This is a genomic window from Trichocoleus sp. AS-A1, from assembly GCF_039962015.1.
In the GTDB taxonomy this organism is placed as follows: domain Bacteria; phylum Cyanobacteriota; class Cyanobacteriia; order Cyanobacteriales; family FACHB-T130; genus FACHB-T130.
The window spans coordinates 57,672-103,264 of record NZ_JAMPKG010000024.1 but is presented as its reverse complement, the minus strand read 5'-3'; the positions used below and the strand labels follow the sequence as shown (position 1 = coordinate 103,264).

Annotated in this window: 35 protein-coding genes, 1 tRNA gene, 2 pseudogenes and 1 riboswitch (1 of these 39 only partly in view); of the genes and pseudogenes, 17 read left to right on the top strand and 21 right to left on the bottom strand. The window is 47.7% G+C overall.

What is annotated here, in order from left to right; all coding sequences use genetic code 11:
* Positions 1–192 (top strand): annotated as a pseudogene (locus NC994_RS18465) (IS630 family transposase); the annotation flags it as partial.
* 513 nt (positions 193–705) lie between these two features.
* Positions 706–2,394, top strand: coding sequence for an NAD-binding protein (locus NC994_RS18460; RefSeq protein WP_190435965.1), 1,689 nt, complete (start codon positions 706–708; stop codon positions 2,392–2,394).
* Positions 2,395–2,499: 105 nt separating this feature from the next.
* Here the strand turns inward: NC994_RS18460 and NC994_RS18455 are convergent, their stop codons facing one another.
* The 7 genes from NC994_RS18455 to NC994_RS18425 all read right to left on the bottom strand — a co-directional run bounded on the left by NC994_RS18455 (position 2,500) and on the right by NC994_RS18425 (position 10,829).
* Positions 2,500–3,591, bottom strand: a complete 1,092-nt coding sequence (locus NC994_RS18455) for a hypothetical protein (protein ID WP_190435962.1) — start codon at positions 3,589–3,591, stop codon at positions 2,500–2,502.
* Between the two features lie 171 nt (positions 3,592–3,762).
* Positions 3,763–5,793: an iron uptake porin gene (locus NC994_RS18450; RefSeq protein WP_190435959.1), complete on the bottom strand. Its 2,031-nt coding sequence runs from the start codon at positions 5,791–5,793 to the stop codon at positions 3,763–3,765.
* 213 nt (positions 5,794–6,006) lie between these two features.
* Positions 6,007–6,879: an MBL fold metallo-hydrolase gene (locus tag NC994_RS18445; RefSeq protein ID WP_190435958.1), complete on the bottom strand. Its 873-nt coding sequence runs from the start codon at positions 6,877–6,879 to the stop codon at positions 6,007–6,009.
* A gap of 287 nt (positions 6,880–7,166) precedes the next feature.
* The gene (locus NC994_RS18440; protein WP_190435955.1) at positions 7,167–7,877 is read right to left on the bottom strand and encodes an SDR family oxidoreductase; all 711 of its coding nucleotides are present in this window, start codon (positions 7,875–7,877) and stop codon (positions 7,167–7,169) included.
* A gap of 210 nt (positions 7,878–8,087) precedes the next feature.
* Positions 8,088–8,978 carry a hypothetical protein gene (locus NC994_RS18435; RefSeq protein WP_190435952.1) on the bottom strand — a complete coding sequence of 297 codons (891 nt, stop codon included), beginning with the start codon at positions 8,976–8,978 and terminating at the stop codon, positions 8,088–8,090.
* A gap of 82 nt (positions 8,979–9,060) precedes the next feature.
* The gene (locus NC994_RS18430) at positions 9,061–10,311 is read right to left on the bottom strand and encodes an MFS transporter (protein WP_242030480.1); all 1,251 of its coding nucleotides are present in this window, start codon (positions 10,309–10,311) and stop codon (positions 9,061–9,063) included.
* Positions 10,312–10,352: 41 nt separating this feature from the next.
* Positions 10,353–10,829 carry a pirin family protein gene (locus NC994_RS18425; RefSeq protein ID WP_190435949.1) on the bottom strand — a complete coding sequence of 159 codons (477 nt, stop codon included), beginning with the start codon at positions 10,827–10,829 and terminating at the stop codon, positions 10,353–10,355.
* Positions 10,830–11,172: 343 nt separating this feature from the next.
* On the opposite strand from NC994_RS18425, the gene NC994_RS18420 reads away from it, so the two are divergent.
* Positions 11,173–11,733, top strand: a complete 561-nt coding sequence (locus tag NC994_RS18420; RefSeq protein WP_190435946.1) for an opioid growth factor receptor-related protein — start codon at positions 11,173–11,175, stop codon at positions 11,731–11,733.
* Between the two features lie 337 nt (positions 11,734–12,070).
* Positions 12,071–12,962 (top strand): annotated as a pseudogene (locus tag NC994_RS18415) (IS982 family transposase).
* A 34-nt stretch (positions 12,963–12,996) separates the two neighbouring features.
* Here NC994_RS18415 and NC994_RS18410 read toward each other — a convergent pair.
* Positions 12,997–13,782, bottom strand: a complete 786-nt coding sequence (locus NC994_RS18410) for a DUF3891 family protein (protein ID WP_190435943.1) — start codon at positions 13,780–13,782, stop codon at positions 12,997–12,999.
* Positions 13,783–13,986: 204 nt separating this feature from the next.
* Here NC994_RS18410 and NC994_RS18405 point away from each other — a divergent pair, with 204 nt between their 5' ends.
* Positions 13,987–14,145 (top strand): hypothetical protein, encoded by a 159-nt coding sequence (locus tag NC994_RS18405; RefSeq protein ID WP_190435940.1) that lies wholly within the window; start codon positions 13,987–13,989, stop codon positions 14,143–14,145.
* Here NC994_RS18405 and NC994_RS18400 read toward each other — a convergent pair.
* Positions 14,139–15,035 (bottom strand): alpha/beta fold hydrolase, encoded by an 897-nt coding sequence (locus NC994_RS18400; RefSeq protein WP_190435937.1) that lies wholly within the window; start codon positions 15,033–15,035, stop codon positions 14,139–14,141. The two genes, NC994_RS18405 and NC994_RS18400, sit on opposite strands and share 7 nt — an antisense overlap.
* A gap of 132 nt (positions 15,036–15,167) precedes the next feature.
* Here NC994_RS18400 and NC994_RS18395 point away from each other — a divergent pair, with 132 nt between their 5' ends.
* Positions 15,168–17,228 carry an S-layer homology domain-containing protein gene (locus tag NC994_RS18395; RefSeq protein WP_190435934.1) on the top strand — a complete coding sequence of 687 codons (2,061 nt, stop codon included), beginning with the start codon at positions 15,168–15,170 and terminating at the stop codon, positions 17,226–17,228.
* Positions 17,229–17,315: 87 nt separating this feature from the next.
* Here the strand turns inward: NC994_RS18395 and NC994_RS18390 are convergent, their stop codons facing one another.
* A complete protein-coding gene (locus tag NC994_RS18390) occupies positions 17,316–18,308 on the bottom strand; it encodes a mechanosensitive ion channel family protein (protein WP_199299627.1) in 993 nt (330 codons plus the stop codon).
* 212 nt (positions 18,309–18,520) lie between these two features.
* Positions 18,521–19,051 carry a hypothetical protein gene (locus NC994_RS18385; protein WP_190435928.1) on the bottom strand — a complete coding sequence of 177 codons (531 nt, stop codon included), beginning with the start codon at positions 19,049–19,051 and terminating at the stop codon, positions 18,521–18,523.
* A 365-nt stretch (positions 19,052–19,416) separates the two neighbouring features.
* On the opposite strand from NC994_RS18385, the gene NC994_RS18380 reads away from it, so the two are divergent.
* Together NC994_RS18380 and NC994_RS18375 are read left to right on the top strand one after the other, a co-directional pair.
* Entirely contained in the window at positions 19,417–20,778 is a 1,362-nt protein-coding gene (locus NC994_RS18380; protein WP_190435925.1) for a hypothetical protein, read from the top strand.
* Positions 20,779–20,837: 59 nt separating this feature from the next.
* Complete coding sequence (locus NC994_RS18375; protein ID WP_190435922.1) at positions 20,838–21,755, top strand: histone deacetylase; 918 nt, start codon at positions 20,838–20,840, stop codon at positions 21,753–21,755.
* Positions 21,756–22,185: 430 nt separating this feature from the next.
* Here NC994_RS18375 and NC994_RS18370 read toward each other — a convergent pair whose 3' ends face one another.
* A complete protein-coding gene (locus NC994_RS18370; RefSeq protein ID WP_190435919.1) occupies positions 22,186–22,338 on the bottom strand; it encodes a hypothetical protein in 153 nt (50 codons plus the stop codon).
* A gap of 154 nt (positions 22,339–22,492) precedes the next feature.
* A riboswitch (cyclic di-GMP riboswitch) is annotated at positions 22,493–22,577 on the bottom strand.
* Between NC994_RS18370 and NC994_RS18365 the strand changes: the two genes are divergently transcribed.
* The 4 genes from NC994_RS18365 (at position 22,571) to NC994_RS18350 (ending at position 27,401) form a co-directional block, all read left to right on the top strand.
* Positions 22,571–22,999, top strand: coding sequence for a hypothetical protein (locus NC994_RS18365; RefSeq protein ID WP_190429744.1), 429 nt, complete (start codon positions 22,571–22,573; stop codon positions 22,997–22,999). (Overlaps the previous riboswitch by 7 nt.)
* A 274-nt stretch (positions 23,000–23,273) precedes the next feature.
* Positions 23,274–23,738, top strand: a complete 465-nt coding sequence (locus tag NC994_RS18360; RefSeq protein WP_190411980.1) for a tRNA (cytidine(34)-2'-O)-methyltransferase — start codon at positions 23,274–23,276, stop codon at positions 23,736–23,738.
* Positions 23,739–24,598: 860 nt separating this feature from the next.
* Positions 24,599–27,202 carry a peptidoglycan DD-metalloendopeptidase family protein gene (locus NC994_RS18355; protein WP_190435914.1) on the top strand — a complete coding sequence of 868 codons (2,604 nt, stop codon included), beginning with the start codon at positions 24,599–24,601 and terminating at the stop codon, positions 27,200–27,202.
* Positions 27,203–27,328: 126 nt separating this feature from the next.
* Positions 27,329–27,401 (top strand) — tRNA-Met (locus NC994_RS18350).
* Between the two features lie 71 nt (positions 27,402–27,472).
* Here the strand turns inward: NC994_RS18350 and NC994_RS18345 are convergent.
* Complete coding sequence (locus NC994_RS18345) at positions 27,473–29,557, bottom strand: amylo-alpha-1,6-glucosidase (protein WP_190435911.1); 2,085 nt, start codon at positions 29,555–29,557, stop codon at positions 27,473–27,475.
* Positions 29,558–29,702: 145 nt separating this feature from the next.
* On the opposite strand from NC994_RS18345, the gene NC994_RS18340 reads away from it, so the two are divergent.
* Positions 29,703–30,308, top strand: a complete 606-nt coding sequence (locus NC994_RS18340) for a peroxiredoxin (RefSeq protein WP_190411983.1) — start codon at positions 29,703–29,705, stop codon at positions 30,306–30,308.
* Between the two features lie 83 nt (positions 30,309–30,391).
* Here the strand turns inward: NC994_RS18340 and NC994_RS18335 are convergent, their stop codons facing one another.
* The gene (locus tag NC994_RS18335) at positions 30,392–30,856 is read right to left on the bottom strand and encodes a tetratricopeptide repeat protein (protein ID WP_277881133.1); all 465 of its coding nucleotides are present in this window, start codon (positions 30,854–30,856) and stop codon (positions 30,392–30,394) included.
* Between the two features lie 195 nt (positions 30,857–31,051).
* Between NC994_RS18335 and NC994_RS18330 the strand changes: the two genes are divergently transcribed.
* Positions 31,052–31,594, top strand: coding sequence for a peroxiredoxin (locus tag NC994_RS18330; protein ID WP_190435908.1), 543 nt, complete (start codon positions 31,052–31,054; stop codon positions 31,592–31,594).
* 70 nt (positions 31,595–31,664) lie between these two features.
* Here the strand turns inward: NC994_RS18330 and NC994_RS18325 are convergent, their stop codons facing one another.
* Positions 31,665–32,270, bottom strand: a complete 606-nt coding sequence (locus tag NC994_RS18325; RefSeq protein ID WP_190435905.1) for a hypothetical protein — start codon at positions 32,268–32,270, stop codon at positions 31,665–31,667.
* Positions 32,271–32,566: 296 nt separating this feature from the next.
* Between NC994_RS18325 and NC994_RS18320 the strand changes: the two genes are divergently transcribed.
* Together NC994_RS18320 and NC994_RS18315 are read left to right on the top strand one after the other, a co-directional pair.
* Positions 32,567–34,015, top strand: a complete 1,449-nt coding sequence (locus NC994_RS18320) for an efflux RND transporter periplasmic adaptor subunit (protein WP_242032539.1) — start codon at positions 32,567–32,569, stop codon at positions 34,013–34,015.
* Between the two features lie 100 nt (positions 34,016–34,115).
* The gene (locus NC994_RS18315; RefSeq protein WP_190435902.1) at positions 34,116–37,364 is read left to right on the top strand and encodes an efflux RND transporter permease subunit; all 3,249 of its coding nucleotides are present in this window, start codon (positions 34,116–34,118) and stop codon (positions 37,362–37,364) included.
* 159 nt (positions 37,365–37,523) lie between these two features.
* Here NC994_RS18315 and NC994_RS18310 read toward each other — a convergent pair whose 3' ends face one another.
* From NC994_RS18310 to NC994_RS18295, 4 genes are all read right to left on the bottom strand, one after another.
* On the bottom strand, positions 37,524–40,982 hold the full coding sequence (locus NC994_RS18310; RefSeq protein WP_190435899.1) for a GAF domain-containing protein: 3,459 nt from the start codon (positions 40,980–40,982) through the stop codon (positions 37,524–37,526).
* A gap of 266 nt (positions 40,983–41,248) precedes the next feature.
* Positions 41,249–41,707 carry an NADAR domain-containing protein gene (locus NC994_RS18305; RefSeq protein ID WP_190435896.1) on the bottom strand — a complete coding sequence of 153 codons (459 nt, stop codon included), beginning with the start codon at positions 41,705–41,707 and terminating at the stop codon, positions 41,249–41,251.
* A gap of 433 nt (positions 41,708–42,140) precedes the next feature.
* The gene (locus tag NC994_RS18300; RefSeq protein WP_190411990.1) at positions 42,141–42,983 is read right to left on the bottom strand and encodes a tetratricopeptide repeat protein; all 843 of its coding nucleotides are present in this window, start codon (positions 42,981–42,983) and stop codon (positions 42,141–42,143) included.
* A 229-nt stretch (positions 42,984–43,212) separates the two neighbouring features.
* The gene (locus NC994_RS18295) at positions 43,213–44,346 is read right to left on the bottom strand and encodes a geranylgeranyl reductase family protein (protein ID WP_190435893.1); all 1,134 of its coding nucleotides are present in this window, start codon (positions 44,344–44,346) and stop codon (positions 43,213–43,215) included.
* 428 nt (positions 44,347–44,774) lie between these two features.
* Between NC994_RS18295 and NC994_RS18290 the strand changes: the two genes are divergently transcribed.
* On the top strand, positions 44,775–44,951 hold the full coding sequence (locus NC994_RS18290) for a family 2 glycosyl transferase (RefSeq protein ID WP_190411992.1): 177 nt from the start codon (positions 44,775–44,777) through the stop codon (positions 44,949–44,951).
* 85 nt (positions 44,952–45,036) lie between these two features.
* Here NC994_RS18290 and frr read toward each other — a convergent pair whose 3' ends face one another.
* Positions 45,037–45,585 (bottom strand): ribosome recycling factor, encoded by a 549-nt coding sequence (gene frr, locus NC994_RS18285; protein ID WP_190411993.1) that lies wholly within the window; start codon positions 45,583–45,585, stop codon positions 45,037–45,039.
* A protein-coding gene (gene pyrH / locus NC994_RS18280) for a UMP kinase (RefSeq protein WP_190435891.1) crosses the window boundary here: on the bottom strand, positions 45,572–45,593 show its final stretch. Its footprint extends 707 nt past the window's final position; only the last 22 of its 729 coding nucleotides appear in the window; its start codon lies off the right edge, out of view — the gene reads right to left on this strand; the stop codon is at positions 45,572–45,574. Before pyrH ends, frr begins: the two co-directional genes overlap by 14 nt.

Below are 45,593 nucleotides of genomic sequence, written 5' to 3'. Positions count from 1 at the left end.
TTCTTTTTGCCTGCTTATTGCTCCCAGATGAACCCCATCGAAGGACAGTGGCATCAACTCAAAACCCATGAAATTTCAGGACGAATGTTCGACAATGAATATGATTTAGCCCTGGCTGTAATGGACGGCATGGAATCACGGAGTGAACAAGGGGGATATACGTTAGAGCGTTTTAGGTTTAAATCATCCTAGCTACTTACATCCTTTGATATCCACTAACTTGACGCTATCGGCTACGACGCAGTCGAGCCAATTTCTAGACAATTACTAGGATAACCTAATCTACTAGTTTGCTAATTCTCTCGAAGGGCAGACCTAGTCTTGAAACTAACCCATAAATAGTCCACAGAGCTAAAGTTTCCAAGTAAAAGCAGAAAAAAACAGGTAGCAGTACCCAGCAATCCACACGTGCAACAGTGCAAAAAAGAAGTGAGTTTGACATCTTGCACTGTTCTCAATTAGCTCCAAAACCCGCGATAAAATCGATTTATTGGCGGATTTTATTGGCGGATTATTACAACTGGTGCAAGATGTGAGCGAAACGATCTCGCACTCACAACGCGATCGCCTGCATGGTGTATTCAGCGATCATCCCGACCACCTGAAGACAAGCAATGTCTTAGCGGTGTATACGGCTACAGTCCTTTGAGCGGAACTCAGTAAGAATATTCAATTGCACGAATATTTAGGCAGTGATTAGGCGGGATGAAACCCAGAATTATTGTCTGCGGCTTGGGTTTGACTGGGTATAAAATATTTTGCTTGCTAAGACAGCAGGGAGCGAGCGTGATTGGCATCCATGCCGAATCGATTCCTGGTGAAGATTATGATGTCGTAATTGGAGAATTACGGGCAGCTTCCACCCTGAAAGCAGCGGGGATTCAGGAAGCCCACACATTAGTGCTGGCTGGGGAAGACGAGGCGCTGAACTTAGCGATTCTTACCCAGGCACGAATTCTCAATCCTCGGATTCGGATTATCAATCGATTATTTAATACTAGCTTGGGCGATCGCCTTAACCAGACGCTTGCAGATCACGTCACCATGAGCGTTGCAGCCCTAGCAGCACCCGTATTTGCCTTTGCCGCTTTGGGGAGTCAAGCGATTGGGCAGTTGCGGCTGTTTAACCAAACTTGGCCGATCCACGAAGAATATATTAATGAAATGCATCCTTGGATCGGTCGCAAGTTAAGTGACTTGTGGGATGACCGTTCTCGGATGCTGATTTATTATTTGCCGGTAGATGGTGAGATGGATCTCATTTCTGCCGTCGTGTATGGGCAACCGTTACAAGCAGGCGATCGCTTAATTGTTGGCACCCAACCCAGCGTCCGCACCTCTGGCAAACCCGTACTTCCGAAACTTTTCAAAGTCCTGACCAACTTCCAACAGTTTCCGCAATACGGTCAACCGATAGCAGTTGTTACCCTAGTCCTCCTGATCACCGTTTTTGTTGCCACCCTCACTTATGTTTGTGTCGATGCAAAAATATCTGTCGTTGACTCCCTTTATTTTTCGGTTGGCATGATTACGGGTGCTGGTGGTAACGAGAAAGTCGCAGAACACGCACCCGACAGCATTAAAATCTTTACCGCAATGATGATGCTGCTCGGTGCTGGTGTAATCGGGATTTGCTATGCTCTCCTCAACGATTTTGTTTTAGGTACCCGGTTCAAACAATTTTGGGACGCCGCACGAGTTCCAGGGCGAAATCACTACATTGTGTGCGGACTCGGCGGTATTGGAGTTCAAATCGTCAACCAACTCCATACCCACGGACATGAGGTTGTTGTCATCGAACGCGACGCCAACAATCGCTTTCTCAACACCGTCCGCGCTTTGAAAGTGCCCGTGATTCAAGGAGATGCCAGTTTATCTACCACCCTAAAAGCTGCCAATGTAGACAAGGCAGACGCCCTCTTAGCTGTCACTAGCGACGATATGGCGAATTTAGAGATTGCCCTTAGCGCCAAAGGGATTGCACCAAAGTTAGCCGTCGTAGTGCGGAATCAAGACCCCCACTTTGCATCCCAAGCGCAAAAGGTATTTGAATTTGATGCTGTGTTGAGTCCGACTGAATTAGCCGCGCCTTCCTTTGCCGCAGCGGCTTTAGGAGGACGAATTTTAGGTAATGGGATAACTGGCGATAGTCTTTGGATCGCCTTAGCCACTATGATTACACCAGGGCATCCGTTTTGTGGCAAGCGCGTTCAAGAATCGGCAATGGACGCCGACTTTGTACCTTTGTATATCGAAACCAACTGTCAAACGATTCACGGCTGGGATGTTTTGGAAACTTGCCTCAGTCCTGGCGATATTTTGTATTTGACGATGCCAGCAAATCGACTAGAGCAATTGTGGCGCGTGACGCCTTCTCAACTTCTAGCCAGTTGAAGATTCTGTACTGGCTAGAAGCGTTTACTCAATTAGCTTTGTAGGGGCAAAGGCTGTGTATCCTCTTCTACAAAGCAAAGCTAATTAACGTTGGCAAACCCTCCATTAACGCAACAGCACTCGACTCCGAGGCCCAATGGGTTGCTCAGATGTCGTCAGCTCAATCGAGCATCCTGCCGTCTGCTCGTTGGCAGAAGACGAGACACTTGTTGAATTGCTGCCTTGATTAGGCGTACAACTGGTTGCGGCTGTCGCGGAAGACTCCAAAACCACATGATTAACCTCAGTAGAGTCATTGCGGCTGAAGAGTGAGGGAGGTACATTTGCCCCGGATGGAGATGGGGATGGGGTTCCTCCACTGGTTGGACTACCGCCACTGCTAATGGGTGCTAGGGCAGGTGCTGGGGTAGTTACTGGAGCTGTTCCTGGGGCGGTTACCGGGGTGGGTGTTGAGGCGGTGGGTGCTGGGGCGGGTGCTGGCACTGGGACAGGTGTTGGAGTAATTAAGACGGCATTCGCAGGCACTTTCACCTGTAATTTCACCGGCATACCACCGGCAGGAATAGTAAAAGAAGGGAGGGGTTTCGGCACGGTAGGGGGCAAGTTGTTGCCGAAATTGTATTCAGATCCAAAATCAAACACGGTGGGGCTGGTGCCTCCGTTGGCATCGCTATATCTAGGCCCCTGACCCCTAATTTCAAATACACCTTGATACTGTTGCCCAGTTTTTGGATCGGTGACAACGCCTTCCCAGAAGCCTCTGGCGACAAATTCATCCTGAATTGTGCCAAATAAGGTGGTTCCTTCTTGCCCGGTTTGCTTTTTGGGTTGAAGATTGCCGCTAGTTAGAACTGGAGAGGTAATCGTTCCATTCGTGGAGACAACGGGAATACCGCGAAAGTCTACATAATGAGTGCCATCGGCTTTGGTTCCTACATAGCCAGGATTGGGTGCAGTGTAGACGAGGACGCCGTTGCGGAAATATTGCCCTGCGGCATTAGTATCAACTCTAGTCGTGCTTTGGTTGAAATTTGGGTTGGCAGGGGGAAGGGTAAAGGTACCTGTGACTGTGCCAGTGCTATTGATGGTTACTTGGGCAAAAGCACCATCTGCTCCCAAGGCGACGATCGTCGCGGTTAAACTACTGCTAATCAGTAAGCTCAAGCTCAGCTGAGTTTTTGAAGATAGCGATCGCATAAATATTCTTTCCGATTGGTATTAGCCAAAAAATAGAGCGATCGCATCATGGCAAAGCAAAGCTTCCGCCAGTTTGTGCCTCACTCAATCACATATACTGGGGAAATTTGCCGAAACCGCAACAGGTTATTTCATTTATCAGAGCTTTTTCGCTTTTACTAGCTTTTCTCCTTAAAACCGGAAAGTTGCTCTCATCGTTCCCACGACTAACGTGTCATTTGCCGCATTATGGTCGGGGTTGAAAACGACTAAAACTCCCGGCGTCAGGAAAATGTTATCCGTCAATCTGGCTCGGTAAAACAGTTCTAAGTGCAAAGCAGTGTCACGACGCCCTCCCGGCGTCCCACTCAAATTGGTCAAAAAGTTGGGAAGATTGAAGCCATCCGGCAAGGTACTGGAAGTAATTTTCGGCGGCTGTCCAAACAAAATTCCCCCCAAATTTCCTCTACCAAACAAGTCAGGAAACGCAGAAAATAACATCCAATTCGTAGTTTCCACAGAACCCGAAAGATTGACCGGATCTGAAGAAGTCCACCCTCCCCAAGTCCCTAAAGTCAATCTAGGGTTGACGCGCCAAGCCAAAGTCCCTCCCACGGCGTGAGTATTAAAGGCAAAAGAAGTCGATGGCGAAATAATCGGTGCCAAGGGCGAAATGAGTTGATTGTCGCCGGTGCCGATACCCAGCAAACCATCGGGAGAGTGTGAATAGATATAGTGCAACCCGATATCTAGATTATTTGTAGGTGCAATGGTGAACTGCACGCCCGCACTGGTTCTACCGCCAAATAGTCCACCTTGGCTGCTATTACTGGTAAAGCCAGGAAGTTCAGCGCTGTAGACGGCTTGTAAACTCAGGCGTTTGTTAATTTGCCAGTCAAATCCAATGCCGCCCGTGCCGTTGCCAATTGACAGAATGGGGTTGCGCTGACCTAATAAGGAAATCGAACCATCTCCCGAACCTTCTAAAGGATTGATACCGCGAAATGTATTGGCAGGGTTAACACCAGCCGGACCAACAATAACGCCGAAGTTATCCGTGACTGGAAACCGATAGGAAAGGTCGCTCAAAACCAGGTCGTTGTTAGTTTCTAACTCAGTCGATAATCGACCCATATTGGTAAAGACAAAGGGTGCAGAAGAGGCGAGATTTCCACCCTGAAGCCCCGTCAGCAGTAAATCCTGTCCTGTAAACGAGGTTGCCAGAGACAGTTGAACGTTACTTGCTAGAGTCAACTGAGCCTGACCAGAACGTTCCGGCACCCCATCTCTGGGGAACAAATCCACATCTACTTGATTGCTTCCCTGCAAGCCAACAATTGCTTGCCCAAATAGTCGAGTATTGGTAGAAAATTGGTGATTTTCGAGCTGTGCTGTCCGACTTTCTAAGTTATCGACTCGACCTTTCACTTCCGCTAGTTCCGTGGCATAGTCTTGTTGAAGCCGTTGCAGGGTTGCTAAATCATCTTGAGGAATGCCTTGGGGTTGCGTGAAAATTTTTTCCAGGGCAGCATTGAGGGCGGCGGCAAATTCGTAGCGGCTAAGAGAACGGTTGCCGCGAAAGCTGCCATCCGGGTAGCCGGAGATGACTCCATACCGTTCTGTTAGGTTTTTTAGGGCTTGGTAACTCCAATCTTCCGGAGTAACATCTGTCAGTTGATCGACTGATGTTAATTGACTCATCGGATCGGCTGATTCATCGCCGTCAGCGATATTTTCTAAGCCAGCATCGTTCGGCTGAGTTGCTGCGGGTATCTCTTGGGAGGCATTCGGAGAACTCATTTGGGCTAACAAACCTCTCTCCCGACTCCTCTCCTGCAAGGCGAGGGGAGTAATATTATTCCCCCTTCCCTTACCCCCCTCATTCCCCCCGCTTGCGGCTATCGTGTACGATTTTTGGTTAAGTGGCAAAACGTTGATCGATCCCCCTAAATCCCCCTTAAAAAGGGGGACTTTGACTGGATTTCCCCCCTTTTTAAGGGGGGTTGGGGGGATCAAAACGGGACTGGTTTGAGAAGTCAGGCGATTGGAGGTTGAGAATTCTGGCTGCGTGACTTCAACCGTGACGGAAGGCTTTAAAACGGGTTGAGGCTCAGTTGCATCGAGCGATCGCTCGGATGGCTGAGGCATTACGGCTGAGGGTGGCAAAGTTGAGTTTTTCCCAGCAGTTAACAGTCCGACAACTACCAGGCTGAAGTCGCTCATGAGATTCTAGTCATTCTGGATACATAGCCGTTACCTTTGACAGCCGAAATTGCTAACTTCAGGAAATCAACTAAAAAAAACGGCACTCCACTTAGGAATGCCGTTGCCATATCAGTTTTTGGCGTCACAAGTTACGCATTGAGGCGCTATCCTTCTGACGCGGTGTGCTTCTAACCCCCTTGTTCAAGAGGCGTTGAGAAAATCAAAAAGACCTTAACGCGCTTCCATCCAGGCAATACACTGCTGCATCTGCTGGCGCATCGTCTCATTGTCAGCATGGTATCGGCGTCCGTGACCGGGTAACACCCACTCAAACGAGTAATTAGCCAACTTCCGCATTGATTTAAGCAATTCAGGCCAGGAATACCAACAGACATCGGGGAAGGCATACAGGTGATTTAGACTTGGCGACCAAGCCAGATGATCTCCCGTGAACAGAAATTTATTTTTGTACAGTAAAACCGTGTGACCTTTTGTATGACCGGGAACTGGGATAATTAACAAATCTGGCTCCAACTGTACTGGATCTAAGCCAGTTAGCTGAATTTCTACATTGCGAGTACCCGAAGAGATTTCGTCGGTGTGGAGAATTCGCTGACACCCAAAATGCTCGGCATACTTTTGATGATCCGCTACATCATCTCGGTGCGTCAGATACATATAGCGAATCTCTCCCATTTCCTCTAGCCGCTTGACCAGAGGAGGCGTAAAGCGGGGAGAATCCACTAAAACATTGCCTTCCGGTCGCACAATTAAATAGCTAGCAGCGCCATAGGAATTTTCTGCATGATAGCCGCAATGATAGACATTTTCAGCGACTAAAATCGGAAAACTGTGCTGAGCATCTTTAACGTCTTTTGGCTTCTCCACAGTCCCAATGGAAGCCGTAGGACAAGACAAAAGAGCCTGCATTGCTCTTAATCTTTCAGCCTCATTCTCTGGCTGATGATAAACTGCTGACTGCTCGTCGGTGCGATAAAACACCTCTGGAGTCATCCAACGACAAGTATCGCAATCAATACAAGTCGTATCAACGTAAAAATCGCCACTAATATTTTCAGGGTGACGCTGATTTAAGTGAGCCATAATCTAACCTAATTGGTTGTTTAAAAAGAATCTTGTGCAAAATAAATGCCTTAAAGTGGAAGCTCGAAAAAGGGAGATAGAAAAGGCTCAATTTGCAGATCAATTTGCCGACATTGTTCAACTTCCTGTACTTGAGTCCATTAGTTCAAAAAACCTAACTTTAGAGAGATGATAAAAATAAGCTACTCATCCCTTTTAAAGGTGGGACTACAAAAATTGTAGGAACGCACTTGCTCGCGTCTGTCTAACCTAAAGCAAATAGATATAGAAATGGGATGCGATTGTGCTTACCAATCAATGGGTTGGCGATCGCGGAAAAAACCACTCGTGGGGCCATCATCAGGAAGGGTAGCCAGCCACACAATGGTATCAACCCCTTGCTCCACAGACCTGGTAGCATTTGGGCCACCCATATCGGTTCTTACCCAGCCAGGACACACAGAATTCACTAAAATATTGGTGCCTTCCAACTCATTTGCGAAAATCCGTGTGAGGGCATTTAATGCGGTTTTGGACATCCGATAAGCGGGAAATCCTGTGTTCATGTCGGATAACTGTCCTGCTCCCGATGATACGTTCACAACACGCCCATAGTGATGCTCTTTCATCAGCGGAATTAATGCTTGGCAAAGCAGTAATGGGCCGTGTAAATTCGTCTCCATCGTTTCGCAGATGGTACTAACCTTGGTGTTGAAGATACTACCCGCTGGATCTCCTAAAGGATCTCTAGCAATTCCAGCATTATTCACTAGAATATCTAATCGCCCAAATTGATTGCGAATGAACTGAGCAAGATGCTCAATACTCTCTGCACTGGTGACATCAAGCGGATGAGAAACTACCTCTAAGCCTTCAGCTTGCAATTTCTCAACGGCTGCTTTCCCCTGTGCTTCGTCACGACTGGTCAGAATCACTTGGATATCTCGCTTTGCGAGTTGTCGGCAAGTTTCAAAACCCAGCCCCCGATTGGCACCCGTGACAATTGCGACTTTCTGCATCGGATTTTCTATACTTCCACTGCTCCCTCTGTTTCTACTCTAGACTTTTTTGCTTTTATTGAGTGTTCTGCAAAAATTTCAGGACTGATTTATCAATAAAGTCTCAGCAGATTCTTTGGGAAGTTGCTCAGAATCTGGTTAACTTCTTGTCATGGGTAGATGAGCGTACAGAAGCAAAATTAGCAATATGGGTACAGTTTCCTGTACCCATTAGGGCGCAAGCCACAAAGCAACATTACGCACATAAGTCTTGATATCTTCTAGGGCACGTGGCTCTTGATTCATGCCATCGCCGGGAGCCTCATCCACAAAGCTAGGACAACCTTTTTCGATGTCCCAGTTGTAATCGACAAAATGGTGAAAACTCGATGCAGCAACTGCACGCCCTAGGGTGTTTCCGTCAGTGTCTTTTTCACGTTCGATAACAACAGCCAGATTAAAGGGACGACCTGTAATTAAGCTTTTGCCCATTGCAATAACCCGAGCATTCTTTGCGCCTGCGGGAACTCCGATTGCGCCCTCGTGGGGATGAGTGGGAAAATATTCAACCAATCCAGAAGGTGAATTGGGATTGCGTAGAAGTTCGTGAATGGGTTCGGTGGGGGTTATTTTTTGATAGTCGCCGTTGCGCCCAGAATGATAGTTAGGCCAGGAAATATAGGTTGTGTAGGGGTCGTCAATGCACCAGCGAGATTCGTCGGGATCTGGATTTTTGGTGTTGAAAAAGTGGATCGCGCCGATGTCGCCTAGACCGTACATGGAGCAACCCATATCTTGATGATCGCGGGTGGTGAGGATACCGCCACCGCGTTGGCGAAATGCATTGATTCCCGCACAATCTTTTTCCGTCAGACCTTCGCCAGTATCTAAGGCAAATAGCCATAACTGGTCAAAATCTGAGCGGTCGAGGGTGCTTAAAATTGGGTCGTTGCCGTCTGCATCTGACACGCGATCGCGTTCTGTTACTTCAAACAGGGGATTCCCCGCGTCATCTGTCAGGGATGCGAGATAGTCGCGTAACAACGAGAAGCGCCAAATACTCCAGTCATCTTCTGTTGTCGGGATGGTTGTCTGGAGGAGAATGCGAATTGGTTTTGTCATAGTTTTCTACCTTTTTTAGATTAATTAGATTGGCGAGAAACCTTGGATGGGTGGGGAAACTTCGCCCTTACAGGATTCCGTTTTAAGGTTGCGCGGGATGGGCGGTAAAGACTACGATTTGCCGCCTCATCCCCAGAAAAATTAGTGCTAGTAGCAGTAGTAGCGCACCTGCGAGTCTGTAGGTGTTGCCAAGACCCACCTGCTGACTCACCGGTTGGCTAAGAATCGGAGACAAAAACTGACCCAAGAAAAAGAAGGTAGTAAGTCCGCCCAAAAGACGCCCGCGTAGTGCCTCTGGGGACTCAGCAGACAGCCACACGGTTAGATTTGGCATCAGGAAGCCTAACCCGACACCCGCCACCGCCAGACCGATTAAGACCTGCTCGTAGCTCTTCCCTAAGCCGATGATGCTATAACCAAGACCCATGAGTGCGAAAGCTAGGGTAAGAATGCTGACGAAGTGCAGACGTGCCTTGATGCGTCCGTAGAGCATTGATGCAAAGGCGCTGAAAAGCGTCGCAAAGGCGATCGCTAGTCCACTTTGCGTGGCGCTAGCCTTAGTGAGGTTTTGGAGATAAAACGGCAACTGCACGGGAATCAGGTAGAAAATGACCTGCATAAATACTGCCACTCCGTAAATCAGCGTCAGTAATTTGATGGGAACGGCTGGTGCATTGATGCGTAGGACGGAGTCCGAGGCGAAGCGATCGCTTTCTTGCACTGTTCCTATCCCAACATTTCCTATCCCAACATTAGTGCGCCTCGGCTCATAGAGCAAAACGACGATAAAGGGAAGGATGATGAAGGCGAAAAGATAAATCAAAAAAGGTAGACGCCAATTAAGATCAGCGAGAAAGCCACCGCTTGACAAAAACAGGACGCCGCCAAAAGCCATAAATGCTGCTTGCAAACCCATGAAGTTAGCGCGTGCCTGACCCATGTAGTAGTCAGCAATCAGGGTAGTAACGCTGGTCATTACCCCCGCTACTGCCAGACCCAGCAAAGCGCGACCCATCAGGATGTGTCCGATGGAATTCAACAAAAAGCCAGAACTCCCGGCAAAACCGTAGAGGCTCGTCGAAGCGACCAGTAAAGATTTGCGACCCAAACGATCTACAATCAGTCCGGAAATGGGAGCGCCAATGACAATAAACAAGGCCGGAACGGTCAACACAAGTTTGACCCAATATTCCACATTTTCAACGCCAGAAAAGTAAGCCCGCATGGCGGGAAGTGAAGGCGCAATCGTCGCACCTGACATCACCGTTAAGGTACTCGTGACCAGTAAGGTGATTTTAACGAGCAGTGAATCGGGATTTGCCGTTTTCATCATTTAAATATCCGAGTAGGGAGGTTAACCTTCTCTACTGATGCTTATAGAATAGCGATCCCTATCGATCGAAAAATAAGATAGACGCGCTTCTTCAACGGAAAAATACGCTGTTCATCCCTTGGTGATAATTCTTCTGCATCGAGAATTATCCAAATTTGCAGAAAGTGGGCGGAATTAGTTTCAGAGAAATTAAATTCACGGTGGGTGATGCCAGCGCCAGCACTCATCATCTGTGCGTCTCCTGGATAAGTACCTGTCCGATTCCCCAAGCTATCTTGATGCTCCATAGCACCTTCTAGGGCGTAGGTGAGGATTTCCATGTCATGATGACTGTGGGTACCGAAACCAGAACCGGGTAAGACTCTATCATCGTGAATCAGCCTGAGAGTGCAAAATCTCATTGGCTCTGGGTCAAACAAACCCCCCAAGGAAAAGGTGCGATCGCTATCCAGCCAACCTAGCTTGGTATAACCGCGATTTTGCCTGTCGTGGATTAAATTGAGCGTATCTTGACTCATCGCTTGCACCTCGGTTTGAGTAGTCAGACACGGATGTCAGTTCATGCGATCGCCTAACGCTAGCAGCTACATTGGCATTGTTGAAATTATCAACGGTTATTGTAATGAAGGCAACAGTTAATAACTGTTGTTAGCGCTACTAGGCACTGTAGCTTTTGTGAGGAAAGCGAGATAGTTCCATAACGAGGAATGCTAAATACTCTAGTTATCTCCTCGGATCTAAAGGGTCGTTTGCAACAAAAGTACTCATAGACTTTTCTATCGCCCTGCCAGCTTTAGAATGAGCGTGAATCTAGCTGATTTCCCAGATTGTTAACATTTGATTAATTGCAGAGGAACACTTATGGCAAAATCATCTGACAAAGAATTGGTTGCTAAAGCATCCCCGGCTCTTGTGGCTTTCTATCTTAGTCAACAGCCTGATTCAGAAGGACGGATGATCGACGAGATTTGGTCATGGAATTACGAAAAGCTTGAACGGATTCATGACTATGTTCAGTGGCTTTTCCCCCTGAAAGATAAAAGTGGCTACAACCCTAATGCACTGATTCTAAATGATGAAATTGCTCAAGCTTTTCGGACAGATCCTCTACTTAAAACACGTCTGCAAAAGTCATTTAAAATAATGCTCAGGTTTTATGGATTTAAATGCAATGAAGGAAACGTAAACAATATTGTAATCACGAAATCCGATCAATATCAAGATAGAAAACGGGCTTGGATTGAGCCTCTGAATCATAATTACCTCCGAATCACCAGAATTTTAAAATGTTTGACAACTCTGGGATTAGAAAATTATGCTCAAGCTTTTTTTAAGTGTTTAGATAATATCTACTCAGAAGAAAGTCAAAAAATTGGAGCTGATACTTATGCTTTTTGGAAAAGGGCAATTGAAATGAGTTGATTTTTTGGGGTTTATTGCCTAAACGCTCGTTGCAATGAACCCCGAACATTCTCCTGAAAAACGACAATAAAATTACCTGTCCTTGGATAAGAGAGCGGGCAATCTTCATCTTCCTTGAAAGCCAGTCTAGTAGGAATATTGGGTAAAAAAAGCAAAATATAGAGTCAGCATAGGCAAAGCATTTGCCCCTACTGACTTCTTTATGGGTAAGCACAATATGTTGCTTTGATGAATAACGATTAATTACATAATCCACGCGATGTGCAATTAAGTTTTGAATAGGAAAGTCCCACCCGACAATGCTAGAAGTACAACTCAACTAGCTGGAGTGGGACGAATGTTTTCTATCGAAGAGTTTATCATTGCGGTTTTTTGCTGTGTGGACGACTTGCTCAAAGAGCTCACAGGCGGACAAGCGATTCGGGCAAGAGGGTTCGCGCCAGCCCTAGCCAATAGCGAGGTCATGGCGATGGAAATCGTGGCAGAGTATCAGGGGATTGATGATGACCAGGGGATCTGGCAATACTTCCGTCAGCATTGGTTAGGGCTGTTTCCCCAGTTGGGTAGTCGTTGTGCGTTCGTGCGGCAGTCCGCGAATCTGTGGCAATACAAGGAGCGAGTTCAGCAACACTTGGCAAGGCGGTTGGGAGCATTTGATGACTCGGTGCATTTAAGTCGATGGTATCCCGATTGCGCTGTGCGGCTTTGCTCGTGCCCCCCGGTGTCGAAGCTTTAAGGGAGAAGCGGCTTACGGCTACTGTGCGGCAAAACAGCAGACTTACTATGGCTTTCATGGTCATTTACTCATCAGTGCAACCGGAGTAATTACTGGATTTAGCCTGACCCCAGCCAATGGCAGCGAACGAGAAACACTCGCTGGTTTGGTGCCTGCCATTGGTGGCTTACTCATTGGCGACAAAGGGTATCTTTGCGCTGCCCTTGAGCAGGAGCTTCAAGCCAATGGCATTCGCCTGGAAACGGCGTTGCGATCCAACATGCACGACCCTCGAAGCCCAGCGTTCGTCAAATTACTCATGCGTACCCGACGACTGGTTGAAACCGTGATTGGGCAACTGGTTGAGCGCTTCTCGATTGAAAAAGTCTGGGCACGCGACTTGTGGCACTTAACCAGTCGGCTCAATCGTAAACTCTTAGCTCACACTGTTTGTCGTTGGCTCAACCGTCATAGCCTTGACCCCTTGCCGTTTGAGCAACTTCTGGCTAGCTAGTTTTAGTCGCACATCGCGTTAATCCAGTCGGTGCTTACACGGGATGCAGGTGAGTTTTAATCGTCACCCAAGGTGCTTTCGCGATCGCGTTCCGCATCGTCTCCTCGTCTGGGAAGGTTTCCGATAGATAGCGTCCTTCGCAAACCAGCGTCACCGCGTTCTCTGAAAAAGGCCAAGGACTTACCGCTACCTGGGTTGGATCGCCTGCTAGTGGCGTCAGCTTCAGGGTAATTTCACCCTCAGCGGTGGGAACCTTCTCTACTGAACGTTCTTTACTTAACTTCATGCACAGGATTAGGGATAAGCAATCCCAGATTCCCACTAACTGCCGATTTCGGGCGATCGCTTCTGGTGTGCTGTAGGGTGCGTAATCCGGATCGTTGCGGAGGGAGTCAATTAATTCCTTCTGGAAAGCCTGTTCGTGCCCTAGGAAGTCCTGCACAAGCTGGATATCTTCTGGGGAGTCATTACTAGAGTCGTAATGCTCGTAGAGGCGCGTACCGTGCAGCGAAGCTAGCAGCGCTGGATATCTTCCTTGGGCGATCGCTAATTCTCCGGCTTTTGACCAAATATCTATATGGATTTTTCTCGGTAATTCCGTAAAACTGTGCGGCAAACCAGTTTTTGGGTTGAAGGTAGGCGTCTTTTCCCAGGACAGCCAGCCAATATCATGTTGCTGGGCACCTAAGCAAACCTCTTTTCTAGGTTCCAGCTTCCCAAAATACTCATTTCCCCAAGCTTGTGCCAATTGACCCGATACCCATGCATGGGCAAGCTGCGCGATCGCTATCAGCCCCTCTGGTTCTTTGCGATATAGCATTTATGGTTCCTACCGCATCTTCCTAACTATAGTCGTGATGAGTTGGATGCTCCTCATCACAGCAAGCCGTGCTTTATCCATTTAAACCGCTCGCGCCCCACGAGTCTGTCCGCTCCGAGATTGATTTCCACGAACGGGATCGGCAGTGAATAGAGTAATCCTAATTTCCTTTGTTTTCAGGAAGGCAAGGAAGGAGCGAAGAGGTTGGATGTAACGTTAGGTGAATCAGGCGCGAGGGGACGCGATCTCGAAGCGAGTGCGATCGCGTTCCCTCAAATTCAGCACCTCAAATTCAGAACCTCAAATGCACAAGTCGGTGCAACGACAGTTGCACCGAAACTTTTACTGACTAAGTTTTATTGACTGCTCAGCTGCGCCAACCAATCCAATATCAAAGGATTCACCACGTCCGGACGTTCATCATGGGGACAGTGACCCGTTTTGGGAATGCCGACAACCTTCACGGGTTGCCCATTCTCACTTAGCTCTTTATAAATCGTCGCACCCTTAATCGGCGTCCAGGGGTCATCTTCTCCCCAAAGTACCAGCAGCGGGTGTTGTATTTTTGGCAACAACTCAGCTGGGCTAGGGCCAGGGGGTGCCGTGAGAATTGAGGCAAAAACCTGCTGAGCGCCCGTGTCACAAGAAGGATCGTAAAGCATATCCACCAGTTCATCCGTGATAGCTTCAGGGTTCACGTAGACCTGTCTGAGCGTGCGACGGAGACGAGCTTTGTGGCGGATGCGGTTAAATAGGAACGGGCCAGCGACTTTGGAACTGACCAGCTTCGTGAAGGCTCCCATCACCAGCCGCAGGGGGAAATTCAGCTCATCGGGGCGATGATTTAAGCCCCCGGCGCAGTTAATCAGCACGCCACCAGCGGAAATTTCTGGAGAATTCACCACTACCATCAAGCTGAGTAATGCCCCAATCGAGTTGCCGACAAAGACGGTCGGTTCCTGAATATGAGTTTTCCAGAAATCCTTGAGCAATTCTTCCCACAACTGGAGATTGTAATCGAGGGCTGGCTTGTCCGAACCGCCGAAGCCGAGTAAATCTAGGGCAAATACTCGGTAGCCCTCAGCGGCGAGGACTGGCATATTCTTGCGCCAGTGTCCAATGGAAGCGCCAAAGCCGTGAATCAGCACTAGAGGGCGACCTGTGCCCATGACTGTGTACTGAATCCGGTAGCCGCGCCAAGTCCAGTTGAGTTTTTCAAAAGTGCTTCCTGTTTTTAGCTGCTGAGTCGTCACGATAATTATTAAGATTCCTTAACTATTTTTCTATCGTAATAGTCTCTATCATTAAAAAGAGATAAACCAGGGAACATCTAACCGACTTGAAAAGTCACGCTACCCGTTTTGTTTAGGTGTGAGAAGAGATTAATGAAGCGAAGTTCCTTGGTATTTTTAGGCAGCCTGGTTTTTGCTGCTGCCGGTTTAAGTATGACAACGGTTGCCCCTGCGATCGCGCAAGTTGGACAAACAACGGGCAATCTGCCCTTATCGGGTCGAAATCTGCTCAGCCAAGCAGAAGACGATACCGCCCAGCTGCCAACAGCGGTTGCTGAAGGTGTTTTAAAGGATGCTGCCCAACGGACAGGAATGCAAAGTTCTGACTTAACCATCCTTCAGGTGGCGAAGCAAACTTGGTCAAATGGTTGCTTGGAGTTAGCAGAAGCAGGTGTTGCCTGCACCGAGGCACTGGTTCCCGGCTGGCTGGTACTAGTCGGTAGCGCCAAAGAACAGGGATTTTGGGTTTATCGCACCAACGAATCTGGAACGCTCGTGAAGTGGGATGAAGCAGCGACCCAGACGCTGACGGCTCGACTCCGGTCGGAAAGTACCACCACTGGGCAACAGACAACAACCCGTCGCACGGAAACCACCGAGCAAAGGAGTACCGTCCGCACAGAACAGCGGTCTACGGTGGCAATGACCGAATCCGCAGGGAACTTTAGTCTTGCCGTTCTGCAACCCGCAGGCAGCCTCACAGAGGTGATTACTCGCGTATCGGTGAAGTCGAAACAAGGCAACAGCTATTCCCAAGAGCAGTATCTTGGCGACTTCAGATACAAAATCAAGCAAAAAGCGAAGTTTGTCAAAGGTGTGAATCCGGGCGATCGCGTGGTCGTGCGTCTATACGACCAAAATCGCTTGATTGGGTACAGCGAGTTTGAATGCTTGTCTGAAAACGCCGCCGTTAACCTAATTTTGTCAGAAAATCCGTCTGAAACCCGCGTAGTGCGGACTGTGTACGGCATTGATGCCGACATGGATGGCAACATCGACAGCGGTACCACCGCCTACAACTACTACACCCAAATCGACTCTCAGGAACGGGTAACATTCCTGAGCAGCGTCGAGCAAATTAACGTCAGCCAGTTCCAATCGAGCGAGATTTCGACTTCGGCGGCGACTAGCGTTTATTCCAGCTCATTTACCAGCGGTGAATCAATGCTGGCGGGTGAGACGATGAGCGTTTACAGTTCAGGAATGGCTGCCTTATTGACATCAGCTCCCGGTCAGTTGGTGCAGGTGATTGGGGTAGAAGCCGAGAACGCGACCTACGAAGTCAGCCAGCTGCTGGCAAGATATGCAAACGTGGGAGTCACTCGAAACATCCAGACGAGTTTTCCCGATGTTCCGCAGGGATACTGGGCAAAAGATTTTATCGCCCAACTGGCGGAGTTAGAAATTATCGAAGGCTTCCCCGATGGTCGCTTCCGACCGGATCAGCCGGTGACTCGCGCCCAGTTTGCGGCGATGCTGCGGAAAGCGTTTGAGATGAATAAAGTGCGGAATGCGATCGCCTTCCGGGATGTCTCCTCGGATTACTGGGCGTACAGTGCTATCCAAGAAGCCTATGAAATGGGCTTTTTAGGCGCTGTTTCCAGCAATGCATTCAACCCCACCCAAAAGCTTTCTCGTCTGGATATCTTAGTGGCATTGGCAAAGGGAATGAACTACTCTTCTGCCAGTACCACCACCCAGACGCTACTGCAAGTTTACAGCGATGCCGCTAGCATCCCTAGCGACGTCCGCAGTTTGGTTGCAGCAGCGACAGAACGGGGTCTGGTGGTGAACTATCCCAATGTCCAGTCACTCAAACCCAATCAAGTCGCCACCCGTGCAGAGGTGTGTGCTTTCCTCTACCAAGCCTTAGTCAGCACTGGGAAGGCTCAGAACATCGCCTCGCCATACGTGGCAGGAGAAGGTGCGAAACCCCCCACAGTGCGCGAAGTTGATACTCCCAAGCCAGAAAACGTCCCTGGCGATAACCGTGAGGTAGAGGGGAACGAACGCACGAATCAGCGTCAGAATTGCAACCAAGGGGTCGGTAATGGGTCAGAAGGTTGCGATCCGGGCAATTCCAATCGGAACCAGCCCAGTAACGACGAAGGAGCAGGCGCAGCGCCTGGCAGTCCGGGTCGTCAGGGTCGGTAATCGTCGGTAATCGTTAGTCTGATGACTAAAGAAAGCCGCAGCTATCCAAATTGGATAGCTGCGGCTTCTATTCGTTCAGCGTTTATGTTACTCATTAGCAATATTATTTCCCTTCTGGTTTACATAAACTTCTCTACTTGGAAAAGGGATAGTAATTTCTTCTTGTTGATAGCGTCGGTGTAATTTTTTGATAAATTTATGCTTGGCAATTCGTTGGTTTAGAAATTCATTAACTCTAAGAAACACTGTAAAATTAATACTAAATTCTCCAAAGTTTTGATATAAGATAAAAGGCTCAAAATCAGAAATATCGGCTGCTAATTCTTGCATTACTTCCTTAGCAACTTCAACCGTTATTTCTTCAACGTGTTCCAAGTCGCTATCGTAACTAACACCTACTTGAATTGGTAAAGTTATTTCTTTCACTGGTAAATGGTAATTCGTAAAAATGGCAGAAGCCAGTTTTGTATTAGGCACAACGACTAGATTATTTGGCAGTTCTCTAATCACCGTATTCCGCCAAGTGATATCGGTAACGTAACCTTCTTGTCCCGTCTCTAGTTTTACATAGTCGCCAGTTCTGACTTGTCCAGAAATAATCAAATATAATCCTGAAAATAAGTTAGATAGGGTATCCTGAAATGCCAAAGCAACTGCCAAACCGCCAATTCCCAAGGTTGCCAAAATAGGTGTAATGGAAATCCCTAGCGTTTGCAAGATCATCAAGATTCCCAAAACCAGAACGACAATTTTGGCTAGGTTAGATAGTAATGAAGCTGAAACTCCAGGTGTTCTTTGACCAAATATCGTAACAAAACTCGCCGTCAGTCTGGCTAAAACTAAGGTGACAGAATAGAGGAAAATAACAGTCAGAATATTCTGAAAAATGCCAGAAATCCGGTCAGGAATAACCTGATTTAGTTGAAGGGTAAAAATGGCTCCGTAAAAGCCAGCAACAATAAACCAAACTTTGGGGATGCCACGCAGGGAATGAAAAACGATTTCATTCCCTGGCAACCGAGTTTTAACAGCTATTCTTTTGAGTCTGGGAAGAAAAAATTTATCAAAAATTATCCCCACGAGAAATCCGCTAAGAATAAAGGCAATCGGGACAATCCATTGCTTCATGTTGATAGTTTTATCTCAAATCTATTTGTATATGTTATGAGACTGACGATAGGGGCAACCTCCAGAGTTGCCCCTATCGCGGCTACACATAGCAGCGAGACAATTGTAGAGACACGATTTATCTCATATGCTGGCGCGACCTATAGAAAAAAGATACAGCGTAGTTACGACAATTGTTGCTTCAACTGATCGATCAACTGTCTCAAATTTTCTGGGCTGAGAATGGCTTTCACTTCCAACTGTTGCTGAGTATCTCGCAGAGTCAGGATGTGGTTTTCACCTTCCTTAGCAGCAAATTGCAATTGGGGAGATTTAAATTCAATCTTTTGATAGATGGTTTCTGGTATCCCTACCCGAATGACCAGTTCTTTTTGAGATTGGGGATAGATATAAAGTTGCTGGCGAAGGGTATCGAGTTCGAGTTTGGTAGGCGTAGTGCTGCGTTCTCGATCTTCGTTGATTTTGCGCCAGTAGAGAGTGATACCGCGAATCTCAGGGATTTGAATCTCAAATACTTCGTCAAAGCGTTGGGGTTCCCAATCGAGTTCGGTAGCATCGCCCGTCTGGGGAATGATTCGCTGTCGCCACGTGATTTTATTGTCGATGAGACTTGCCCACCATTCGCGGATGGTTGCGAAGTTGTTGGTATTGTCAGGATTATTGCTGCCCTGTTCCCAGACGATTTTGTGTTGCATTTTCTCTCTTCCCTCCCCATCGCTTGCTGATTTCTCTTCTCTCCATCCAGTTTAAACTTCCTCCCTTGCCGGGAGTTGCTGTGACACAAAGATGTCGAGGTGTTGTATACGGCGTATCTACAGCGATCGCTCGCTTGCCTTATCTTCAAGTCTAAAACTGGCTGAATCCTGCGCGGGTAAGAGATGCTATGCAAAATTTTGCGATCGCTTCTAAATCTACCTTGAGCAGGTTTCGTCATACACTCTATATTGGTTCTCAGTCCGCGCCAGCGGGCTTTGTTTAAAAGTTCTCGCAACTTCTACTTCCTTGCTTCTAAAGTAGGGTTGGCATAGCTGTGATTTAAATCGCCAGGTATGGTAGCAATATGTTTACTCTTCCGATGAACCTGTTATTTCTTCCTAACCTGGATCTATTTGTTTACCACCTGAGAAACGGCTTGGGAGACGATGCAGAGCAAATCAACCAAAACCAGCTCACGTTTTGGGATAACTTCCCGTTAGAATTGCAAAGAATTCTTGTCGCTGCTGACGATTCAAATTATAACGATCCAGAATATTTAGAATTATTGCGCCTAGCGGGGGAAACTGAAGCTTATTATACTTTTCAAGCTCGCACTGAAGGATATCCAGTCAAAGGCTTTTATTATCCCGTGCGATTTAGCGATAGTTATGGGCTTTTGTTTAATTGCCATATTAACGATCGAGACTATCTGCAATCTTTTAAATGCTTTCCTACCCTCAAACATCTTGCTGCTGATAAACAAGGCAATCTTGGAAAAACCTGGATCGTGTCTGGGATTTTGCCTCGAAACTGTGAAACCCCTTTAGAATGTCTCGCCCAAGAAGCTTACGAAACTTTGAAGTTTGGGAGATGGAAACAGCAAAAGCCAAGCAAAGGAAAATTTTTAGGGGCAACCGTTTTTGAAGTGTGGCTATCTCCCCAGCGTTGGGACATGGAAGAGAATCACCATGTTTTGGTTATCTTTTATCCCGATGTAGCCGCCGAAACTGAAGCTGCTAAATATTCTGAGGTCTGGATGCAGTTGTTTTACTACCGCAATAAAATTATTTGGTCTTATTGTGAAGCTCAGAAACTCAGACAGCAATTGCAAGAGAATTTCGGCTATATTTTTCAAGCGGGTGAAATGCTCAAGCAGCTACCGTTAAAAGAATTGCAGAGAATTTTAGAAGTCAATATAAAAATATTGTCCCAGTATGCTTCAGACTTAAATCATCTAGAAATTCAATTGCACGCGATTGAAACCTATCAGAAAAAATACCAAGAACATTTAAATTACCTGCTTCAAGAAGCTAGCAAATATGGAGAAACCGAGCTGGATTTTCTGGCACAATTTAACCAAATAGTCAAGCAATACGAAATTCAAATCCAACAAGATCGTGCCAGCTTTAGCCCTGCATTGAGAGTGCTAGAAGATGTGATTAACACGATTCGAGGCATCGTCGAGATTGAACAAGCTAAGCGCGATCGCAATCTGGAAAATATTATCGCCGCTGCCAGTCTGGGAGTGGGAACCGCCTCAGTCGCCGCCTCTGCTTCCTCGGCGCTGGTAAAAGATTTTACCCAGCCTTACCCTAACCAAATCGACAACCAACTATCCGCAGTCATCCCCTTGGCGAATCTGGTTATTGTCATCTTGTTCAGTATTGGTTTAGGTTGCCTGGTTAGTGGGTTTGCCTGGAAAATTTTGCGATCGCGTAGCGTCTGAGGAAAATTGCCTCGGAAATCCTCTCTTCCTTTGCCGCTTGGCAGTTCAAAATTTTAAATATGGACTTGCCAATTATTTACCACCCGGATTATGTCGTACCTCTCCCAGAAGGGCATCGCTTCCCCATGCCCAAATTCAGCAAACTCTACGAAATGCTCTTAAGCGATCGCGTAGCGCATCCAGAGCAAATTCATCCGCCCGAACCTCCTCCACTAGCGTGGATAGAACTCGTTCACACCCCAGAATATGTCCGAGCATACTGTGAAGGCACCCTCGACGCCAAAGCCCAGCGAAGAATCGGATTGCCCTGGAGTCCCGCATTAGCAAATCGTACCTGCGTGGCAGTAGGCGGTACGATTCTCACCGCTAAACTGGCACTCAGTCACGGTTTAGCTTGCAATACTGCGGGGGGTACTCATCACGCCTTTCCCGGTTATGGTTCTGGTTTCTGTATTTTCAACGATTTAGCCATTGCTGCCCGCGTGCTTCAACATCTGGGACTGGCGCGCCAAATCCTGATCGTGGATTTAGATGTCCATCAAGGAGACGGTACAGCGGTTATTTTCCAAGAAGATAGCAGCGTCTTTACCTTCTCGATGCACTGCGAAGTTAACTTTCCCGGTACCAAACAACAAAGTGACTTAGATGTTCCTCTACCGATTGGGATGGAAGATGACGCCTATCTGCAAACCTTGGCAAAATATCTCCCAGATTTGCTGTCACAAGTCAAGCCGGATCTCGTTTTATACGATGCTGGGGTCGATCCTCATGCTGGCGATCGCTTGGGCAAACTCGCCCTCACAGACACCGGAATCTTCCGTCGGGAAATGCAAGTTTTGAGTACCTGTGTGGCACTCGGCTACCCAGTCGCCTGTGTGATTGGCGGGGGTTATGCTGACGATCTTGACTCCCTCGTTTATCGGCACTCCTTGCTACATCGAGCCGCCACCACTGTCTATCATCAGTACCAACTTTGATGCCAGACTAAGGGCAGAGGAGCCATTTCGTCTTCCTCGATACACTTTTTAACGGTAGCGGTATCCCGTGTCCGTACTTCGTACTCACTCATCTGAGGAAAAACCCCTTGCTATCAAAAGGCTTTGAAATTGAAATGTATACCGGCACCCCCAATGGTGACATTGTGGGTTTATCCGATCGGATTGTGGCAGACCTAGACGGGTTCATGCGGGAGCCGGATAGCCGCAACGTGGAATATATCACAGAACCCTTTTATTGTTACGACCGATTATTGTGTGCCTTGCTACGCCCTAGACGGCAACTCCGAGAGTATCTAAAACGCCTGGGAAATTACACCCTGATTCCGGGGAGTACGCTGTCTTTAGGCGGCAGCGATCGCTTCTGGCGATCTGACCCTAGCAATCCTTACCACGACTACATTGAGAACACTTACGGCACCAAAGTTGTCACCGCCAGCGTCCACATCAACATTGGCATCAGCGATCCCGAAACCCTGATGCGGGCGATTCGCCTTGTCCGCCTAGAAGCACCCTTATACCTCGCTCTCAGTGCTTCTTCCCCGTTTTTGGATGGGAAAGCCACTGGCTATCACTCGACTCGCTGGGGACTGTTTCCAAAAACCCCAGCCCGCGTCCCCTTATTTGAAAGCCACGCCCACTTTATCCAGTGGACGGAAGCCCAATTAACCGCCGGGACAATGCAAAATGTCCGCCACCTCTGGTCATCCGTGCGACCAAATGGCAACCAGCGCCCCTACGACCTTAATCGCCTAGAACTGAGAATTTGCGACCTAATCATCGATCCGGTTGCCTTGTTGGCGGTTACAGCCTTGCTAGAAGCCCGACTTTTGCAGTTGATTGATGACCCTAGCCTCGATCCCCTGGAAATGAGTCAATTGTCTTCACAAGACTTAATTACCCTGACTGACGCCAACGAAGACGCCGCCGCCCGTCAAAGTTTGGATGCAACTCTGAGACATTGGCAAGACGGCAGACCGATTCTGGCGCGAGATTGGATTGAAGAAATAACCGGCGAAGTTTGGGATCTGTCTAAACAGATGGGCTTTCGCTGTTTCTTGTCACCCCTGAAAAAGATTCTCCGGGAAGGAAATTCGGCTCAGCGATGGTTAAATCTCCAAAACCAAGGTTTTGACACTTCCAGCGTGATGATTGACGCCATTCAAGCGGTGGCAGACCAAGAGCGCGAACTGGAAGACAAATTGTGCGAGAGCCTAGTTGCCTGAAGCACTTGAAGGATCGAGAATGAAGCTTGAAGCCAGAGAATTATCCTAAAGCCTTCATTCTTTATCTTCGATCCTTCCTAGCCCCTGATTTCTTTTTTTGCCTTTTTATGGCTTAATTTATTGGCTAAAAAGAATCATTCGGGAATTAGAATATTTAATCAATTTGATCTGGGTGAGTCATATAACAAATATGTATAGGTTCATGTCTCTTTGGGTATAATTTGAGTTTCCAGCGTGGATTTTAGTGTTAGAGCCAGAGTAATTAGTAAGTCTCATGCCGTTTGTTGTTCTCTACAAGCCGCAAATTCCGCCCAACACCGGCAATATTGCCCGTACCTGTGCTGCCACTGGGACGGAATTGCATTTAGTCGGGCCGTTGGGTTTTGACATTAGCGATCGCTATCTGAAACGTGCCGGTCTGGATTACTGGCCCTACGTCAATCTGCACCACCACATTGGTTTAGAGGATTTTCAGGCATTCCATCAGCAGCGAGGGGGACGATGGATTGGCTTCAGCGTTTCGGGAAGGGATAACTACTTGAAGTTCGAGTTTCGGGCAGATGACTGGCTATTATTTGGTAGCGAAACAACTGGATTACCTCCAGAAGTTCTCGCCCTTTGTGCCAATACTGTCTATATTCCAATGTCACAGCCGCACGTTCGGAGCCTGAACCTTTCTGTTAGTGCCGCAGTCGGTTTGTTTGAAGCGCGTCGCCAACTGGGGATTTTGTCCTCCTGAAGGAGGCAAACAAGTCCTTTGCTCATTGCGTGTTATCAATCTTTAGTCAGGTGTTCGCAGATTGAGTTAAAGGTTAGAAATTTGGTTTGACCTTTTCTCTAGGAATCTCAAACGTGTTAACCGGCAACTGTTTGTGACCATTTCTGGCTGAGCTTTCCCTATGACTTCTTGCTCAACACTCGGTGACGAATGACTCTTTTCCCTTTCTTGAGAGAGTTTCTTTTACGTCCTTCAGCTATCTAGAATACCGAATGAGCGCGGCTTAGATAAGAAATTTCTATGAACAACAGAGTAACAACGGGAAATTGATTGATAGATTTTTTTATCCAAAATCTTTCAGTGCTGAGCCTCTAAAACAACCTCGAATCAATCTTTAGGAAGATTTTTAGTAAATATGCGTCGGTATGCTCTATGCCATTTGTCAGAGTTTTCTCCATGATTCTACGGTTGTTATTCAAGGCAAAATCAGCTTAAAGTCTCATGTTGTAATGGATCAACAGCAGGATGCCAACAACGAAAAAGTTGTTTTCTCAGTCTTCCGGAGTAAAGCAAGTCAAGCAAGTATGTTCCAATATGCACGCCTTAGAAAGGAATACACCATTGACTTGCCAGCTCTTGACAAAAGGCTCCTGATTAACGCAATGATGAAGTCTTCAGCAGGGTGGGTCAAATGTAGGTCGTGCATGATTAAATTTTCCCAGTCATGTAAACTTGTCTAAATCAAAAAAGCAGGGTAATCTTGCCTAGGTATGATTACCGGCAGTGATCCTAATCACTTTTTGATGTGATTTGTCCCATTGACTGGTAAAAAACAATCATTCAGGGACAGTTAAGCGCTCGTCATAAGTAGGAGGTCGTGTTTGAAACGCCCATTCACGCACAAGATTAAATCAGTTCCTTCCTGTGCAGCAGACAAAGATGCGAAAGCGAATCTGTCCGCAGGAAAGCTTTCCGGGGGAGAGTCAGGTTTATTGAAGCCAATTTCTCCAGAGGTTAACCGTCGGGCTCGCACCTCTGCCGCCATGATTGGATTGGCAATCTCAATGGGCACCTCCAGCCTATTGCTGCCGCAACAAGGCGATGAAGCAAAGGCAGCCGATCCGGTCGCCACTGAGCCGACTGTTACCAACGCTCCTGCTGCAACAGATATTGCTGTTGCCGCTCCTGCCTCAAAAGTGGAGCCAGAAACAACTGCTTCAGTCGCAGCAATAAAGCCGGAATCCAAATCTGTCGCTGCTTCCCCAAAGGTAGTAGAGCCGGAATTCACATCTGAGGCCGTTTCCCCGAAGGTGGAGCTGGACGCTAAAGCAGAATCGAAACCAGCACCGCGCGTTATCGAACACAAGGTGCAGCAGGCACAGACAATTTGGCAATCGTCGAAGAACTATGGGGTAGAACCTGCCGCGATCGCCACTTCCAACAACATTAAATCCAGCTCAGCTCTTCCAGCTGGACAAGTGGTGAAAATTCCTTCAGCGAACGGTATTGTTCACGAAGTGAAGCCGGGCGATACCGTCGAAAAGCTATCAGAGTCTTATGGTGTTCGCCCGATACAGGTGCAGCAATCATCTGGAGCGACAACATCGGATGGACTGCCGGTGGGTCAATCAGTCACGATTCCCGGCAACGTAAATGAGCTATTAAAAGCAAGACAAGACGCTGCCATGAGCCGCTTAAAGGAGCAGCGGAGCCGCTTGCAGAATAGTCTGGCGGAGTTGCGGTCTGAGGAGACGACAAAAGCATCTGCTGGTCAATTAGAAGTCACTGAACCAGCCCAAATTGATAACTCTGAAGCGGCTGAGGTAGAAATAGCTGCTCCTAGAGTGCAAATTCCGGTCGCAGTGCAGATGCCAGGGGAAAACGCCCCCAATCAGGTAATCAACCAAGTACCGTCCGTACCACGCAATATCGCGGTGCAGATGCCAGGGGAAAACGCCCCCAATCAGGTAATCAACCAACTACCGTCCGTGCCACGCAATATCGCGGTGCAGATGCCAGGAGAAAACGCCTCCAATCGGGTGATTAACCACCTCCCATCGGCACAGGCACGGGAATCGCTAGAAGCATCCCCGCAGGCGATAGGGGTGAATGAAAGCGTACCAATCCCAGTACCGACCGCGACCAACCAAGCACTGCCAATCCAGACAGTGGCACCCGCACCGATTGCCGTCGTCGAACCTAATGGGGTAACGGCAGATGTTTACCAGGTCAAGGCGGGAGATACGGTGGATGCGATCGCTCGCATTCACGGCGTTTCCAGAGGAGAACTGCTGCGGATAAATCAGTTAGATAACCCGAACATGATTCGAGTGAATCAAGCACTGAAAATCCCGAAAAAACAGACTGTAACTGTAATTCCTGGTTTGAACGCTGCACTTAGACAATCCAAGTCTAATGTTGCTGTACCGAATCTCTCCGTTCCAACTTTGCCAACGGCTGTTCCCTTACCCGTCGCAGCAACACAGGTACGGGTGCAAAGTAGTGCTAACGTACCTATCGTCAAACCAATGTTAGTAGCGGGTAATCCGTTACCCATTGCCACACCCGCTGCCACACCGATTGCCGAGAGGAACCAAACTCAGTCTGCTGGCTTGAAGCAAAACTCTGAGTACAGCACCCAGATTGAGAAACTACGGGAAGACATCATCAAACTAAGGCAGCAGTATCGTACCCAGCAAAACGGGGATACCGCTAACTCACAGAACGTTCCGGTTGCTAACATCTCGGTGCCAGTAACTCCCGCATTCGAGCCGGTTGCACCTGTCGTCAACAAACCGTTGCAACGTTCTGAATACTCGACTCCGATCAATCCAGAATTCAGCCCAAATCGTTATAACGAAGCCGTACAAGCAGAAATGCAAAAGCGGCAACGGCAACAACAGCGATCGCAGGCGGCAATCGAAATCAAAGTGCCCCCACCTGCTGCACCACGGGCTAGAACCCAGAAGCCATTGGTGGCAGCAGCGCCCTCCGGAGCGGACACTTATAACCCGACACTCCGGCCCCCCTTCGGGCAACAAGTTGCTCCAGAGTTACCGCCCCTCCCTGGTCCAAATCCCTACCTGCCAGATAGCCAAATCCAATTCAATGGCTACATCTGGCCCTCAAAGGGCGTTTTGACCTCTGGTTATGGTCGGCGCTGGGGACGGATGCACAAGGGAATTGATATTGCGGCTCCGGTTGGCACACCCGTCGTGGCGGCAGCTCCTGGTGTCGTAGTCTATGCACGCTGGAATTCAGGTGGTTATGGAAATCTGGTGGACATTCAGCATCCGGATGGCAGTTTGACTCGCTATGCCCACAACAACCGGCTCCTGGTTCGCGAAGGCGAAGCAGTTGAGCAAGGTCAGCAGATTTCTGAGATGGGCAGCACCGGACGCAGCACTGGACCTCACCTTCACTTTGAGTTGCATCCATCTGGAAAAGGAGCTATCAACCCGATAGCTTTACTACCCCGACGCTAAAAAAAGGCAAAAGACAAAGCAAAAGACAAAAGAATATATATTCTTTTGTCTTTTTTCTTTTCTTGCGTGAGGCATAGCAATAATCACGCCAGTATGCTAGGATGATAAGGTTGTTCAAGAAAACTTGGCTCTGTAGCTCAGTGGTTAGAGCAGGGGACTCATAAGCCCAAGGTCGCAGGTTCAAATCCCGCCAGAGCCATTTTAAAAGTTATGAAAAGCTAGGACTGAAGAATGAGTAGGCTTGCGATTGTACTCATTCCTCGGTGCTAATCAGTCAGAGTAGTGCCGGATGAGTTCGGCAACAGACCAAGCTTGAGCGATCGCTCCTTGAGCTGCATGAGGCGGATCGCCATCAAAAATTTCCGAAACCGAACCCAGGCAGGCTGAGGACTGCAAGTGTTCAATCATCGGCTGCCAATCAAAAGGGACGGGTTCTGAATCGTAGAGGCGCTTCCAGGCTCGGATAAAGGGGCCAATCAGCCAACTCCAAACCGTACCTTGGTGGTAGGCGCGATCGCGATATTGAGAATTCCCAGCATACGTCCCCACATAGCGGGGATCGGCGGGGTCGAGACTGCGGAGACCGTAGGGTGTCACTAAGCGATCGCCTGCTACCTTGAGGACAGACCGCCCTTGCTCGGTAGGAAACCCGCAATGATAGAGCGAGAGCGCCAAAACTGCATTCGGACGAATTGTGGGGTCTCGCACATCATCCGGTGCGATCGTATCGTAGAAATATCCCAGCGTCGGATTCCAGAACTTTTGCAGCGATCTCTTCACCTGTTGCGCCTGCTGAATATAGCGTTCTCGCTGGTTAATCCGCCTCTGTGAATTCGCGCCTCCTTCCCTTAATAACAATTCTGCCCATCGGCTAGCCCAGCACAAAGCAGAGTACCAGAGAGCATTAATTTCTATAGGTTTACCCCGACGAGGCGTTACCGGCTGACCATCAACCACCGCATCCATCCAGGTAAGCGCCACTCCTGGCGCATCCCAGGTAACTAGCCCATCCGTGGCATCAATCCGGACATTGTACAGGGTGCCAGCCATAAAGCTTTTGTAAATCTGCCGCACCACAGGATATTGCTGAGCCAGAAAATCCCAATCCTGCGTTGCTTCTAGGTAAAGACCCAAAGTTTCAATCCACCACAGCGCAGCATCGATACTGTTGTAAAATGGCTCAGCTCCAGTATCTGGAAACGCATTCGGAATCAAACCATTCCGACAATAGCGCCCAAAAGTTTCCAGCAGTCCCTTCGCTAACTCATAGCGCCCAGTCGCTAAAGCTAGTCCTGGTAGAGCAATTAGCGTATCGCGTCCCCAGTCATTAAACCAGGGGTAGCCAGCAATCACAGTCGGGCCAGCAATGGAAGCGCGGTAGACAATAAATTGATCGCCTGCTCGCAACAGATGCTGCCAAATATCATTGACAATGTCATTGTCAATGTCATTGTCAATGGTTGAGGGTTCGTTGCCATGAACCCTCAACAAGGGACGGCGAAGCGCTTTCAGTCGTTGTTGCTCAACCTGCACTGCTTGCTCAAAGTCTAGGGAACTGAGCTGTGATTGTTTGGAGTTACATAATCCCACTTTCGCTTCTAGGGTGAGGGAGTCTCCCGGTTGTAGGGGTACTGTCAGGTATCCAGGGCTGTAGAGGTCTTCCTTGTCCCCCAATCCCCGCCGCTTCTCTTCTGGATAGTAATAATGCCAATACCAAACGGTGTCTGGTTGATAGCGACCCTTACTCCAGCGCAATTGCCAGGGAGTCCCAGTCCAGTCAGGACGCATCCCTTGCAAGCAAATTTGCTTTTGACCGACTAATTGCGAGAAGGACAATCCGGAAGCGCCGGATTGCTGGTGGTGAAAGTCGCGATCGCCAATTACCGGGCGTAACCTCAGCGTAGCCAACTCAGTGCCTTCATAGCGGTACTGAATCAAAATCCGGTGACAAAACTGGGGAGTACCTACTTGCTCAGTCTCCTTCCCGCTACTTACGCTCTGTGAGCTACTTTCTACTAAGCCATAGGGCATCACCAGCTGCCTGCTTAGCTGCCAGTTATCTTCACCCCAAACCCAACGGGGAAAGGGGTCAATGTCAAAAGAACGCAATAACTCGTAGCCCAAAGGGTCAATTTTTCCATCTATCCAGAAATTTGTCCCTAGTGCAAATACCCGTCCTCCTACATCCAAACTGGCATCCAGGTGAGACAGTAATAAAGTGCGCTGACTCGGCGGATCGAGGGCGGCAATTAACCAACCGTGATAAGTCCGAGTCCGAGCATCACAAACCGTTCCACTGGCAAAACTTCCTAACCCGTTGGTCAGCAGCCACTCGCGCGTATCCAAATTCTTCATTCCTACTCAAACTCGTTATGAGTATGATATAGTTGTTACAGTTCGTAAATTAGCTGTCGTTGCGTCTAGGGTAGACCTCAACTAGATTACCCTTGACTCAGCACGAGTCAATGCAAAATCTATTCCATTTAAGGAGAATCTATTCATGACCCACCACACAGAAGGCTGTCTTCGGGTTGGACAAACCGCCCCGGACTTTACCGCAACCGCTGTGGTCGATCAGGAATTCAAGACCATCAAACTGTCTGACTATCGTGGCAAATATGTAGTCTTGTTCTTCTATCCTCTTGACTTTACATTCGTTTGTCCTACAGAGATTACAGCTTTTAGCGACGCTTATTCAAAATTTCAGGATCTCAACACTGAAATCCTTGGTGTCTCTGTAGACAGTGAATTTTCCCACTTGGCATGGATTCAGACAGACCGCAAGTCCGGCGGCGTCGGCGACCTAAACTATCCCCTCGTTTCCGATATTAAGAAAGAGATTAGTGCTGCTTTCAATGTCCTCGATCCAGAGGCAGGCATTGCACTCCGGGGGCTGTTCATCATTGATAAAGAAGGCGTGATTCAGCACGCTACGATTAACAACCTGGCTTTTGGTCGCAACGTCGATGAGACTCTGCGGACGCTGCAAGCAATCCAGTACGTACAAACTAACCCCGACGAAGTTTGCCCCGCTGGTTGGCAACCCGGTGACAAGACGATGGTTCCCGACCCCGTCAAGTCAAAGGTCTTCTTTTCTGCCGTCTAAATTTCTGGTGTCGAGTTAGTTTCAGAACTGATTCAGTCGTCAATTAATCAAAAACCCCAATACATTTGATGAGATTTTTCCTATCAGATGTATTGGGGTTTAGTTTTTGATGCTTGCGATCGCGTTAAGTCCTGTAACGCTGCTTGCACGATATCTAGATGCTGGTGATTGTATGCGATCGCTTTTTCATAGTCTCCCAAGGCACGGTAAGCCTTTTCCAGATTGTCCAAAGTAAGGGCTTCAGACTGTTGATTGCTGATTTGCCGCGAAATGTCCAAAGCTTTTTCGTAAAACTCAATCGTTTGCTTATATTCTTCTAAAGAAAAGAAAACTACGCCCAAATTTCCTAAAACTGTCCCTTCTCCCTGAACAAAGGAATTTTTCTTTGCAATTACCAAAGCCTCCTTATAACAATTGATGGCTTGCTCGTAGCCACCCAAAGAATAGTAGGCATAGCCAAGATTTGTAAAAGAGGCTACTTGTCCCTCAGGATCGCCAGTTTTCTGTGAATCTGTGAGTAAATCCTGATACGTGGGTCTTGCGCCCAGTGATGTTACAACAAAATTCAGGGACTTCTAATAAAAAGAAGTAATCCGTCAGTTTGAAAGTTAATCGCATTCCTGAAATGGAGATGGGAATTTTGTTAGGGATGAAGAATGCGATCGCTCTCCATGATTCGCCCCCGTTCGCAAAAAAGTAAAGAACTATTACAATTACAGCAATAAGACCAAAATGATATACCGATGCTGACATCTACTGACTTTAGCGGACTGTTAAATCAACGCTTCTTTGAGAATTTCTTGCCGATTCCAGCAACCAGCCGTTTAGACCTGGGTGAAACGACTCCAGCATTTGAACTGCCGGACATTACTAATGGGGGTAAAGTCAAGTTATCGAATTACAAGGGAAAGCAACCTGTCATCCTTGCCTTCACCCGCATCTTCACCGAAAAGCAATATTGTCCTTTTTGCTTTCCTCACATCAAAGCGCTGAATGAAAACTACGAGCGCTTTACTAGTTTGGGCGTCGAGGTTTTGATGATTACCAGTACCGACGAACAGCAGAGCAAAACGGTTGTCAAAGACCTGGGGTTAAAGATGCCCTTGCTCAGCGACCCCAGTTGTCGGACTTTTCGAGCTTACTCTACGGGTCAAGCTTTGGGTGCGCCTCTGCCAGCCCAATTCGTACTGGATAAACAGGGAATTCTGCGCTATAAACATTTGTTCTCCTTCCTCGACCATAATGCTGAAGTGGAGAAGCTGCTAGAGACGCTCAGCGGATTGTAGATTACTGGAATTAATACTAATAAGTTGCGTTCAAGACCCTACTTTGTCTGAACGCAACTTGGGATGAGTATCAGGGAAGTGGACGAGAAACCCTGCGGAAAAGCGGCACATCGTTAGCCATTGAATTAGCCATCAAGAGAATATTTGACCGTTCTATGGTGGGAAAACTAACGCGATAAATGAAGTCATCCTGCTGCCACATCACTGAAGAAAATTCATAGGATGGCTTCTGCGTTTTTCCTTCTAACAAATATCCTCTAATATCTTTCCTTAAGGTGATGCGATCGCCTGCTGCTTTATGTTTTTCTAATTCTCGTATCGCATTGAGAGAATTCTTTTTCTCAACCGAAAAACTTCCGACTAAGCACGGTTGGGGATTACTGTAGCAGGTAAAAAGGCTAACAGTATAAGCTAACGGAGTTTCTGAGGGGAAGACGCGGACAATCAACTCAGAAGGATCTACATCGGTGGGGCCACTGAGGAGAATTTGGGACGGCAAGCGCATAATCAACCCAGGCGGTACGCTGCTTTGAATTGTCTCTAAATGGCGTGTAAATACAGGAGCGGGACGAGCCTGTACGGGTACGTTCTCGGATGCCCTAATTACTACAGTCCCAGCCACCGCCAGGACGACTGACAGAAATAGATTTTTAACCCGCAAGAATTGGTAACGCAAGGATTTGAGAGTTTGTCAAGGGTTTTAAAAAAAGCATAGCAGCTGGAATGTTGCTCAGGGCGATCGCTCGCCCAAAACCAGAAGGCAAATGCCAAAATCCGACCTTAAGGCTGACCAAGAGAACTGCCTTCGCACTTTATGATTTGTAAAGTGAACGTTTGTAAACTATCAGCAGTCTAAATAGACAGGCAGGCACAGAGCTAACCTGTTGCCTTTGCATCTCACCGCTGGACAGCCCCGCCCAAGGCGAGTCCGAACCGTCTCCTGAGTGGAACACCCAAGTGCAACTTAAGCGTATGTCTCCTGATATATCTGCTGCTCAAGCCTCTCGGCAGCAAACGAGTCAAAAATCAACAAGCCAACGGCAAAATCAAAAAATTCCCCTATTTATATTGATATTTGCTGTTTTAGGGATGCCTGGGTTGACCAGTTGTGGCATTCTGCCGAAAGCAGAAGCGGAGGCTCAATCTCCCAGAGGGCAAGAAGGGGGGCAAGGAAAACCTACACCAGTGGATGTGGCGATCGCTCGCAGCGAATCGCTTCAAGAAGATGTAAAATTTATCGGCACGACTCGCCCACTCAGAGAAGTCTCGGTGCAACCCCAAGTGGAAGGACGGCTGCTCTCTCTTAAAGCAGATGTGGGAGATCGGGTGGCGCAGGGTCAAATTGTTGCCCAGTTAGATGACACCACCTTATTGACTAGCGTGAATCAGGCGCAAGCAGAACTCGCAACGCTTCAAGCAGAAGTTGCCCGCGCCCGAACTCAGGTAGCTAATGCCCGGACACAGGTGGAACAGGCAAAAGTTGAATTGCAGCAAACACAGCGGGATGCAGCTCGACTGGCTGGCTTGGCAAGACAGGGCGCGATCGCTCAGCAACAAGCAGAATTAGCTCAAACCGAAGCTCAAACGGCTCAACAAGCTTTGCTCTCTGCTCAGTCACAGGTGAGTACACAACAGCAAGCAGTCGTAGCGGCTCAAGGCAGAGTCAAGGCGCAACAATCTGTACTGGCTCAAAGTCGCGAACGCCAATCCTATTCAGTATTAACTTCTCCAATTAGCGGCGTTGTCGTTTCTAAAGGGTTAGAACCGGGGGATTTAGCGAATCCAGGTAGTGAAATCTTGAAAATTGGAGATTTCAGCCGCGTCACAGTAGTGGTGCCAGTTTCAGAATTGGAATTGTCAAATATCCGGGCTGGACAATCGGTGCGGGTGCAATTAGATGCCTTCAAAAACAGGGAATTTCTTGGACAAGTGGCTCGCATTTCTCCGGCGGCGAATGTAGCGGCTCGTCAAGTGCCGGTAGAAGTCACGATTGCCAACCCCAAGGGTGAGATCGGCAGCGGACTATTGGCACGGGTCAGCTTTGCCTCAAATGCGTCCCAACGGGTAGTGGTGCCGCAAACAGCGCTGCAAGAAGCAGGAGAGAGAGGGAGACAGGGACAAGGAGGGCAGACACAAGGGAGGCAGGCACAAGGGGGACAGGCAAGGAGCGAGGGAGAGAGCGCTTCCAACTCCCAAGAAAATGCCAAATCCAGCAAAGCGACGGTGTTTGTTGTGACTCGTGAAGGGCAACAGCCAAGAGTGCAGGCTCGATCGGTGACAGTGGGCGATCGCGTAAATGGAAAAGTAGAAATTCTGTCGGGATTAAAGCCGGGAGAGCGATTTGTCAGCCGCGCTGGTAAGCCGCTCAAAGATGGCGAACTTGTCAGCTTAAGTGTTTTATCAGAAACCGCAAAGCCGTAGAGTTTTGAGTTTTGAGCTTTGACTTCTTAATTCAAAACTCACTCATTCACTCAAAATTCCGAATTCACTCAAAATTCAGAACTCAAAATTCAAAATAATTATGTCTGGATTTAGCCTAAGCGCGATCGCCATCCGCCGCCATATCGGCACACTCATGCTCACATTATCTGTGTTGGTGATGGGAGTGTTCTTTCTCTCCCAACTCCAAGTCGATTTGTTGCCATCTATCACCTATCCGCGAATTGGCGTGCGGGTAGAAGCGCCTGGAATTTCCCCCGAAGTGGGAGTTGATGAAATTACCAAGCCGCTAGAAGAAACTCTAAGTACCACACAAGGAGTGGTGCAAGTTTACTCCCAAACCCGCGAAGGGCAGGTGAGTTTAGACTTATTCTTTGAACCGGGAGGCAACATTGACCAAGCGCTCAACGATGCCACTGCTGCCTTTAACCGGGGTCGCAGCAGACTCCCCAGCACCATCGAAGATGCGCGTTTGTTTAAAGTTGACCCCTCCCAGCTACCCGTTTACGAAATGGCGCTGCAATCCTCTTCCCTGGGGGATGCGGATTTGCGGGTATTTGCCGATGAAGAATTATCCCGCGAACTCAGTGTAGTCAATGGTGTCGCCGCCGTCGATGTTGCGGGTGGGGTGGAAGAACAAGTGCGGGTGCAAATTGACCTGAATCGCTTACAGGCGCTGGGGGTGAGTTTGGTAGATGTGTTGAATGCTTTAGGCGATCGCAATCAGGACATCTCTGGGGGGCGCTTGCAAGGCAACGACTCCCAAACGCTAACCCGTACCGTCGGACGCTTTCAGGATGCACAGGAAATTAGCAATCTCTCCTTTGAAGTTGCTTCCTCAACTCCCAGCCCAGTAGGAGCGCAAAGCCCTGCACTTTTACCACAATCTCGCGTTTATCTAAGAGATTTTGCCGAAGTCATTGATGGTACAGAAGACCAGCGGGTATTTGTCTATCTTAATGGGCAACCAGCGGTAAAACTCAGCATTCAAAAGCAACCAGATGCCAATACTATCGAGGTGGTGGAAGGAGTTAAAAAACGCATCGAAGAACTCCGCCAATCGGGTGTAATTCCCGCAGACATGAAACTGCTACCCACCTTAGATGAGTCAAAATTTATTCGCAACTCCCTGAATGATGTCATCGTTTCTGCCATCTCCGGAGCATTACTTGCAGCCGTAGCAGTTTTGTTTTTTTTAGGGTCACTGCGACAAACTTTGATTATTTCCCTGACGATTCCCCTTTGTACTCTGACGGCTATCGTCTTGATGAAGTTTTTTGACTTGTCTTTGAATGTGTTCAGTTTGGGAGGTCTGGCGTTGGGGATTGGTCAGGCGATTGACACCAGCGTCGTGATCATGGAGAACATTGCGGAAAGCATTGGCATGACTCCAGGCACTCGGACAAAGCAACGGTTAAACAAACAAGAGATAATTGATCAGTCGATTGTCAGTTCCCAGGAAGTAGAATCAGCAATGGTTGCTGCTACAGGCGCTAACCTGGTATCTGTAGTGCCATTCTTGCTAATTGGTGGCTTTTTCTCACTACTATTTAATGAATTAATTCTGACGATTTGCTTTGCAGTCGCAGCTTCACTTTTAGTAGCTCTGACCGTTGTACCTGTTCTCACATCTCGGCTATTGGCTATCCGCTGGTCGAGTCGGGTAGGTGAGTTTCAGTTGTTGCGGCAATTTAACCGTTCTTTTGAGGCGGCAACTGGCAGCTATACTCGCACTTTAACGAGGGCGCTGCCTTATCGAATATTGATAATTGCGATTTCGGTTCTGGTTTTGGGAGGCGGTAGCTTGTGGATGGCAGGGCAAATTCCTCAAGAAATTCTGCCTCGTATTAGCACTGGTCAAGCAAATTTATCTGCCCAGTTTCCTCCGGGAACTAGCGTGGAAACTAACCGGAAAGTGATGGCAATGGTTGACGAAATCCTCACAAAACAGCCCGAAACTGACTATGTATTTAGCACAGCCGGAGGTTCTCTTTTCGGCAGTAGCACCAGTGCAAATCCCCTCCGAGGTTCCAGCTCCATCACCCTCAAATCCGGTACAGATGTCGAGAAGTTTGTCGAAAAAGTCACCCAAGAGTTAAATAAACTGAATTTAGCGGGGATTCGTCTGCGGCTCAATCCCGGTCAGGTGCGAGGTATCATCCTAACGAACTCGCCAGTGCGGGGAGCGGATGTTGATATCATCCTCCAAGGAAACGAAGATCGACCGCTGCAACAGGCAGGGCGGCAAGTGGTGCAAGCCTTGGATGAGCAAGTAAAAAGTGCAACGTTTCGACCGGATGCTGACCCTCGGCAACCAGAAGTGCAGATTCGACCGGATTGGGAGCGTGCAGAGGAGTTGGGGTTGACGACGCAAGACATTGGGCAAACGATTCAGACAGCAATCGAGGGTTCTGTACCAACGCAGTTGCAAAGAGGCAATCGCTTAGTAGATGTGCGCGTACAATTCAATGAAGAATCGGTGCAACGCGCTTCGCAATTAGAGGAGCTGCCCTTATTTGTCAATAACAACAGCTTAGTTCGGCTGGGTGATGTCGCGACCATTTCCGAAGGGCAAGCGCCTGGAGAAGTGCAGCGGATTAACCAACGACAGGTTTTTATCATTGCTGGGAGTCTCAGCGAAGGAGCTAACCTCAGCGATGCCTTTGCAGAGGTAGATCGGGTGTTAGAAAATTTGCAGTTACCTGAAGGCGTGACTGTACTTCCTAGTTCCGCAGCCGAAACCAATCAGCAGTTGCAAAATTCTCTGAAAACTTTGGGGGCGCTATCAGCCTTCTTAGTGTTCGTGGTCATGGCGGTGCAGTACAACTCGTTAATTGACCCCCTAGCCATTATTCTGACTTTGCCATTAGCTTTAGCTGGGGGAATTATCGGGCTTTACGTCACTAAAACCGCCATCGGTGCTACTGTTCTAGTCGGTGCCGTTCTGCTGGTAGGCATTGTGGTGAATATCGCTATCATCATGATCGAGCTAGCGAACCAGATTCGGGAACGAGAAGGATGCGATCGCCAAACTGCCATCATTAAAGCCGCTCCCCAACGTCTGCGACCGATTATGATGACTACCATCACGACGGTTTTGGGCTTACTGCCGCTAGCCCTGGGCATCGGGGAAGGCTCGGAATTCCTGCAACCTTTGGGCATCGTCGTCTTTTTTGGGATGTCTATCGCCACCATCCTCGCCCTGTTTATTATTCCCTGTTTGTATGTGCTGCTGCACGAAGTACCCGGAAGCCAGCAGGTACTGAAATGGCAGCGATCGCTATCGAGGAAATTTGCCCGTAAAACTTTTTCGAGCGATCGCAAGTTCTAATTTATGCTGTCTTTAGCACTCAGAGTTTAACCCCACCCCTGCTCCTCCCGGTCAACGGGAAGGAGTTCAATATTCCCTCTCCGTCAACGGAGAGGGGTTAGCGGTGAGGTTCCGAGTGTGTAGAGAGTTCGTTTTTTGGCCCAGCATCAATTGCTTCTTTCAATTTTGTGGGCGAACGGGAATTTCAATCCAGAACTCAGTGCCCTTGTCTGGTTGAGAAGAACACTTAAAGACGCCGCCGTGTTTTTCCACCACAATTTGATAGCTGATCGACAGTCCCAAACCCGTGCCTTTACCAACCGGCTTTGTCGTGAAAAAAGGATCGAAGATTTGCGCCTGCACCGCCTCTGGCATACCAGAGCCATTATCAATAATTTGAATCACCACGTTAGCAGGATGAGGGATGAAAGGATGAATAAGTGAATCGGTTTCATGCTTTATCCTTCCTTCTTGCTCCTGTATTTTTTCACCTTTTATTCTTTCTGCTTCCTCCTTCAAAAAGGTGCGGATAGTAATCTGAGCGGGTGAAGTTTTAACGTCTGATGATGTTAGGGCAGTATCTGTGTCACTTGCGTGGTGCAAATAACCAGCAGCTTCTCCCCTTTCCATCGGGTGGTTCGATCGATCCCAGTTGTTTTGCTGCTCCAGCGCGTCAATCGCATTGCTAAGGACATTCATAAACACTTGATTGAGCTGACCGGCATAACACTCAACTAAGGGCAGCTCGCCATAAGCCTTTACAACTTCAATCGTAGGAGTATTACCCTTCCCTTTGAGTCGATGTTGCAAGATTAACAGCGTGCTGTCTAAACCCTCATGGATATCCACCCGTTTCATCTCGGCTTGGTCAAGGCGAGAGAAATTCCGCAGAGACAGCACCAGTTGACGGATTCTGTCGGCTCCCACCTTCATTGACGACAGCATTTTAGGCAGATCATCAGCAATGAATTCCAAATCGATTGCTTCTGCGTGTTTGACAACCTCCCGATCGGGATGGGGATAACGCTCTTGGTATAAATGCAACAGATCGATCAAATCTTTTACGTACTCGCCAACGTGAATGAGATTGCCGTAAATAAAATTAACCGGATTGTTGACTTCGTGAGCCACACCTGCGACTAGCTGTCCCAAACTCGACATTTTTTCTGTCTGAATCAGCTGGGTTTGGGTTTGTTGTAATTCTTGGAGGGCACAAGCGAGTTGTTCTGCTTGATGCTGGGTTTGAGCGAGTAATTCTGCTTGCTGTATTGCAACTCCCAGCTGAACAGCAGTCTGGGTGACGAACTCAATTTCCGAGACATCCCAATGTCTCTTTTGCGAGCATTGATGGATACAGAGCAATCCCCAAAGGATATCCCCTTTTAGCAGTGGCACCACGAGTTGAGCTTGGACTTGAAATTGCTCCAGCAGCTCGATATGGCAATCAGTTAAGCCTGCGTTGTAGATGTCATCAACTACTTGAATCCGACCCTGTTGATAAAGTACAGCATAGTTTTGGGAAAAGTGGCGGTCGTAAACTTTGGTTCCTAAAATCGGCTTTAAAGCTGGTAATACGTCTTCTGAGACAAATTCATCATCCAGCGAGCCAGAGGCGGAATATAAGCGAAATACTGCCACTCGGTCAGCCCCTAGCAGTTGTCGGACTTCAGTGGTCGTTGCTTTGAAGATTGTATTTAGATCGAGGGATTCTCGAATCTTCGTAATTACTCCAAACAATGCTTGCTGTTGTTCGGCAGCTTGTTCTAACTGTTGTGCTTGAGCGGTAGCAGTCGCAGCGGCAGTACGGCTTTGTTCGTACAGTTCGGCTTGCTGAATTGCGATCGCGGCTTCATTTGCCAGCTGTTGCAGCAAATCAATTTCAGCAGTCTTCCATTCCCTAGGAGCTTGGCACTCATGGGCAATTAGTAGCCCCCATAGCTGTTCCCCCATGTTAATTGGGACAACTAAGTTGGCTTGAACCTGAATTTTCAGTAAAAACTCTATATGACAGGGATGCAAATCTGACTCAGCTACGTTATGAACTGCTCGAATCCTTCCTTGCTGGTAAGCAGAGGCGTACTCCTGAGGAAAGCATTCATCTTCGTATATCTCTCCCAGAATTGAGTTCCAGCTGCCTGTCACTGCTTCTACAACCACCTCCCCTTGCCAACTTCTGGTGAACTGGTAAATTACCACTCGGTCTGTGCTTAGCAGTTTCCTGACTTCCTGCACAATGCTTTGTAGGATCTTCTCTAAATCCAGAGTGCTGCGAATTTGGTCTGTGACTTGCTTGAGGACTTTGGCAAACTCTAAGGACTGTTCTAGCTGGACAGTTCGCTCTTGAATTTGATGCTCCAGGTTGCTATTGAGAGACTGCACCTGTGTGTACAGGAGATACTGCTCAATCGCCATTGAGAAGTGATGACCCAAGGCTTGAGCGAGTTCAATTTCTCCCGGCGTCCACGCTTGTGCTTGACCTCGTTTCAGTTCCCTCCATGCCTCAAAGGAATTACGAGGTTGCAGTTGTCTCCGATCCGGGTCGAAATTTCCAGCCCACAAAGTTTCCGTATCAATTTCATTACGAAAAATGCACAAGTATCCCAGAAACTGCTGACGATACTGGAGGGGGACAATCAGGATGCCCCGAATTCGAGTCGTGCGGAACGCTGGCGCGATGACTCGCAGATGAGGTTCTTTATAGAGATCCGTCACTGCCTTGATGGGATTGCAGGCAGTGTCTTGTAATTTTAAATATTCCTGCCAAACGGGATGCTCTTCAAGCGGACGATCTTTCCCGATGGCTCCTAGCATCGGTTGATCGCCGCAGGCAAATAGGATTGCTTGACTTGGATTTTCTGCCGCTATGTAAATTCTGCCCCCACAACCTTTAAAGGCTGCAACCGTTTCCGTAAGGGCTTCAGAAAGCTGAATCGTTGGTAGTGCATGGAGCAGGGTGGCGACTCGGTTAATCCGCGCTTCCCGCGTTGCTTGGGCGCAGGCGAGTTCGAGTAAGGTAGATTGAGCGATCGCAATTGAAACTTGATCTGCCACTAACTGGACGATTTGCAGTTCTTGTTCCGAAACCGAACGCGATTCAGCGTGATGCGAGACTAATAAACCCCATAGTTCCGGCTGGGTCTCCTGCGTGCGGGCATCATGATATAGAATCGGCACCACGAGGGAAGATGTGACTCCCATTGCCGTGAGATATTCAATATGGCAGGAATCTACTGGGCGATAGCGAACATCTTCCGCCTTCAAAGCAGTACCTGTCTGGGCGCAATCCAAGGAACTCAGACCAATCAACCCTGAGGAAACATCGACAATTGAGCGCTGGCGAGCTTTCAGAAACATCTCGCGGGCGTGGGGAGGAATGTCATCAGCCGGAAAATTTAGCCCTATCAAAGATGGCAGGCGATTGTTATCAATTGCCTCGGCAATCACTTCTCCACTGCCATCGGCATGAAACCGATAAATCATCACGCGGTCGGTTTCAAGCAATGAGCGAATTTCAGCGACTGTCGATGTCAAAATTTCTGGCAATTCTAGCGAGCGCCGAATCCGATTGGTAATTCCGTGTAATAAGCTTGCTTGGTCTATTTCGTGCTGCATTGTTTGCGTATTATCACTTAAGCTCATTCCCTCTATCCACCACTTTTATAAATTCAGGCATGAATGTTTTTGTATATTTCTATTCTGTAACTGAAAAGTCATACTGGGTATTCGTAAAACTATTGATCTTATAAAAGTTTTAAAATTATTGTTAACTTTAATATTTTCAAGGAAAAATAACTCAAAAATGTTGACAGTTTATATAAGACATGCTATGAAAACCTAAAAATATTTTCCCTAAAAAAATCGCTAATTCAGATTAGCTAAATATATAAATTCACAAAGGAGTAACGCTACTTTTTTCCTAACCGTTGCCGGATTTCTTGACGGACACTCATCAGGATTTTTCCCAAATGATTTTGTCCAGTTTTTTCTACACCGCAACCCCAGTAATAATCAGTGGGAGAATCCTCCACGATTGGGCGATCGCCGGTCGAAAGCAAAATGGATTGAATCTCTAGGTGAGTTAGAAACTTGATTAGCACGGCTTCGCGCATAATTTGGGTTTTCACTTGTTCCCAGTCCGGACGGATGCGGCGGGTGCGATCGCGTCCCAGTGTCGCGGCTTCCATTGGCGTCTTCGCGCTAGCGATCGCTGGGATTAACGCTCCATCCTCGGTGCCAACAAATTTTTGCGCTTGATAATAATGCTCCACCGTCATCCAATCTTGACCCAGCAGATAAATGTTATGAGGAGAAAAGTTGGAAAAACATCCGTAGGGATCTTCAAATTTATAAAAGTAAATCGTCATGTCGAAACTATAAAAGTGCTTGTCCCAGTTCTACCATGCTTGTTGCTGCAAGGGATGCAGTCGAGTAGGCGACTTTCAGCCGCTCGAGTATTCAGCATTATCAAAGTTGAGGATGGTAAGTACCTGTTGCCAACATCCCAACCCAGCTTTGGGTCTGTCTCCCCAATATGGTTCGGTGAAAATTATTGTTTGTTGGGTGGAGAAACGAAATCCAACAAATGCGGACTTTGGTATTTTTCGCCCTAACCAAACCGTATTCAGTGTTTCCCTGGGGCTAGTTGCCTGGTTACAGAACTTTCAGAAAACCTTATCGCTCAACCATTATAGGGGCACAGCATTGCCGTGCCCCTACTTTTTAAATCAACAATCGTGCCCCTACTCCTGGGAGTAAAAACTCTATCCTCTTTTCAGGGAACGGGAGTGTTAAAACTGGTTACTGTTTCCCTAAAGCCTTTAATCCCTGATCGATCTGGTCAGCTTGCTGAGTTTGACCTTGCTCTTTAAACAAGTCTCTGGCTTTTTTCATCGCTTCGATTGACTCAGACTTCTTACCTTGTTGATTTAGAGCTACCCCTAGACCAAAGTAAGCAGGTGCTGCTTTCGGAGCAATTTCGGTGGTCTTTTTGAGAGCTGCTACTCCCTCATTTAACTTTCCTTGTTTGACCAAGGCAACCCCTAAGAAATAGTGTGCATCTGCACTTTTCGGGTCAATTTCAATTGCCTTCTTGAAAGCCTCAGTCGCTTCGGGTAATTTACTGTCACCTTGGGCACCTAAAGCAACTCCCAAATCATTGTAAGATCTGGCATTTTTCGGGTCAATTTCAATTGACTTTTTGAAGTTAGCAGCTGCTTCAGGTAATTTGCCTTGATTGACCTGAATAAATCCTAAGTCATTATAGGATTTGGCATTTTTCGGGTCAATTTCAATTGCCTTTTTAAAAGTAGCAGATGCTTCTTCCAGTTTCTTTTCTTGAACCTGAACAAATCCTAATTTATGATATAGCTCTATATTTTTAGGACTATTTGCAATTGCCTTTTGAAAAGCATCACTGGCTTCAGGAAATTTCTTTTGGTTGACCAGAATAGTTCCTAACTTATTGTAACTTTCTGCATCCTTGGGATTAATCTCAACGGCTTTGTTGTAGTCAGCGATCGCTTCGTTTAATTTGCCTTGTTGAGCTAGAGTATTCCCTGAGTCAACATACTTTTTAGCGTCAGCCTCTGATTTTTGACAACCTAGCGTCAGGAAGCTTAAGCATCCCGCTGCTAAAATCATCAGCCCGAACCTGGATAACTTTGCAGTCCTAGAAGACATAACCTAGCAAGTTTCTGGATGAAAGCCCCAATATAACACATGAGGAAATTGCACCACTGACGATTTAAAAGGGGGTTGCACTCTCAAAAATTTAATTTTGTAGAGTGAGGAATACCTACCAAATCTTATCTGGGTGGGCTTTTGCCCACCCGAAAGAAGTCAACCCTTACTAACTAAATGCTCAATCGTTTTACCCACCCATTCCCGGTATCATGCTCTTACTGAGGCGCTTAATAGCACTCTCTGCCACTTCAGAGTAACGACTCTCTCCGCACAGAATCTTGCCCATGCGCTCAGTGGCACCAGGGCGCTTAACACCGACTCGATAAGCAATCCCAGGAAATCTGTAAAACACTCCTGCTAAGCGTTGTGCCCACTGCATATCCGATCCCCATTCTTCGGCGATCGTGCTGGTATATCTTTCCAGAGCATTGCCATCCCCGGAGAGTGATTTGTCAATCGCTTCCGCTGCCTTCAAGCCGCTAAACATTGAGGGACGAATTCCCTCAGCAGTAAACGGATCGACGACACAGGCGGCTTCTCCGGCTAAAACTGCATTTTGCGTATGCAGCCTTTGATTGCCATCCCATAGAGAAAGGGGATGACCATATTGCTTGCTCTGATTGACCTCTACGCCGAAAGATTTGGCGTACTCAGCCAAAATTTTCTTAAAGTCTTGGGGTTCACCGCCGATGAACGTGCCAACGCCGATAGAATATCCGTCTGCTTTAGGAAAGTTCCAAATATAGCCATTTTTGACCATCCCAAATTCAAAATGAATCTTTTGTTGGTTGGTATTTTGGGCGGGTATTTCTGCTTCTAAGGCTCCAGCCAGACGCCGTTTGCGCTCTTTGAAGTCTAACCACTTAGCCATTGGCCCTTTGGCTCCGTCTGCGGCAATCAGATAGCGACCTTCAACGGGTCCATTGGCGGTGTTGACTTGCCAGCGATCGCTCTTAAACTCAATCCCCGTTACTTCAGTGTTGTCTCGCAGTTCTGCGCCTTGTTGCTGCGCCTGCTGCATCAGGAAGTTGTCGAAAACGTCTCGCCTTACCATCCAAATCGGTTGTCCTGTTTCCAGCCCTACTTCCACTGGATCGCCCATTTTCCAGGTGTAGCGGAGTGATTTGAGTTTTAAGGAAATCGCTGGAGAAAAATCAAAATCAAACCACTCTTGTATCGCTGGTGATACTCCACCCCCACACGGTTTGTAACGCGGCATTGCGTCTTTTTCTAAGACTAAAACCGAACGTCCTCCCTTAGCTAGATGATAAGCTGCGGTTCCACCTGCTGGGCCAGCACCGACAATAATGCAGTCAAACATCGTGTTAATTTTTGCTTCTGAACACACTTGCAATTTAAGCTTGTTAAGCGAAGAATTTACATCCTCACGCTTGACACTCACTGGTAATTAAGCTTAATTGCTTTCCCTACCAGCTAGCTATTTGCGTAATTATGCTTATCTCGGTAAAACGTATACAATTTCAGGCTTTCAGGATTTTTAAGATAAATATTATTCGCCTTGATTTAGATTTTCTCTTGACTTCTAGAAGACAAACCGTGTTTTCCAGTACGTAGTCGTTCAGCTTTTTCTTCCAGACAACTAGAGAGCGCGATCGCGATATTTATTCAATTCATCAATTTTACTGAGTGCAAAGTTTATATAAAGCTTATAGGATAGGTTCATGAAAGTTTTATAAAGTCGCTGACCGACTATTTGGTGTTTCTACTATTTTCATAAGGGGAAAAGCGATGTTCTGGGAATTACGCATCCAATACGCCAACGGCAACGAGAAAGTTTTACGCACCTGCAAAAATCGAGAAACAGCCCTGCGGTACATCGATGCGATCTACTCCCAGGGCTATCCTATGCACGTTGCTTTCCTGGTTCGCCCTGCTTTAGATGGACAAGCGCTTCAACCTGCCTAGTATCCGTTTTTAGCCTTTTGTCCTGAGTCCTTAGCTCTAGCGCGATCGCTTTTGACGAGCGACCCATGACGAGTGACTAATGATTTTAAACGGTCGTGATATCTTTTTCTTTCTCGGCTAACAGCTCATCAACCTTGGCAACGTACTTGTCAGTTAGCTTTTGAATTTTTTCCTGCAAGTCTCGCGCTTCATCCTCAGAGATTTCACTATTTTTTTCTTGCTTGCGAATTGAGTCTACGGCGTCGCGGCGGATATTGCGAACAGAAACTCTTCCTTCTTCAGCATACTTGGCAGCGATTTTCGCCAGTTCTTTACGACGCTCGGTCGTTAGGGGTGGAATATTCAATCGAATCACCGAGCCATCATTGCTCGGAGTTAAACCGACATCTGATAAAGAAATCGCTTTTTCAATCAGGTTCATGCTGCCGCGGTCAAACGGCTGAATGGTAATCGTACTAGAATCTGGTGTATTAATACTTGCCAGAGATTTTAGAGGGGTTGGGGAACCATAGTATTCCACCGACACCCGGTCGAGGAGAGAGGCGTTTGCCCGTCCCGTCCGAATCGTATTAAAAGACCGTTGAGTTGCCTCAATTGTCTTTTGCATATGATTTTCAACATCAGCTAATTTCACAAGATCCT

Excerpts from the sequence above, each read along its gene's own strand:
- NC994_RS18305 (WP_190435896.1), bottom strand. The coding sequence starts at position 41,707 with ATGACGATTTACTTTTATAAATTTGAAGATCCCTACGGATGTTTTTCC.
- NC994_RS18315 (WP_190435902.1), top strand. The coding sequence starts at position 34,116 with ATGTCTGGATTTAGCCTAAGCGCGATCGCCATCCGCCGCCATATCGGC.
- NC994_RS18295 (WP_190435893.1), bottom strand. The coding sequence starts at position 44,346 with ATGTTTGACTGCATTATTGTCGGTGCTGGCCCAGCAGGTGGAACCGCA.
- NC994_RS18340 (WP_190411983.1), top strand. The coding sequence starts at position 29,703 with ATGACCCACCACACAGAAGGCTGTCTTCGGGTTGGACAAACCGCCCCG.
- NC994_RS18420 (WP_190435946.1), top strand. The coding sequence starts at position 11,173 with ATGGCAAAATCATCTGACAAAGAATTGGTTGCTAAAGCATCCCCGGCT.
- NC994_RS18310 (WP_190435899.1), bottom strand. The coding sequence starts at position 40,982 with ATGAGCTTAAGTGATAATACGCAAACAATGCAGCACGAAATAGACCAA.
- NC994_RS18375 (WP_190435922.1), top strand. The coding sequence starts at position 20,838 with ATGGACTTGCCAATTATTTACCACCCGGATTATGTCGTACCTCTCCCA.
- NC994_RS18410 (WP_190435943.1), bottom strand. The coding sequence starts at position 13,782 with ATGCTATATCGCAAAGAACCAGAGGGGCTGATAGCGATCGCGCAGCTT.
- NC994_RS18435 (WP_190435952.1), bottom strand. The coding sequence starts at position 8,978 with ATGACAAAACCAATTCGCATTCTCCTCCAGACAACCATCCCGACAACA.
- NC994_RS18460 (WP_190435965.1), top strand. The coding sequence starts at position 706 with ATGAAACCCAGAATTATTGTCTGCGGCTTGGGTTTGACTGGGTATAAA.
- NC994_RS18450 (WP_190435959.1), bottom strand. The coding sequence starts at position 5,793 with ATGAGCGACTTCAGCCTGGTAGTTGTCGGACTGTTAACTGCTGGGAAA.
- NC994_RS18380 (WP_190435925.1), top strand. The coding sequence starts at position 19,417 with ATGTTTACTCTTCCGATGAACCTGTTATTTCTTCCTAACCTGGATCTA.
- NC994_RS18455 (WP_190435962.1), bottom strand. The coding sequence starts at position 3,591 with ATGCGATCGCTATCTTCAAAAACTCAGCTGAGCTTGAGCTTACTGATT.
- NC994_RS18300 (WP_190411990.1), bottom strand. The coding sequence starts at position 42,983 with ATGATTTTAGCAGCGGGATGCTTAAGCTTCCTGACGCTAGGTTGTCAA.
- NC994_RS18440 (WP_190435955.1), bottom strand. The coding sequence starts at position 7,877 with ATGCAGAAAGTCGCAATTGTCACGGGTGCCAATCGGGGGCTGGGTTTT.
- NC994_RS18330 (WP_190435908.1), top strand. The coding sequence starts at position 31,052 with ATGCTGACATCTACTGACTTTAGCGGACTGTTAAATCAACGCTTCTTT.
- NC994_RS18345 (WP_190435911.1), bottom strand. The coding sequence starts at position 29,557 with ATGAAGAATTTGGATACGCGCGAGTGGCTGCTGACCAACGGGTTAGGA.
- NC994_RS18445 (WP_190435958.1), bottom strand. The coding sequence starts at position 6,879 with ATGGCTCACTTAAATCAGCGTCACCCTGAAAATATTAGTGGCGATTTT.
- NC994_RS18395 (WP_190435934.1), top strand. The coding sequence starts at position 15,168 with ATGAAGCGAAGTTCCTTGGTATTTTTAGGCAGCCTGGTTTTTGCTGCT.
- NC994_RS18385 (WP_190435928.1), bottom strand. The coding sequence starts at position 19,051 with ATGCAACACAAAATCGTCTGGGAACAGGGCAGCAATAATCCTGACAAT.
- NC994_RS18290 (WP_190411992.1), top strand. The coding sequence starts at position 44,775 with ATGTTCTGGGAATTACGCATCCAATACGCCAACGGCAACGAGAAAGTT.
- NC994_RS18430 (WP_242030480.1), bottom strand. The coding sequence starts at position 10,311 with ATGATGAAAACGGCAAATCCCGATTCACTGCTCGTTAAAATCACCTTA.
- NC994_RS18360 (WP_190411980.1), top strand. The coding sequence starts at position 23,274 with ATGCCGTTTGTTGTTCTCTACAAGCCGCAAATTCCGCCCAACACCGGC.
- NC994_RS18425 (WP_190435949.1), bottom strand. The coding sequence starts at position 10,829 with ATGAGTCAAGATACGCTCAATTTAATCCACGACAGGCAAAATCGCGGT.
- NC994_RS18320 (WP_242032539.1), top strand. The coding sequence starts at position 32,567 with ATGTCTCCTGATATATCTGCTGCTCAAGCCTCTCGGCAGCAAACGAGT.